Annotated in this window: 61 protein-coding genes and 1 other annotated feature (2 of these 62 running past the window's edge); of the genes, 52 read left to right on the forward strand and 9 right to left on the reverse strand. The window is 53.5% G+C overall.

Translation table 11 applies throughout. The features are described from left to right. The 14 genes from V3851_RS21225 to V3851_RS21290 form a co-directional block, all read left to right on the forward strand. Nucleotides 1-1,447 carry the 3' portion of a phage tail tape measure protein gene (locus tag V3851_RS21225; protein ID WP_331848544.1) on the forward strand. The gene continues 926 nt to the left of window position 1, outside the view, so only the last 1,447 of its 2,373 coding nucleotides appear in the window; the start codon falls outside the window, past its left edge; it ends in the stop codon at nt 1,445-1,447. A gap of 9 nt (nt 1,448-1,456) precedes the next feature. Next, nucleotides 1,457-2,095 carry a transcriptional regulator gene (locus V3851_RS21230; RefSeq protein ID WP_331848545.1) on the forward strand — a complete coding sequence of 213 codons (639 nt, stop codon included), beginning with the start codon at nt 1,457-1,459 and terminating at the stop codon, nt 2,093-2,095. 13 nt (nt 2,096-2,108) lie between these two features. Then, nucleotides 2,109-2,864 carry a serine/arginine repetitive matrix protein 2 gene (locus V3851_RS21235; protein ID WP_331848546.1) on the forward strand — a complete coding sequence of 252 codons (756 nt, stop codon included), beginning with the start codon at nt 2,109-2,111 and terminating at the stop codon, nt 2,862-2,864. Between the two features lie 11 nt (nt 2,865-2,875). Further along, the gene (locus V3851_RS21240) at nt 2,876-3,160 is read left to right on the forward strand and encodes a hypothetical protein (RefSeq protein ID WP_331848547.1); all 285 of its coding nucleotides are present in this window, start codon (nt 2,876-2,878) and stop codon (nt 3,158-3,160) included. Further along, nucleotides 3,160-3,570: a DUF2634 domain-containing protein gene (locus V3851_RS21245; protein WP_331848548.1), complete on the forward strand. Its 411-nt coding sequence runs from the start codon at nt 3,160-3,162 to the stop codon at nt 3,568-3,570. The genes V3851_RS21240 and V3851_RS21245 overlap by 1 nt, the downstream gene beginning before the upstream one ends. Next, nucleotides 3,567-4,697, forward strand: coding sequence for a baseplate J/gp47 family protein (locus tag V3851_RS21250; protein ID WP_331848549.1), 1,131 nt, complete (start codon nt 3,567-3,569; stop codon nt 4,695-4,697). Before V3851_RS21245 ends, V3851_RS21250 begins: the two co-directional genes overlap by 4 nt. Nucleotides 4,698-4,702: 5 nt before the next feature. Then, entirely contained in the window at nt 4,703-5,329 is a 627-nt protein-coding gene (locus tag V3851_RS21255; RefSeq protein WP_331848550.1) for a hypothetical protein, read from the forward strand. Beyond that, entirely contained in the window at nt 5,326-5,631 is a 306-nt protein-coding gene (locus V3851_RS21260) for a hypothetical protein (RefSeq protein ID WP_331848551.1), read from the forward strand. The genes V3851_RS21255 and V3851_RS21260 overlap by 4 nt, the downstream gene beginning before the upstream one ends. Nucleotide 5,632: 1 nt before the next feature. Further along, a complete protein-coding gene (locus V3851_RS21265; protein WP_331848552.1) occupies nt 5,633-6,949 on the forward strand; it encodes a phage tail protein in 1,317 nt (438 codons plus the stop codon). An 18-nt stretch (nt 6,950-6,967) separates the two neighbouring features. Then, the gene (locus V3851_RS21270) at nt 6,968-7,333 is read left to right on the forward strand and encodes a hypothetical protein (protein WP_331848553.1); all 366 of its coding nucleotides are present in this window, start codon (nt 6,968-6,970) and stop codon (nt 7,331-7,333) included. An 18-nt stretch (nt 7,334-7,351) separates the two neighbouring features. Next, nucleotides 7,352-7,966 (forward strand): hypothetical protein, encoded by a 615-nt coding sequence (locus V3851_RS21275; protein ID WP_331848554.1) that lies wholly within the window; start codon nt 7,352-7,354, stop codon nt 7,964-7,966. Between the two features lie 67 nt (nt 7,967-8,033). Next, on the forward strand, nt 8,034-8,174 hold the full coding sequence (locus V3851_RS21280; RefSeq protein WP_331848555.1) for a hypothetical protein: 141 nt from the start codon (nt 8,034-8,036) through the stop codon (nt 8,172-8,174). Between the two features lie 182 nt (nt 8,175-8,356). Next, entirely contained in the window at nt 8,357-8,824 is a 468-nt protein-coding gene (locus V3851_RS21285) for a copper amine oxidase N-terminal domain-containing protein (protein WP_331848556.1), read from the forward strand. Between the two features lie 178 nt (nt 8,825-9,002). Next, the gene (locus V3851_RS21290; protein WP_331848557.1) at nt 9,003-10,337 is read left to right on the forward strand and encodes a DRTGG domain-containing protein; all 1,335 of its coding nucleotides are present in this window, start codon (nt 9,003-9,005) and stop codon (nt 10,335-10,337) included. Nucleotides 10,338-10,361: 24 nt separating this feature from the next. Here the strand turns inward: V3851_RS21290 and V3851_RS21295 are convergent, their stop codons facing one another. The 3 genes from V3851_RS21295 to V3851_RS21305 all read right to left on the reverse strand — a co-directional run bounded on the left by V3851_RS21295 (nt 10,362) and on the right by V3851_RS21305 (nt 11,635). Further along, entirely contained in the window at nt 10,362-10,682 is a 321-nt protein-coding gene (locus V3851_RS21295; RefSeq protein WP_331848558.1) for a YtpI family protein, read from the reverse strand. A 120-nt stretch (nt 10,683-10,802) separates the two neighbouring features. Further along, nucleotides 10,803-11,309, reverse strand: a complete 507-nt coding sequence (locus tag V3851_RS21300; RefSeq protein ID WP_331848559.1) for a hypothetical protein — start codon at nt 11,307-11,309, stop codon at nt 10,803-10,805. Continuing rightward, nucleotides 11,306-11,635 (reverse strand): YtrH family sporulation protein, encoded by a 330-nt coding sequence (locus tag V3851_RS21305; protein WP_331848560.1) that lies wholly within the window; start codon nt 11,633-11,635, stop codon nt 11,306-11,308. Before V3851_RS21305 ends, V3851_RS21300 begins: the two co-directional genes overlap by 4 nt. Before the next feature lie 130 nt (nt 11,636-11,765). Here V3851_RS21305 and V3851_RS21310 point away from each other — a divergent pair, with 130 nt between their 5' ends. The 9 genes from V3851_RS21310 to argS all read left to right on the forward strand — a co-directional run bounded on the left by V3851_RS21310 (nt 11,766) and on the right by argS (nt 23,351). Further along, nucleotides 11,766-15,467: a DNA polymerase III subunit alpha gene (locus tag V3851_RS21310; RefSeq protein WP_331848561.1), complete on the forward strand. Its 3,702-nt coding sequence runs from the start codon at nt 11,766-11,768 to the stop codon at nt 15,465-15,467. Nucleotides 15,468-15,635: 168 nt separating this feature from the next. Further along, the gene (locus tag V3851_RS21315; RefSeq protein ID WP_331848562.1) at nt 15,636-16,136 is read left to right on the forward strand and encodes a phosphatidylglycerophosphatase A family protein; all 501 of its coding nucleotides are present in this window, start codon (nt 15,636-15,638) and stop codon (nt 16,134-16,136) included. A gap of 160 nt (nt 16,137-16,296) precedes the next feature. Continuing rightward, entirely contained in the window at nt 16,297-16,485 is a 189-nt protein-coding gene (locus tag V3851_RS21320) for a glutamate decarboxylase (RefSeq protein WP_331848563.1), read from the forward strand. An 86-nt stretch (nt 16,486-16,571) separates the two neighbouring features. After that, complete coding sequence (accD, locus tag V3851_RS21325) at nt 16,572-17,465, forward strand: acetyl-CoA carboxylase, carboxyltransferase subunit beta (protein ID WP_331848564.1); 894 nt, start codon at nt 16,572-16,574, stop codon at nt 17,463-17,465. Between the two features lies 1 nt (nt 17,466). Further along, the gene (locus tag V3851_RS21330) at nt 17,467-18,534 is read left to right on the forward strand and encodes an acetyl-CoA carboxylase carboxyltransferase subunit alpha (RefSeq protein ID WP_331848565.1); all 1,068 of its coding nucleotides are present in this window, start codon (nt 17,467-17,469) and stop codon (nt 18,532-18,534) included. Between the two features lie 112 nt (nt 18,535-18,646). After that, the gene (gene pyk, locus V3851_RS21335; RefSeq protein ID WP_331848566.1) at nt 18,647-20,068 is read left to right on the forward strand and encodes a pyruvate kinase; all 1,422 of its coding nucleotides are present in this window, start codon (nt 18,647-18,649) and stop codon (nt 20,066-20,068) included. Between the two features lie 106 nt (nt 20,069-20,174). Then, nucleotides 20,175-20,594, forward strand: a complete 420-nt coding sequence (locus V3851_RS21340; protein ID WP_331848567.1) for an acyl-CoA thioesterase — start codon at nt 20,175-20,177, stop codon at nt 20,592-20,594. Nucleotides 20,595-20,683: 89 nt separating this feature from the next. Further along, entirely contained in the window at nt 20,684-21,076 is a 393-nt protein-coding gene (locus V3851_RS21345) for an FxsA family protein (RefSeq protein ID WP_331848568.1), read from the forward strand. Between the two features lie 43 nt (nt 21,077-21,119). Next, nucleotides 21,120-21,364: a binding site (T-box leader), on the forward strand. Between the two features lie 226 nt (nt 21,365-21,590). Next, nucleotides 21,591-23,351: an arginine--tRNA ligase gene (argS, locus tag V3851_RS21350; RefSeq protein WP_331848569.1), complete on the forward strand. Its 1,761-nt coding sequence runs from the start codon at nt 21,591-21,593 to the stop codon at nt 23,349-23,351. Between the two features lie 19 nt (nt 23,352-23,370). Here the strand turns inward: argS and ytvI are convergent, their stop codons facing one another. Further along, on the reverse strand, nt 23,371-24,489 hold the full coding sequence (gene ytvI / locus V3851_RS21355) for a sporulation integral membrane protein YtvI (RefSeq protein ID WP_331848570.1): 1,119 nt from the start codon (nt 24,487-24,489) through the stop codon (nt 23,371-23,373). A 404-nt stretch (nt 24,490-24,893) separates the two neighbouring features. Between ytvI and V3851_RS21360 the strand changes: the two genes are divergently transcribed. The 4 genes from V3851_RS21360 to V3851_RS21375 all read left to right on the forward strand — a co-directional run bounded on the left by V3851_RS21360 (nt 24,894) and on the right by V3851_RS21375 (nt 28,937). Continuing rightward, complete coding sequence (locus V3851_RS21360) at nt 24,894-26,006, forward strand: citrate/2-methylcitrate synthase (RefSeq protein WP_331848571.1); 1,113 nt, start codon at nt 24,894-24,896, stop codon at nt 26,004-26,006. Nucleotides 26,007-26,124: 118 nt separating this feature from the next. Beyond that, a complete protein-coding gene (gene icd / locus V3851_RS21365; RefSeq protein ID WP_331848572.1) occupies nt 26,125-27,420 on the forward strand; it encodes an NADP-dependent isocitrate dehydrogenase in 1,296 nt (431 codons plus the stop codon). A 15-nt stretch (nt 27,421-27,435) separates the two neighbouring features. Beyond that, the gene (gene mdh, locus V3851_RS21370) at nt 27,436-28,377 is read left to right on the forward strand and encodes a malate dehydrogenase (RefSeq protein WP_331848573.1); all 942 of its coding nucleotides are present in this window, start codon (nt 27,436-27,438) and stop codon (nt 28,375-28,377) included. Nucleotides 28,378-28,511: 134 nt separating this feature from the next. After that, nucleotides 28,512-28,937 carry a hypothetical protein gene (locus V3851_RS21375; RefSeq protein ID WP_331848574.1) on the forward strand — a complete coding sequence of 142 codons (426 nt, stop codon included), beginning with the start codon at nt 28,512-28,514 and terminating at the stop codon, nt 28,935-28,937. 44 nt (nt 28,938-28,981) lie between these two features. Here V3851_RS21375 and V3851_RS21380 read toward each other — a convergent pair whose 3' ends face one another. Continuing rightward, a complete protein-coding gene (locus V3851_RS21380) occupies nt 28,982-29,317 on the reverse strand; it encodes a helix-turn-helix domain-containing protein (protein ID WP_331848575.1) in 336 nt (111 codons plus the stop codon). A gap of 141 nt (nt 29,318-29,458) precedes the next feature. Between V3851_RS21380 and V3851_RS21385 the strand changes: the two genes are divergently transcribed. Continuing rightward, entirely contained in the window at nt 29,459-30,340 is an 882-nt protein-coding gene (locus tag V3851_RS21385; RefSeq protein WP_331848576.1) for a glycosyltransferase family 2 protein, read from the forward strand. Between the two features lie 177 nt (nt 30,341-30,517). Then, a complete protein-coding gene (locus tag V3851_RS21390) occupies nt 30,518-31,387 on the forward strand; it encodes an SDR family oxidoreductase (protein WP_331848577.1) in 870 nt (289 codons plus the stop codon). Nucleotides 31,388-31,506: 119 nt separating this feature from the next. Here the strand turns inward: V3851_RS21390 and yfbR are convergent, their stop codons facing one another. Continuing rightward, the gene (yfbR, locus tag V3851_RS21395) at nt 31,507-32,121 is read right to left on the reverse strand and encodes a 5'-deoxynucleotidase (RefSeq protein WP_331848578.1); all 615 of its coding nucleotides are present in this window, start codon (nt 32,119-32,121) and stop codon (nt 31,507-31,509) included. A gap of 96 nt (nt 32,122-32,217) precedes the next feature. Here yfbR and V3851_RS21400 point away from each other — a divergent pair, with 96 nt between their 5' ends. The 10 genes from V3851_RS21400 (at nt 32,218) to V3851_RS21445 (ending at nt 44,280) form a co-directional block, all read left to right on the forward strand. Continuing rightward, nucleotides 32,218-33,765, forward strand: coding sequence for a fumarate hydratase (locus V3851_RS21400; RefSeq protein ID WP_331848579.1), 1,548 nt, complete (start codon nt 32,218-32,220; stop codon nt 33,763-33,765). Between the two features lie 2 nt (nt 33,766-33,767). After that, a complete protein-coding gene (gene pnpS, locus V3851_RS21405; protein WP_331848580.1) occupies nt 33,768-35,570 on the forward strand; it encodes a two-component system histidine kinase PnpS in 1,803 nt (600 codons plus the stop codon). A 115-nt stretch (nt 35,571-35,685) separates the two neighbouring features. Next, entirely contained in the window at nt 35,686-36,411 is a 726-nt protein-coding gene (locus V3851_RS21410; RefSeq protein ID WP_331848581.1) for a response regulator transcription factor, read from the forward strand. Between the two features lie 147 nt (nt 36,412-36,558). Then, a complete protein-coding gene (locus V3851_RS21415; protein ID WP_331848582.1) occupies nt 36,559-37,662 on the forward strand; it encodes a methyl-accepting chemotaxis protein in 1,104 nt (367 codons plus the stop codon). A 125-nt stretch (nt 37,663-37,787) separates the two neighbouring features. Continuing rightward, nucleotides 37,788-38,543 (forward strand): phosphate ABC transporter ATP-binding protein PstB, encoded by a 756-nt coding sequence (pstB, locus tag V3851_RS21420; RefSeq protein WP_331848583.1) that lies wholly within the window; start codon nt 37,788-37,790, stop codon nt 38,541-38,543. A gap of 18 nt (nt 38,544-38,561) precedes the next feature. After that, the gene (gene phoU, locus V3851_RS21425; RefSeq protein ID WP_331848584.1) at nt 38,562-39,221 is read left to right on the forward strand and encodes a phosphate signaling complex protein PhoU; all 660 of its coding nucleotides are present in this window, start codon (nt 38,562-38,564) and stop codon (nt 39,219-39,221) included. Between the two features lie 222 nt (nt 39,222-39,443). Beyond that, complete coding sequence (gene polA / locus V3851_RS21430; RefSeq protein ID WP_331848585.1) at nt 39,444-42,110, forward strand: DNA polymerase I; 2,667 nt, start codon at nt 39,444-39,446, stop codon at nt 42,108-42,110. Between the two features lie 72 nt (nt 42,111-42,182). Further along, the gene (gene mutM, locus V3851_RS21435) at nt 42,183-43,127 is read left to right on the forward strand and encodes a DNA-formamidopyrimidine glycosylase (protein WP_331848586.1); all 945 of its coding nucleotides are present in this window, start codon (nt 42,183-42,185) and stop codon (nt 43,125-43,127) included. Continuing rightward, entirely contained in the window at nt 43,124-43,720 is a 597-nt protein-coding gene (coaE, locus tag V3851_RS21440) for a dephospho-CoA kinase (RefSeq protein ID WP_331848587.1), read from the forward strand. The genes mutM and coaE overlap by 4 nt, the downstream gene beginning before the upstream one ends. After that, the gene (locus V3851_RS21445) at nt 43,717-44,280 is read left to right on the forward strand and encodes a lytic transglycosylase domain-containing protein (RefSeq protein WP_331848588.1); all 564 of its coding nucleotides are present in this window, start codon (nt 43,717-43,719) and stop codon (nt 44,278-44,280) included. Before coaE ends, V3851_RS21445 begins: the two co-directional genes overlap by 4 nt. An 83-nt stretch (nt 44,281-44,363) precedes the next feature. Here V3851_RS21445 and V3851_RS21450 read toward each other — a convergent pair whose 3' ends face one another. After that, on the reverse strand, nt 44,364-44,585 hold the full coding sequence (locus V3851_RS21450; RefSeq protein WP_331848589.1) for an alpha/beta-type small acid-soluble spore protein: 222 nt from the start codon (nt 44,583-44,585) through the stop codon (nt 44,364-44,366). A gap of 127 nt (nt 44,586-44,712) precedes the next feature. Between V3851_RS21450 and nrdR the strand changes: the two genes are divergently transcribed. The 6 genes from nrdR to pstB (V3851_RS21480) all read left to right on the forward strand — a co-directional run bounded on the left by nrdR (nt 44,713) and on the right by pstB (V3851_RS21480) (nt 49,170). After that, on the forward strand, nt 44,713-45,183 hold the full coding sequence (gene nrdR, locus V3851_RS21455; RefSeq protein WP_331848590.1) for a transcriptional regulator NrdR: 471 nt from the start codon (nt 44,713-44,715) through the stop codon (nt 45,181-45,183). A gap of 37 nt (nt 45,184-45,220) precedes the next feature. Beyond that, entirely contained in the window at nt 45,221-45,412 is a 192-nt protein-coding gene (locus tag V3851_RS21460; protein ID WP_331848591.1) for a hypothetical protein, read from the forward strand. A gap of 164 nt (nt 45,413-45,576) precedes the next feature. Next, complete coding sequence (locus V3851_RS21465; protein ID WP_331848592.1) at nt 45,577-46,539, forward strand: phosphate ABC transporter substrate-binding protein; 963 nt, start codon at nt 45,577-45,579, stop codon at nt 46,537-46,539. 78 nt (nt 46,540-46,617) lie between these two features. Further along, nucleotides 46,618-47,517: a phosphate ABC transporter permease subunit PstC gene (gene pstC / locus V3851_RS21470; RefSeq protein ID WP_331848593.1), complete on the forward strand. Its 900-nt coding sequence runs from the start codon at nt 46,618-46,620 to the stop codon at nt 47,515-47,517. Next, nucleotides 47,514-48,401, forward strand: coding sequence for a phosphate ABC transporter permease PstA (gene pstA / locus V3851_RS21475; RefSeq protein ID WP_331848594.1), 888 nt, complete (start codon nt 47,514-47,516; stop codon nt 48,399-48,401). Before pstC ends, pstA begins: the two co-directional genes overlap by 4 nt. Before the next feature lie 10 nt (nt 48,402-48,411). Further along, nucleotides 48,412-49,170 carry a phosphate ABC transporter ATP-binding protein PstB gene (gene pstB / locus V3851_RS21480; protein WP_331848595.1) on the forward strand — a complete coding sequence of 253 codons (759 nt, stop codon included), beginning with the start codon at nt 48,412-48,414 and terminating at the stop codon, nt 49,168-49,170. A 61-nt stretch (nt 49,171-49,231) separates the two neighbouring features. Here pstB (V3851_RS21480) and baiCD read toward each other — a convergent pair whose 3' ends face one another. Then, nucleotides 49,232-51,157, reverse strand: coding sequence for a bile acid Fe-S flavoenzyme BaiCD (baiCD, locus tag V3851_RS21485; RefSeq protein WP_331848596.1), 1,926 nt, complete (start codon nt 51,155-51,157; stop codon nt 49,232-49,234). A 191-nt stretch (nt 51,158-51,348) separates the two neighbouring features. Here baiCD and V3851_RS21490 point away from each other — a divergent pair, with 191 nt between their 5' ends. Together V3851_RS21490 and V3851_RS21495 are read left to right on the forward strand one after the other, a co-directional pair. Further along, a complete protein-coding gene (locus V3851_RS21490; RefSeq protein ID WP_331848597.1) occupies nt 51,349-51,885 on the forward strand; it encodes a PadR family transcriptional regulator in 537 nt (178 codons plus the stop codon). 135 nt (nt 51,886-52,020) lie between these two features. Then, the gene (locus V3851_RS21495; RefSeq protein WP_331848598.1) at nt 52,021-52,662 is read left to right on the forward strand and encodes a DedA family protein; all 642 of its coding nucleotides are present in this window, start codon (nt 52,021-52,023) and stop codon (nt 52,660-52,662) included. 32 nt (nt 52,663-52,694) lie between these two features. On the opposite strand, the gene V3851_RS21500 is transcribed toward V3851_RS21495, so the two are convergent. Then, nucleotides 52,695-53,060, reverse strand: a complete 366-nt coding sequence (locus V3851_RS21500; RefSeq protein ID WP_331848599.1) for a hypothetical protein — start codon at nt 53,058-53,060, stop codon at nt 52,695-52,697. A 63-nt stretch (nt 53,061-53,123) separates the two neighbouring features. Here V3851_RS21500 and V3851_RS21505 point away from each other — a divergent pair, with 63 nt between their 5' ends. From V3851_RS21505 to V3851_RS21525, 5 genes are all read left to right on the forward strand, one after another. Then, nucleotides 53,124-53,228 (forward strand): sporulation protein YjcZ, encoded by a 105-nt coding sequence (locus V3851_RS21505; RefSeq protein WP_331848600.1) that lies wholly within the window; start codon nt 53,124-53,126, stop codon nt 53,226-53,228. 145 nt (nt 53,229-53,373) lie between these two features. Next, nucleotides 53,374-54,207 carry a patatin-like phospholipase family protein gene (locus V3851_RS21510; RefSeq protein WP_331848601.1) on the forward strand — a complete coding sequence of 278 codons (834 nt, stop codon included), beginning with the start codon at nt 53,374-53,376 and terminating at the stop codon, nt 54,205-54,207. A gap of 398 nt (nt 54,208-54,605) precedes the next feature. Beyond that, complete coding sequence (locus tag V3851_RS21515; protein WP_331848602.1) at nt 54,606-55,955, forward strand: lytic polysaccharide monooxygenase; 1,350 nt, start codon at nt 54,606-54,608, stop codon at nt 55,953-55,955. A gap of 110 nt (nt 55,956-56,065) precedes the next feature. Next, nucleotides 56,066-56,563, forward strand: coding sequence for a DinB family protein (locus V3851_RS21520; protein WP_331848603.1), 498 nt, complete (start codon nt 56,066-56,068; stop codon nt 56,561-56,563). Nucleotides 56,564-56,610: 47 nt separating this feature from the next. Beyond that, nucleotide 56,611, forward strand: partial view of a helix-turn-helix transcriptional regulator gene (locus tag V3851_RS21525; protein ID WP_331848604.1) — a 1-nt sliver only. It continues 971 nt past the right edge of the window; just 1 of its 972 coding nucleotides falls inside the window; its start codon straddles the right edge of the window (only 1 of its three bases is visible, at nt 56,611); its stop codon lies off the right edge, out of view.

A 56,611-nucleotide genomic window follows, 5' to 3' on the forward strand; every position in this document is an offset into this window, starting at 1 on the left:
CGGGAGTCTTCAGGACAATATATTGACTCTTTACAATGCGATGGGCCAAGGGACTGCCGTCACAAAGGCAATGGCTTCTGAAATCAACAAGACGGAACCCGAGCGCTATGAACGGTTGAAGCAGCGAATTCATAACGTTGTCGAAGAAGTCGGAAACCAACTGCTTCCAACCTTTAATGCTTTTCTGGATAAGGGAGAACAGGTCGTATCAAAGATAAGCAACTGGATCGACAAACATCAAGATCTGACTAAATACATTGTTCTGACGGTCCTCGCGATCGGGACTTTGATTGCTGTTGCAGGAACTTTAACCGTTGTGATCGGTGGTATAGGGCTGATGACAACGAAAACAGTAGGCATATTTGTGGGTTTCTATAAATCTTTATTGAAGCTCCCGGACTTGTTTTTAACTTTAAGGATACGTGCTATGTATGCCGGTGACGGGATGCGGGCTGCCTTTAAAGGGATCGGATCAGTAACCAAATCAGCAGTAACAGGAATCAAGAATGTCGCTACAGGAATGGCAAATCTTGCCCGACAAGCCATCATGACCGCTGTCCGTGCTATGCCTGGGCTGATCGCCAGCGTTTGGTCCTTTACAGCGGCGCTCCTGGCAAACCCGATCACCTGGATTGTGGTCGGCATTGTGGCCCTGATCGCTGCGATTGTCCTCCTTTGGGTTAATTGGGACAGCGTGGTCAACTGGATTAAGAGTGCTTGGAACTCTTTTGTTAGTGGTATTAAAGCAGGCTTCGATTGGATTAGAAATTTATTCGCCGGAATGCCTGCCTGGCTTCAGGTAGCCCTGGCCGTATTTATGCCGTTTATTGGAATTCCGATGCTGATCATAAACAACTGGAGCAGCATTAAACAGTTCTTTGCAAACCTCTGGAACGGAATCACTGAATTATTCTCTAGCGGAATTCAAAAGGCGAAAGATATCATCAACGGAGCGCTGACATGGTTCAAGGAATCCGGATCAAAGGTAATCACTACGTTCACAGATGGTATCAAGAGCGTTATTAACAAACCGGCTGAACTCATTAAAAACGGCCTGGCGAAGGTCCGAGAACTGCTTCCCTTTTCGGATGCCCATGAGGGGCCGCTCTCTCAACTGACGCTCTCTGGTCGCAGAGTATTTGAGACAATCGGAACCGGGATGGAACAGAGCCAAGACGTTCCGGCTGAAATGACTGACAAAGCTTTCAGCAAAATGGGATTGGATCGTGACAGTGAGGTCAAGAAGATCAATCTCCGGGAGACTTTCTCTAATCAGTCCGAGACCAGCACTACCATGAAGGAGAAAGAAAACGGGACGACCATTGAAAGCCTCCATATCAATCTGGATCTTTCCAGGCTGAAGGATCTCCCTGCTCTGTTCAAGCTGCTGAAGGAAGTTGAAGATTACACGAACGGTAACGGACCGACACCGGCGACCGCTGGATAGGAGGACAACATGATCTATGTAGATGATACAGGCGTTAAGGTCGGAGGCGTTGTCCTCCCCGGCCTGTTCCGGAATATGGAGATTAAAGGCGAAGCAAAGGTCGAGGAACAAGAAGTAGAAGGTAAAACATCCAAACCCAAACAGGCGACCGGCTATGAGGATGTGAAGATCACTTTGGAAATAGCCTTGGAGGATAGTCCGAATATGACGAAACTCCGAAGGTTGGAGACGATTCAACGGCTGTTTCAGAAGCCAGGGCAAGCCAAGCCGATCGTTCACGACTTTGTTAGCACCCACTCCTCTGTGCGCGGTGTTTCCAAAGTAATTTTTAAAAGCCTGACCACCCGGGAGCAAAGCAAGAAGTCGGAGATCACGGTTATGATTGAGCTTTGGGAATACGTAGCCACGAAAATAACCGCAACGAAATCGAGTAGCAGCTCAAAGTCATCTAGTAGCAGTTCATCGAGCAGTAAATCCAGTACCAATTCCAATTCAAATATCAAGCTTACTGAAGACTATAGCCGTTATCTCAATTCCGGAAACCGTGGAACCGCTCCTAAGACAACGGACAAAACATCCAAGACGACGGCGGTCGATAATAAAAACACTTCGGTATATAAAAACGGTATCCTCCGGATGCCGGTCTGAGGAGGCGAACAAGTTGAACGATATCGATTTATTCTATCCGGATGTATATGTCGAACTCGGCAGTTACGGGCTTTCAGAGGGAATTGAAATTGAGGCGTACTCCTCGATGGATTCCTACTTTGATTGGGCTAAAATCCGGTTTACGGAGCAATTTCAGGACCATATCTCTGTATCCCGAAAGGACCCCGCTTTGATCGAATTGGGCTATAACAATAGCTTTGAGGATGTCTTTCAGGGCTATGTGGTGAGTCCATACTCTACTGGTAGTAATCAGCATGAAATCGTCTTGAAGGATGAAATGATTCTACTGGAGGAGACAATCATCACAAATACATTTCTCCAGACTACCCCGCAAGAAATATTAAAGTTCTGCCTTAACAAGGCTGGGGTTACGGATATGAGAATATCTTCAAAAGTTTATCCAAAGAAGCCCACCGTTCCAGTATTCCGGAAGAATGTCATATCAGTCATTGAGACGATCCATTCCATATGGAAGATCCAAGAGCCCTTCTTCTTCTCCTCCGGCGTGTTCTATTGGGGAGAGCAGCCGGAACAGGATAAAATCTATGAATTCGAATATGCCGAGAATATCATCAGCTTGGAACGCTCCGGAGGTCTTTGGGTGCTAGAGACGATCTCTGCCCCTTGGGTAAGGCACTCGCACAAGATAAAAGTGATTCACCCGAAAGTGTCCGGTGAGGTTACGGTAAAAAAGGTTATCTTCACGACGGAAGCTTCAGGGTTTATCCGGACACGAATCTATTTTTAGGTGGTGTTACCATGTCGCTAATTGAAATGACCAAAATCGCCATCGACAAGCATATTGAGACGAAATATCCGCATCTCCTATATCCGACAGCGGTACGGGCTAAGATCACCAAGGCATCAGGCGGCAGCGAGTACAATCTCAAAATACTTGACGAGAACGGCGTTATTGATGAACGGTTTCCCGAGATACCGAATGTGAAATCGGCCCTTTTATTTGAGAACGGTGATATCGTGGCAATTCTTCTGATGTACGGCCAGTTGCTTGATATTCATATCGTCGGTAAGGTGGCGAGCTGATGGCCGGACTTAATGACACGGATCTCTTGCTCAATGATGATTGGCAGATCGCCCAAGCCACCGGAGGCGATGCCCTCCTGGTATCTGGCCTTGACTGCTTCTTTCAGGACATTCGGCTGGAGGCACAGACGCAGGAAGGCGAACTTTTCTATGATGAGACTTGGGGCTGGTCGCTACTGGACTTCATTCAGCAGCAGGATGACGAATTGACCCGGCTGGAGATCACACAGCGTGTCCGCCTGAAGCTCGCTCGCCGGGAGGAAATCGACTCCGAAACGATTGAGGCCACCGCTCAATTTAACGGGGATACAGTCAGTGTATACGTCTCCTTTAGATTTAAGGGTGACGATAAGGAGTATCAGCTCGAAATCGAGCTGGACAGAGTGAAGGTCGAGGTGATTGTGAAATGATTGACGACAAGGTGCTGGATCAGATCCTCCCCGTTCCCGATCGTGATGAGCTGAAGAACGACCTTCAGGAGGAATTACAAGAAGAAGGCTTCGCCATTACCAACTATTCCTCGGGCGGTATTTTCTATACTCTGATGATGATCGCGATTCAGATCCGGATCGACCTGGTCAACCTCCTCCGCACGGTCCTGAACAATGTGTTTGTCAGTCACGCAACCGGTGATTGGTTGGAGCTGAAAGCAGCGGACTTTTCCAAGAAACGAAAACAGCCGGTCAAGACACAAGGCTATATTACCTTGTTGCGTACAGAAGCGGGCGAAGCGATACGAATCGCCAAGGGAGATATATTTAAAACAGAACCCGATCTCTTGGGCGAGGAGCTGCGCTTCCTAGCCTTAGAAAATAGTACGGTGCCCGCTGATGCTTTATCATATCGGGTACTCGTCGAGGCCGAATCCGAAGGCTCTGGCTATAATGTTCCCGCTGGGCAGATCAAACGGTCGCTTACGCATTATGCAGGGATCGACGAAATTACAAACGAATCCGGCTGGATCACCCAAGAGGGCAGCGACTTGGAGGAGATTGAAAGCCTGCGCGAACGTACTCTGAATAGCTGGGCCGAATTATCCACCCAACCGATCGCAGCGAAATACAAGTCAGTCTGTGAAGCAATTCCCGGTGTGCTGTTCGTTCGTGTCGATGATCTACACCCTCGCGGTCAAGGAACGATTGACATCATTGTCACCGGCACCGCTGGCACCCCTTCGGACGGGCTGCTTGCTCAAGTCCAAGCGGCAGCTGATGCCATCAAAGGCCCGGACGATAACGTCCTGGCTAAACCTTCAGACACAGTACCGCAGGATATCGCAGTCACGATCTGGATTCCTGCCGACGCCTCCGACGAAGGCATTGAGACCAAGGCAACGGCCATCCTTACCGAACTGCTTCGAATCAGAAAAGACCGAAGCCTGAATGAACTAAACCACGCCGATATCATCTACGCGATCCGGAAGGACATCAGCATCAGTAAAAACGTGAAGGTCACTGAGCCGCCGCAAGACGTAGTCTTGGACAATAACAAGGTTATCGTTCTTGGATCGGTCACCATTTCCATAGTGAGGGGGTAACGACCTTGTTTGAAAAGTTTGTTGATTATATGTTTTACCTGCTGTTCGGCCCTCTCAAAAAGGTCATAAAAAAAAGCAACCAGTTCTATATCTTTTTTAAAGTGATCGGCAAGCTGTTTGACCAGACCAAACAGGACATCTTTAAGGTTCGTGAAGAATCCATGATCATTTCGGCCAGTGAACTGATGCTCGAAATACATGGCGCTGAGAGAGACATGCCCCGCCTGAAAGGTGAGGACGTTGAAAGCTATCGAATGCGCCTGCTTATGAAGAACGTTATCGCCGAACAGGCCGGGACGAAAAACGGCATTTTAACCGCCCTGAAGGCCCTTGGATACGATCAGTCATACATTGAGCCTTATTATATTTACGATCCGGAACGGTGGGCCGAATTTATCGTTTATCTCGGCAGCAGTACACCGCCAGGGATCAACGATATTGCGATCATTGACGGCGAAGTCATGAAGGTTAAGCCAGCCCGGTCTAAACCTAATTATGGGATTGAAGAAGGCGCTGGTACAAATGTGGTAATGCAATCGTCTTTTGATGCTGGAATGACTGGCTTGCCGCTTTGTGGAACGATTCTATGCGGTGTATGGCCGTCGCAAAATTTAAGGGGTGAACCAGTTTGAAGACATTAACACCGTTAGGACTGTCCAAACAAATGACGCGCTTCGCGGAATCACTTTCTCATGCAACATATGAGCATGAAGCACACACTAAAGAAATCAGTTTTTCCAAGGAGGTTAGCGAGGATAGCGTTAAAATCATTGTCATTTTTGATGAGAATATCTCCGGCCAAATTGGTAATGTGAAGCTCATCGACCAGGAGGGCGATGTCGTGGCACATGCTGGGCGAATCTTTATTAAACCGGCAGCCAAAAGCCTATATGTTGCCTTCCGATATAAGCTCATAGAAACAGAGGTGGATTAGATTGTATAACCGAACAGTCTGGAAAGACCATATCGTCTCCCCCACCGGTGAGATAGTTCAGCAGGGGACGCCGATCAGCGCGGCTAACCTGAACAACATCGAGGAAGGCATCGCGCAGCTAAATGTGGACTTACAAAATGTTAAGGTTCCACCCGCATCTTTGGATGAGGCTGGTATCGTGCAGCTCTCCAGCGCCACGGACAGTGATGCCGAAGACAAAGCGGCTACCCCCAAAGCGATCAAAGATGCAGCGTTAAAAGCGAAATCCTACACCGACCAACAGATTAACCTTGTGACTGAAACGGGAATCCCGAAGCTGGTCAGCTACCCGTTAAAGGTGACGGCCACGACGGATAACCAAGCCGTATTTGAGATCCCGCTCGACCTGTTTGATTCTAACACCGATACGCTGATGGTCTCCATTAACCGGGCCATCCTAGACCCGAGCCAATACACCATTACAAACACCGTCCGAAATGCGGCTGGTGAAGTTACGCAACGGGCTAAGATTACTCTCCTGTCCGGCGTCGCTTCATCATCCGAGTTGTCTATGGTTGTACTGAAGAATGTACCTATCGGCCCGGATGGCGCGATCAATGGCGCGGTGCTGGCGGTGGATAGCGTCCCTCTCAACAGGGTCAACGGACTACAGGAACAGCTTGATGAGGTTTTTCAAGCTGGCAATGAGCGTAAAACGGAAGTGGTTGCCGCGCTTGTTGCCAAGGGTATTTCGGCATCCATTTCGGAGAGTTGGGATTCATTGATTTCGAAGATGTCGGCGATTATCAAGGCGACAGGTAACGCTACTGCGGCACAGGTAAGAGCTGGCGCAACTTTTAGCAATGCCTCGGCAAACGGTTTAACAGGTTCATTGCCTGTGCGAGCAACAGCGGCACAAACCATTACACCGGGGACGAGTGACAAAGTGTTGCAAGCAGGTATATTCGATGGGGCGATAACGATTAAGGGCGATGCCAATCTTGTGCCCGGTAATATCAAGGATGGTGCCGAAATATTCGGCGTAGCAGGCAATTCGATTGAGGGTAAACGCTCAGCAACTGGTACAGCTATCCCTTATAATAGTGAGATTTCAGTCAGGTCACTCTCGTTTTCTCCCAGTGTGGTTGTTTATTACTATATTCCTGATCTTTACGGATTTCTTGCCCGTCGAAATGGTTTTACCACTGATTTTGGTGCTGTAACGGCTGGCGCTAATTCATATAACCAAATTACCGGCACTTTTTATGCAGATGGTTTTAAGATAAGAACACCAAACGTGCCAACTGGAAAACAGGTACAGTGGTTGGCAATAGAATAACGAAGGGGGTTAAAAACAATGGAAATTGGAAGAAGAATATACTGGGATAAAGCAACTGGTAATGTAATTTTGGATACAGGAGAACGAGCTGGATTTGTCCGTGAATCTACACAAGAAGAAGATTATATGACATTCCAAGCGCTTGCTGAACGTATGCCGGAAACAGTTGGATGCCTTCAACTCGAATATGGACAGTTCGCAAGTGATTTTTCGGAATGCAATGGGTATAGGGTAAACCCTGAAACATTAGAACTAGAATTTAGTTACCCGAACCCGAATGAATCGGAGCCAGAAGAACCAACATATCAAGTGTCATTATCAGAACAAGTAAACGAACTTAAACAAGCTATTGCTGAACTAACAATGTTGATCGCTACGTCTTAAAAAGGAGAGGAAAAACTCATGGCAAAGGGCATTACTTTACAAGAATTGGATGCAACAGCGAAAAACCAACTTGTAATTAAAGACAGTGCCGGGCGAGCTAAAGTAGCCGCACCATCGGCATCAGATGATATCGCCATTAAAAGCACTGTCGATAATGCGGTTGGGACATTGTCAAGCTTAAAAACAACTGCAAAAACAAACGCTGTTGCGGCGATTAACGAGCTTTTTCAGTCTGCCAGTGATGGGAAAAGTGCAGTTGCTGCCGCCATTACTGGCAAAGGAGTAGCGGCATCAGGCAGCGATACTTTTGCACAACTGGCAACAAAAATTGGACAGATCGTTACTGGTAAAAAATATGCTAGCGGCATAACGGCCGCTACTTATAGCGGCAACAATTACAATCTTGTTGTGACTGGGCTAAGTTTTAAGCCTAGTATAGTTATCTACTACAGTGCGGTCAATTATTTTGGACTTGGGGTATCCGTAGAATCCATTTTTGGCGTTGGATTTAGTCTTAAAACTGGTCCAAGCGATGTTTATGAAAGACCGGCCGTAACATATAGTAATGGCGGTTTTGTTATTGAAAAGATCAACACTGCTAGTTCAGAAATTAAATGGATCGCATTTGAGTAAATAACAATGATGGTAAATCTGTACGTGGTATGCGTAGGATTGAGAAAATGAAAGGAAGTGAAAACTTATGACTTTCACCAAGGATAGTGGTTTGATTAAGGTGTGGGTAAGCCTTGTTATGACGGGTGCTTACACGGTTGACCAAGTACCAGTATTATATAATCTCAAAACAGTTGTTTGGGAAGTAGTAAACGGCACAGCAGCGTAACACAAAAAAGCGATCCTAATCAAGGATCGCGTACATAAAAAGCCTGAGTATTTTTGCCAAAAATCATGAGAATCTTTGTCAAAAATTTTGCGCGGCTACACCTTGGGTTTATTTGGGATTTATATTATACTATTAAAGTCATTATTAGATGATCTAAGAGAAAGAACAGGAGTTGAATGATAATGAAAAAGTGGATAGGGGCTATTTTGGTTGCGGCATTCGTGTCATGTTTATCCCCGGTCGCTTCCGCCGACATCTTTGACGATTCCAAGGTTAAAGTTATCTATAACGGGACCGAGCAAAATTTTGAGCCGAAGGCGGTCATTTGGAACGATTACACGCTGGTTCCGTTCCGACAGGTGTTTGAGCTGTACGGCGCAGACGTTCAGTGGAACAATGAAACCAAAATGATCACGGCAACCAAAGACGATCTGTCGATCGAAATTCCTGCAAGCGGAAAGAAAGCTTTTATCAATGGTGAGGAGATTGAACTGGCACAAGGGCCGCTCAACGCCAAAGGTACCACGCTGGTCGGACTTCGCTTCGTAAGCGAGGCGCTGGGGGCGGAGGTTTCGTTCGATAAAGCGACTTTGACCGTTTATATTAACACGGATGAATTTGAACCGGAGTTTTTCGGCATAACACAATAATATTGCGCAACAAGGCGAAATTATCTGGAGGCTCCGGATAATTTCGCCTTTTTGCATATAAAGCGGTGCATGAGTAAGTTGCGTTTATGATTTGCTCACGGAATGTCCGCTTTTTTTTACCCCTGAAACATGTATAATAGATACAGAATAGTACAGATCGAGACGGGGGGTATAACAGATGGAGGGACATGAGGAGAGCGTCACAAAACACGAGCAGCTGCTCCAGTACATCGAGGGCCTCAAGATCGGAACGAAAATTTCGGTGCGCAAGCTGGCGAAAAGCCTGGGGGTCAGCGAAGGAACCGCCTACCGGGCGGTCAAGGAAGCGGAAAACCTGGGGATCGTCATTACGAAAGAGCGGATCGGTACCGTGCGGGTGGAGAAGAAGCCGCGCAACATCTCCGACCAACTGACGTTCGGCGATGTGGTGGATATCGTGGAGGGCCATGTTCTCGGCGGCGCGGACGGCTTGAATAAGACGCTGCATAAATACGTCATCGGCGCGATGAAGATCGACGCCATGGCGCGGTATATCGATGCGGGCAGCCTCCTCCTGGTCGGCAACCGCGAGAACGCCCATTCGCTGGCCCTGGAACAGGGAGCGGGCGTGCTGATCACCGGCGGCTTCGGGACAAGCCGCGATGTGAAGACGCTGGCGGACCGGCTGTCCCTGCCGATCATTTCCTCCCGGCACGATACGTTTACCGTCGCCTCGATGATCAACCGGGCGCTGTTCGACCGCCTGATCAAGAAAAAGATCATGCTGGTGGAAGATATCGTCATGAGCAAACCGAAGGTGAACATGCTGAAGGTGACCAGCAATATCTCCGATTTTGATCAGCTTTCGATTGAGACCGGGTATCAGCATTTTCCGGTCGTCGACGAATGGAACCGGGTCATCGGCATCGTCAGCCGCAAGGATGTGGAGGATTTGAACGGGGACCAAAGCATCGAAAAATGCCTCACACGCCATCCGATTACGGTCGGCATGCAGACCTCGCTCGCCTCGGCGGCGCAGATCATGGTATGGGAAGGGATCGACTTTCTGCCGGTCGTCGACCGCAACCGCAAGCTGATCTCCTCGGTGACGCGCCGGGAAGTGCTGCAGGCGATGCGCGACGCCCGCAACCAGCCGCAGCTCGGGGAAACGTTCGAGCACTTGATGTGGAACGGATTCGCCGAGGAGCGGGACGAGAGCGGCAGGCTGTTCTTTCACGGCGTGATTACCCCACAGATGGCGACCGACCTCGGGACGATTTCCCACGGCGTATTAACGTCGCTGATGACCCAGGCCGGACTCAGCGCGGCCAAGGATGCAAGCGGCGGCGATTATGTCGTCGACAATGTGACGACGTATTTCGTGAGCCCGGTTCAAATCGAGAACCCGGTCATCATCAAGCCGGAGATGCTGGAAATGAGCCGCAGAGCCTGCAAGCTGGAAATCGTCATGACGTACCAGGACCACCTGGTCTCCAAAGCGGTCATGACGCTGCAATCGATCGACCACGCTTAGCGCGCTTAAACTTAATTGGCGCGCCTAGCGCGAACCGGCTTCGTTCGATTCCCGGCCTTGGCGGGAGAAAATGCCGTGATTGCGGATGCCGGCAAAAATATTAAAGGCGCCAAGCACCATGAACAAGGCCCCGACAACGACGCGCACCGTGGAACCTCTGAACATGAACATTTGAATGATCGCCAGGATGATAAGCATAAAGCCCATACTGATGTTCGTTTTGGCCTGCGCGAGCCCGCGGACCCGAGGGTCCAGGGAACGGCGGGATTTGATGCTGAACCAGATCGAACAGATGCTGGATGCGATCAGCCCGGCATAAAGCACATACAATATACCTTCGATCATGAAAAGGTCGACGCTCCTTTTTGGATACTTGTAATTGAGATAAAACATCGAAATTTAACGGCTCGGCCTGTCCTATCGGTTAATGTTAAAATGTGATATTTTTCATTGTACCATGAAAATTCAGCTCCGCACATAGGGTCTGATATCGACCCATACCTGCAGCACGCCCTCACTGACGAGCATCGTTTTGACCTGGATGGCATATTCTTTGTCGCGCACGACATAGATTTTCCGGTTCAACAAGGTTCGTGCCATCTTGGCGTCGGAATCGATATCGAAAATATTCCGGCCGCGCAGCACCTCGAGCTCCGCGTGCAACTGCTGCACGACCTCCTTGACGGCCAGCGCGTCGAGAGGCGGGTCGCGCTCTTCCACACGCACTTGAATCTCTTTGATGACCGTGGATTGCTTGCGGTATTTTTTCAGCGTTTTGTTGTCTTCTTCCGCCTGATAGAGCTGGATTTGCAAATCTTTATTCTCCAGCCACAATTTGTTATAGCTCGTCTGATAGACGACATTGTATACGATGCTGCCTGTCACCATGCCTAGCAGAAATACGGCGGCAAGCTGCATAAACCGCTTAAATCCTTTGAGCGTCGGCATCGCAGGCAGGTTCCGCTCATTCATCCCCGGCCTCCCCCGCACATCCATCTGACCAATTCGGATCCCATATGCGCACCCATAAAGGCGAACAGCAGGTACAGGATTTGTTTGATCGCCGGGGACAGATTTCCGTCAAAAAAATTGCTCTCGATCACCCGCATCGGATCGATCGTTCCACCTACCGCCGCGGCGAGCGCCCAAATTTTGATTCTTCCCGCGATATCCAGCATCGTATGAGTCGGCGGCTGCATCGAGACAATCGCGCCGATCCCGCCGACCATCGCCCCTCCAACGACAATCCCGAAAGCCACAAAGAAATCCATCACCGCTTTGGTCAGAAATGTGCTCATCTTCGGCGAATCTCCCTTCCAAGTTTTGCGCTTGTCCCGCTTTATACCATTCTATGGGCGTATTTGCGCAATGTATGATAAAATATTTAAAAAGGGAACAAATGTTTTGATTAAGGAAGGAATGGAACGCATGGATAGCTTCGTTCATCTGCACGTACATAGTGAATACAGTCTGCTCGACGGCGCCGCGCGCCTGGAGGATCTCGTAACCAAAGCGGCCGGCTTTGGCATGAAATCGCTGGCACTCACCGACCACGGCGTGATGTACGGCGCGATTCCTTTTTATAAATTGTGCAAGGAGCACGGCATCAAGCCGATCATCGGCTGCGAGATGTATTTTACGGCGGCGTCGCGGAAAGAGCGGGGAAGCCGGAAGGACCAGCCGATCCACCATCTGATTCTGCTGGCCAAGAACGAAACCGGATACCGCAATCTGATGCGGCTTTGTTCGATCGGCCATCTGGAGGGTTTCCATTATAAGCCGCGGATCGATTGGGAGGTGCTTGAGCGACATAAGGAAGGCCTGATCTGTCTCAGCGCCTGCCTCGGCGGCGAAGTGCCGCAGCATTTGCTGCACGGCCGCATGGAGGAGGCGAAGCGGGCCGCGCTGCGCTACCGGGAGGCGTTCGGCGAGGATTTCTACCTGGAGCTGCAGGATCACGGCATGCCGGAGCAGAAAAAGGTCAACCCGCTGCTGGTTGAACTTGCCCGGGAGACGGGAATCGCTCTTGTGGCGACCAACGACGTGCATTATCTAGGGGAAGGGGACGCGGAGGTACAGGATGTGCTGATCTGCATCGGCACGGGCAAAACCGTCGACGACGAGGACCGGCTTAAGATGGAAACGAGCCAGCTTTATCTGAAAAGCGGCGAGCAAATGGCCGCGCTGTTCCCCCATCTCCCCGAGGCCATCGCCAACACCGCCGTAATTGCCGATAAATGCGAATTGGAGCTGGAGTTCGGCCGGCATATTTTGCCGGCATACCGGCCGATTCCGGAGGGGATGACCCCGGAAAGTTACCTCGCATCGCTTTGCGGGCAAGGGCTGGAGGAACGGTACGGGCATTTGCCGGAGTGGCGGGATGAGGCGGAGCGGTCCAAGCTGCGGGAGCGGCTGGATTACGAACTGAAGGTTATCGCCAGCATGGGCTTTTCCGACTATTTTCTCATCGTATGGGATTTCATCGCCTATGCGCACCGCCACGGCATCGCGACCGGGCCGGGCCGGGGATCCGCGGCGGGCAGCCTCGTGGCTTACGTGCTGCGGATTACGAATGTCGATCCGATCAAATACAAGCTGTTGTTTGAACGGTTCCTCAACCCCGAACGGATCACGATGCCGGATATCGACATCGACTTCAGCGACGAGCGGCGCGACGAGGTCATCGCTTATGTGACGGACAAATACGGGTCCGAGCATGTCGCGCAGATTATCACGTTCGGGACGATGGCCGCCCGCGCGGCCGTCCGCGATGTCGGCCGGGCGCTGAACGTGCCGTTCGGCGAGGTCGACAAGGTCGCCAAGCTGATCCCCGGGCATTTAGGGATGACGATCGACCGGGCTTTGCAGGAAAGCCCGGATTTAAAGCAGCTTTATGATACGCAGGCCCGGATCAGGGGCCTGATCGATATGGCGCGCAAGGTGGAGGGCATGCCGCGCCACGCCTCCACCCATGCGGCCGGGGTCGTTATTTCCCGCGATCCGCTTACGGATGCGGTGCCGCTGCAGGCGGGCGGCGAAGGCGTGGCCCTGACCCAGTATTCGATGGAAAATCTGGAAGCGGTCGGCCTCTTGAAGATGGATTTCCTCGGCCTCCGCACCCTGTCCATCATCGAGCGCTCCATGCGCTGGATCGAGGAGCAGACCGGGCAAAGCCCCGACTTCCGCACGATCCCCGATGACGATCCCCTGACCTATGCCATGCTCGGTTCCGGGGAGACGACGGGCGTATTCCAGCTGGAATCCTCCGGCTGCCGGCGGGTGCTCCGCGATCTTAAGCCGACGGGGTTCGAGGATGTGGTCTCGGTCGTGGCGCTTTATCGTCCGGGGCCGATGGAATTTATTCCGAAATTCATTTCCTCGAAACACGGGGACACGACCATCGAGTATCCTCATCCGGACCTGGAGCCGATCCTTGGCGATACGTACGGCATCATCGTCTACCAGGAACAAATCATGCAGATCGCCTCGGTCATGGCCGGCTTCTCGCTCGGGGAAGCGGACCTGCTGCGCCGGGCGGTGTCGAAGAAGAAACGCGAAGTTCTGGATGAGCAAAGGGAGCATTTCGTCGCCGGCAGCATTGCTCAAGGGTACGCCGAGAAGGATGCCAACGCGGTGTACGATATGATCGTGCGCTTCGCAAACTACGGTTTTAACCGAGCGCATGCCGCGGCATACGGGGTGCTCGCTTTTCAGACGGCCTATTTGAAGGCCCATTATCCGGTGCATTTTATGGCGTCGATGCTGACGGCCGTCATGGGCAGCCACCGCAAAGTGGCGGAATATATCGTGGAATGCCGACGCATGGGCATTACGGTGCTTCCGCCCGACGTCAACGAGAGCGGTGTGCTGTTTACGCCGCAGGCCCGGGCGGGCGTGGGCCTGACAACCGTGCCCGCAGGCACGGAGGCTGAGGAAGACGGGGCCGGTACGGATGATACCGCCGGTTCGCTCGGCGTGATCCGCTTCGGGCTGGCGGCGATCAAAAATGTCGGCACCCAGGCGATGGAGAGCATCTTGCAGGAGCGTGAGGAGCGGCCGTTCGACAGCCTGCTCGATTTCTGCCGCCGCGTCGACTTGCGCGTCTGCAACAAGCGCGTGATCGAGTCGCTGATTCAGGGCGGGGCGTTCGACAGCCTGCCGGGTCACCGGGCCCAACTGCTCGCGATGCTCGACGAGACGGTCGAGGCGGCGATGAAATGGCGCAAGGAGCGGGAGGATCTGCAAATTCAGCTGTTCGATTTCGTGGAGACGCCGAATTGGGACATCGAATATCCCGAAGTCCCCGCATTTACGGCGACCCAGCAGCTTGAGCTGGAGCGCGAGCTGCTGGGGCTGTACTTGTCCGGCCATCCGCTCGACGATTATGACGAGCTGCTGGAACGCGAAGGGGCGGACCGGCTGATGGATCTCTCCGAGGCGCCGGACGAGAGCAAGGCGATCGTCGCCGGGATGGTCGTATCGGTGAAGGCGATCACGACCAAGCAGGGGAAGGCGATGGCCTTCATGGAGCTCGAAGACCAGATCGAGCGGTGCGAGGTCGTGCTGTTCCCCGAGGTATGGCGGCGCTCGGCGCGCCATGTGACCAAGGGCGCGCTGCTGGCGCTGCGCGCCACCGTCCAGCAGCAGGACGAGGGCTTCAAGCTGCTGGCCGACGAACTGGCGCCGCTTAGCGCGGAGAGCGTCGCGCAGCTGAAGCGCGGCCTCGCCGCGCGCGCGGGCCGCAGCAACGCCGGGCCGGGCGGCGCCGCGGCCAAGGCCGCCCGCCCGGCGGCAACCGCGCCCGCGCCGTCAGCGCCCGCCCAAGCGCCGGCAGCGGCGCAGGGCGGCGCTCCGGACACCGGCGGGCACGCGCCGGACGGGCGCGGGCGGAAGACGCCCGCCCGGCAGCGCGTCTTCGTCAAGATTGCGGCCGCGGCGGAGAACGCGCGCCTGCTGGAGCAGCTCAAAGCGGTGCTCGAGCTTCATCCCGGCCCGCTGCCGACCGTGCTGTTCTACGAGAGCACCGGCAAGCTGCTCGCGCTCAGCGAGCGCTACAATATCAAGCCGTCGCCGGAGCTGTTCCGGCAAATGGAGCAGCTGCTCGGCCCGGAAACAGTAAGAGTGAAGTAAGCTCGGCAGAGGCGCTTTTGCATTGATTATATTTTAACGAACATTTCATCATTTCCCCGCATACACTTAGGAACACGGGTAGCCGACTCCTGCCGGATGAATGTGGCCGGGTGCCGGGAGGGCGGGAAAGACCCGGGGAATGCCCCTACGGGTACGGGAGGGATGAACATGTCATATGAAATCGCCGAGGCGATGCTATTGCGCCGCGGGGTACGGCTCGCGGATATCGCCGAAATCGTATATTCGCTCCAGCTTCCGTATCATGACGATCTGGAAATGGAGCAATGTGTGGAGAGCGTGAAGGCGGTGCTGCAAAAACGTGAGGTTCAATACACTTTGTTTACGGGGATCGCCTTGGATGAACTGGCCGAGCAGGGAGCGCTTAACGAGCCGCTTCAATCGATTCTCGAGGCGGATGAGCCTTTGTACGGAGTCGATGAGACGATGGCGCTTGGGATTACGAGCGTGTTCGGCATGATCGGGCTGACAAGCTTCGGCTATTTGGACAAGGTCAAGCCTGAAATTATCGGCAGGCTGAACAATAAAGGACCGCATATCCATGTATTTCTGGATGATCTTGTGGCCGGACTCGCGGCTGCGGCATCGGCGAGAATCGCCCACCGGAGTTCGAACGCCGCCATTTACGGCGCCGGCGGAGAACAAGTCTGACTGCACCGGTTCCGCCCTCCGTCCAGTATTTTGCAATTCGGGAACTTTGGCCCTTAAATGCCTTTAAACCTCTCTTTGTTGCGGGATTTTTGAAAATTATGTTATCATTACTCTATTATATAGGGGCTCAAAGATGAGGTTAGGGGGCTTAGTAAGGGACATGTGGACCGTAATGTACATTGCGCCTACCGCCAAAGTTGCGGAAATGATCAAGACGAAACTCACCGAAGAAGGCTTTCTTGTCCAAACTCGCCCTGTTAATTTATCCAAACAGCAGTTTGAAATTCTGGTGCCGTCCGGTGAACTGGAAGAGGTTCAAGAGGTTCTTAATACGATATTGCATCCTTAGAGGCAAGGAAATCAGCTCGTTACGGACTAATTTCCTTGTCTTGCTGTGATGCGGCCAAAAACATTAACGGCTGAAGAGGTGTAGCTGTGTTTAAAGATTTATTTCAGAAAAAAAGAAAATACGCGACCATTCCTTCAGAACGTTTGGGGAGCGATCCAAATTCGCAGCCGGGAGACCGGCCGAAACGTGAAATTCCGGAAGGTCTGATGAATAAATGCAGCCGCTGCGGCAGCATCCAATACAGTAAAGAGCTGGAAAAAAATTTGAAAGTTTGCCCCTCTTGCGGATACCATATGCGGCTTAACGCTCTGGAACGCATCCGGATGATTTTGGATGAGGGAAGCTTTGCGGAATACGACGCCGATTTGGTTTCCGTCGATCCGCTGCAGTTTCCGGGATATGCGAACAAACTGGAGCAGCAAAAGCTGAAATCCGGACTTCGCGAAGCCGTCGTCACCGGAGAAGGAACAATCGGCGGATTTCCGGCGGTTGTGGCGGTGATGAGCTTCGACTTCTTTACGGGCAGCATGGGCTCGGTCGTCGGCGAGAAAATAACGAGAGCGATCGAAGCGGCCGCCGAGAAACGGCTTCCGATGATTATTTTCTCGACCTCCGGCGGGGCGCGGATGCAGGAAAGTATTCTAAGCCTGATGCAGATGGCCAAAACGAGCGCCGCTTTGGCCCGGTTGGACGAGCAGGGCGGCCTGTTTATCTCGGTCATTACGGATCCGACCACCGGGGGCGTTTCGGCCAGCTTCGCCATGCTTGGCGATATTATTATCGCCGAGCCGGGAGCGGTGTTCGGCTTTGCCGGACGAATCGTCATTGAACAGACGATCCGCCAGAAGCTGCCGGACGATTTCCAGACGGCGGAATTCAATTTGCAGCACGGACAGCTCGACATGGTCGTCCATCGCAAAGAGCTGAAAGCGACGCTGGCCCGGCTGTTGGATTTGCACGGCGTGAAGGGAGGAGTATAGAGTGGCAGGTGAATTGCCTTTTGAATCGCCTCTCGTGAAGCTCCGCGAGAAGATACAGGAGCTTGAGCAATTCGGCCAGGAGAAGGGGATCGATTTCAGCGAGGAAATCGCCCGGCTCGAAGAACGCTATAAGCAGCTTGAGGAAGAGATCTACAGCAATATCTCGCCCTCGCAAAAAATGCATTTGGCCCGCCATCATCAGCGTCCGACCTCGCTGGATTTGATCGGGATCATATTCGACGAATTCCTTGAACTGCACGGGGACCGTCTGTTCGGGGACGACCTTGCGGTCGTCGGGGGACTGGCCAAGCTTGCCGGGAAGCCGGTTACGGTCATCGGCCAGCAGCGCGGCAAGGACACGAAGGACAATATCGCCCGCTTCTTCGGCAGCCCCCATCCGGAAGGGTTCCGCAAGGCGCTCCGGCTGATGCGTCAGGCGGAGAAGTTCGGCCGGCCGATCATTACCTTGATCGATACCAAGGGAGCTTACCCGGGGAGCACCGCCGAAGAGAGAGGGCAGTCCGAAGCGATCGCCCGCAATTTGCTGGAGATGGCCAGATTGCGCGTGCCGGTCGTCTGCGTCGTCATCGGCGAAGGCGGCAGTGGCGGGGCGCTTGCGCTCGGCGTAGGCAACCGCGTGCTCATGCTGGAGAACGCGATTTATTCGGCCATTTCCCCGAATGGGGCGGCCTCGATTCTTTGGAAGGATGCCTCCAAAGCGGATCAGGCGGCCGAAGCGATGAAGATTACCGCCCAGGACCTCCTGGAGATGGAAGTCATCGAGGAGATCGTTCCGGAACCGCGGGGCGGCGCCCACCGGGATTACGAGGCGACCGCGGCGGCGATCAAGGAAGGGCTGCTGCGCCATTTGGAGGATTTGTCGCAGATGCACCCGGACGAGCTGGTGGAGGACCGATACCTGAAATTCCGCAAAATCGGCGAATTTGCCGAGGAGAAGCTCGATGCGATTCCCCATGGGGATACCGTGGAAAGCGAAGAAGCCGGGGTAAAAGAACCAACTGTGGAAGAGCTTGTAAATGATGGCTCCACACTAGTAAGCAACGACTAATTTACTGTTGTTACAATATGATAAACTTCCTATACAAATCGGGAGAATTGTAGTAAATTTAATTGTTGGAAAAGATGTATAGAGAGAACAAAATAAACGGAGGAAACCCAAAATGCGCAAAACAAAAATCGTATGTACTATCGGTCCTTCCAGTGAATCGTTAGAAAACACCAAGAAACTGATTATGGCTGGAATGAACGTCGCTCGCCTGAACTTCTCCCACGGAGATTACGAGGAGCATGGAAACCGGATCAAAACGATCCGTCAAGCGAGTGCAGAGCTGGGGAAAACTGTCGCCATACTGCTGGACACCAAAGGTCCTGAAATCCGCACCGGCAAATTGAAGGAAGAACCGATTGAGCTCGTGCAAGATGAGCTGATCACCTTGACCACGGAAGAAATTCTTGGTGACAAGGACCGTATCTCCATCACTTACAGCGATCTTCCGGGAGACGTGGAAGTCGGTTCGACCATTTTGATCGATGACGGTTTGATCGGTCTGACCGTGCTGGATATTCAAGGAACCGAGATCAAATGCCGCATCGTCAACGGCGGAACGATCAAGAGCAAGAAGGGCGTAAACGTACCCGGCGTGGCCATTTCCCTGCCAGGCATCACAGAGAAAGACGCTAACGATATCAGATTCGGGATCGAGCAAGGCATCGATTTCATTGCGGCTTCCTTCGTACGTAAAGCCAGCGACGTGCTTGAAATCCGTCAATTGCTGGAAAGCAATAATGCCACTCATATCCAAATCATCTCCAAGATCGAGAACCAACAAGGTGTCGATAACCTGGATGAAATTTTGGAAGTTTCCGACGGTTTGATGGTAGCCCGCGGCGACCTTGGCGTGGAAATTCCTGCGGAAGATGTGCCTCTGGTACAAAAACGCATGATCGAGAAATGTAACCGCGTCGGCAAACCGGTTATTACGGCTACGCAAATGCTGGATTCGATGCAGCGTAACCCGAGACCGACACGCGCCGAAGCGAGCGACGTAGCGAACGCGATCTTCGACGGTACCGATGCGATCATGCTGTCCGGCGAAACGGCTGCCGGGAAATATCCGGTAGAATCCGTACTGACGATGTCCCGCATCGCCGAAAAAGCGGAATCCGCTTTGGAATACCGCGAAATCTTCATCAAACAAAGCAACGCGCAGCAAACGACCGTTACCGAAGCGATCAGCCAAGCGGTGGCCAACTCCGCTCTTGAACTGAACGCCAAGGCGATCATCACTTCGACCGAAACCGGTTATACGGCTCGCATGGTATCCAAATACCGTCCGAAAGCTCCGATCATCGCTGTAACTACCGAAGATCAAACGCTTCGCCGCCTTGCCCTGAACTGGGGCGTAACGCCGGTGAAAGGCCAAGTGGCGACTTCCACGGACGAAATGTTCGACAACGCCATGAAGGGCGGATTGGATTCCGGCCTCGTGAAGGAAGGCGATCTGGTTGTTATTACGGCGGGTATCCCTCTGGGACAATCCGGATCGACGAACCTGATTAAGATCGGACAAGTACGCAAATAGGTTAAAGAGATCAATATACTTTATTAATAAAGCAATGGGGAGGCCGGAAACGGATCTACCATTGCTTTTTTAACATCATAGGAGCAAGGAAGGAGGCGTACTTATCTTGTATGTCAGCGAATTAGTCATCGAGCCCAAATATTATGAATTCGATATGATGGGCATCATTTATCACGCCAATTACTTGGGCTGGTTTGAAACGGGCCGCACCAAGCTGATCGAGGATTTGGGCTTTAAATATATCGATATGGAGCGGGCCGGATACATTTCGCCCGTACAGGAATTGCGGATCGAATACAAAAAAGGCATCCGTTACGGCGACGAAGTGTTGCTGAAAACTTGGATCAAGCAGAACGGCGGGGTGAAGACGGAGTACGGATACGAGGTCCGAAACGGAGAAGGCGAGCTTTGCGTGGAGGGAACGTCGACCCATTATGTGGTCCGGCGGGAGGACTTCAAGCCGGTGCAGTTCAAGAAGGTGTTTCCCGACTGGTACGCGGCATTCGAGGAAGCCAGCAAATTTTGATTCCGGGGAATCAAAACGGTACAATACTCTTATAAGTAAGTTTTTTGGCATCAATAGGATGATATGCTGCTAAACAAAGGAGTTATTATATGCGTAAATGGATTGCCGTTTTGATTGTTGTGGTTCCCATTATCGAATTTTGGGGATATGTGGAGGTTGCCGAGAGATTGGGCCTTTGGAAAACCGTGTTTCTCACGCTGGCTACGTCGGTCATCGGGGGATTAATGATGCAGTTCGAGGGACGGAAGATACTGGCTGACGCGAAAGCCCAAATGGTCGATAACCGGGTTCCGGGGCGAATGATGATCGACGGCATTTGCGTCTACGGCGGCGGGATTTTGCTGCTGTTTCCGGGATTTATTACGGATTTGATCGGGTTTACGATGGTCTTTCCGCTGACGCGACCGCTTTACCGGCTGGTGCTGACTAAGTGGATCGGCAAAAAAATCAAGGACGGCTCCATTACTTTTTTCCGGCGTTGACTTTTCTGAGTTTATCCTATATAAATATTTTTAACTAATTGATGAAATATCGATGAACGGGACAGTACTTTGCGATAGTCGCCATGACAGCGAGCCGGAAGGGTGGGAGCCGGTATGGAGAACGTGAAGGAAGCGGGCCCGGGAGATGGATGGCCGAAGGTTGGCGCTATGCTTTAATAGCGGCAGTAGGCTATCCCGGCGACCGGCCGTTATCCGGAAGAGTGGCTGAGCTTTGCTCATGCACTTAGAGTGGTACCGCGGGAAACTATCAAGTCTCTCGTCTCTGATTTGGAGACGGTGGACTTTTTTTATTTCGGGGGGAAGGGCAGATCAACTGGAAAACCTCCGGTTATTTTAACGGGTACCCCCGGTTGATATAGAAAAAGCGGCGGATTAGATGCAGATTTTCCAGTTGATTTGGTTTTGATTTGAGTTTTCACAAAATTAACAGGAGGAAATCCAGTTATTTTGCACGATGGCAACAAACCAAAATAATAAAAGGAGAGCATCGGTTATGGATCAATTCAAACATCGCATCGCCGCAAATGTAGCTTCGTTACTGGAGGGAATCCCGGCGGAGGAAATCCGCGGGCTGCTGGAGGTTCCGCCCGGCCCGGCCATGGGTGATCTCTCCCTGCCCTGCTTCAAACTCAGCAAAGCGCTGCGCAAGTCTCCAACCGCCATCGCGGAAGAATTGGCCGACGGCATCCAAGGAGGGAATAGAGAAAACGTCATCGCCAACGTGTCCGCGGTATCGGGTTATTTGAACATCCGCCTGGACCGGACGGCGGCCGCCAGGGAGGTCTTGCCGGGCATTTTGTCATCGGGGGAGAACTACGGCTCGCAAACGGCCGGGGAGGGGAAAACGATCGTGATCGATTTCTCCTCGCCCAATATCGCCAAGCCGTTTCATGTCGGGCATTTACGCTCCACGGTGATCGGTGCCGCCCTTTACCGCATTTTCAATTTTCTCGGATACCGCTGCGTCGGAATTAATCATCTCGGAGATTGGGGCACCCAGTTCGGCAAGCTGATCACGGCCTACCGCCGCTGGGGAGATTCTGCCAAGCTGGAACAGGGAGCGATCGACGAACTGCTGGGCTTGTATGTGCGCTTTCATGAAGAGGCGGAGCGCGATCCGGCGCTGGAGGAAGAGGCCAGAGCCTGGTTCGCCAAGATGGAGCGGGGGGATGAGGAGGCGCTTGCCCTGTGGCGGAAATTCGTGGACGTAAGCCTGGCCGAATTTGCCAAGATTTACGAGCTGCTCGGCGTCACTTTTGATTTCGTAACCGGGGAGAGCTTCTACAATGACCGGATGGGTCCCGTGATCCAGGAGCTGAAGCAAAAGGGACTGCTTGTGGAGGATCAGGGCGCCTGGCTCGTCCGGCTTGACGATTATGATATGGCACCGGCTTTAATGCTGAAGCAGGACGGAAGCTCGCTGTACCATACGCGCGATGTCGCGGCGGCGATATACCGGAAGGATACGTATGATTTTCACAAAGCCATTTATGTAACGGATTATTCGCAAAGTCTGCATTTCCGCCAGTGGTTCAAGGTGGTGGAGCTGATGGGATATGACTGGGCACAGGATCTGGTGCATGTTCCGTTCGGGCGGGTGAGTCTGGAAGGGGCCAGCCTGTCCACGCGAAAAGGCAATGTCGTCAAGCTGGAGGAGCTTTTGACGCAGGCGATTTCGAAAATCGGCGAGATTATCGAGTCGAAAAACCCGGGTCTGGCGCATAAAGAGGAGGTTGCAAGGCAAGTCGGGGTCGGCGCGGTCATTTTCAACGACCTCAGCGGGAACCGGATCAAGGACATCGAGTTTTCCTGGGAGGACGCGCTAAGCTTTGAGGGGGAAACGGGGCCGTATGTCCAATATACTTACGCCAGGGCTTCCAGCGTTCTGCGTAAGGGGGCGGGCCGGCAGGAACAAGCGGCTTTGTCTCCGGAGTATCCCGACGGCAATGGAACGAATGTTGAACCGGATAATGCATTCGATAGCCTGACCGGAGAAGCCGAATTTGCGCTGGTGAAGCAATTGTCCCTGTTTCCGGAAAAGGTGGAGCAGGCCGCGGCCAAACTGGAGCCCTCGATCGTCACCCGCTATCTGGTGGATGCGGCGCAAGCGTTCAACCGCTTTTATCACGATTGTCCGATCTTGACGGAGGACCGCGCTTTGCGTTCGGCTAGGCTGGCCTTGGTACAATGTGTGCAAATCACGCTTCGTAACGGCCTCAGTCTTATCGGCCTAAAATTTCCGGAGGAGATGTAAATTTAGCCGATCAGCCATGCTACCGCAGCCTGCCGTTCAGAATATAGTTTCGCAGATCCCGCAGCACGCCCGCGCGTAGGACGGCTCCGAAGACGACGAACGAAACGGGGCCGATGATGAGCCCGAACACCCCGAACAGCTTCAGCCCGACGAACATGGAGATCAGGGTCGGCAGCGGGTCGAGCCCGACGCTGGTGGCCAGCACCTTTGGCTCGAGCAGTTGTCTCGCCACCAGAATGACGCCGTACAGAATCGAAAGCCCGATGCCGAACCCGACATCTCCCGTCATAAAGGCATAAAGCAGCCAGGGGACCATTACCGTTCCGACGCCGAGATAAGGAAGCAGGTCGACAAATCCGATCAGAATCGCATAGGTAAAAGCGGAGTCCACGCGCAGGATGAGCAGCCCGATGAACACGATGACGGCGGTGATCGAAATCATGATGAATTGGGCGCGGAAATATCCGAACAGCGCTTTCTGCAGATCCCGCCACACTTCGCCTCCGGTCTTGCGGAACGGGGATGGGACCAGGCCGGAAAGGAAGCGCATATTGCGTTCCCAGTTTTTGCTGATAAAAAAAGCCGCCAGCAGGATGACGATCAGGATGAGCCCCAGGTTGGGCAGCGAGGTCAGCACCCCTACGATCCCGTTCAAAAGACTTCCGAGCAGCTTCGATATGGCCGAGCTGATCGTCGAGGTGGTGGTGTCGATATTTTTGTTGATCGTATTTTCATAGCCCGGGTTATCCGCGATAAAGCGGTTGATTTCATTGATGATATTTTGGATTCCCTCGCTTTGGCTCCATTCCACAAACCATTTTCGCCACTCCGCTATATGGAAATCGAGCGTTTCCGACAGCGCAATCAGCTCTTTGACAAGCCGGGTGACCGCGGCCGAGAGGACGATCAAGGTTCCGCCGACATAGGCGATCAGCGCGGTAGTGACCGCCAGCCAGCGCGGCAGTTTGGCGGCCGACTGCAGCCAGCGGACGAGCGGGTTCATCGCATAGGCGATCAGCCAGGCGATCAGAAACGGATAGATTAACGGCAGCAGCCAGTATAGTCCGAAGGCCAACAGGACCAGGACGATACATACCCAGCCGCCCCGGAGCAGTCGCTTCGTCATCGTATGATCCAAGCTGCATTCCCCCTTTTCGGACAGGTCTTCTTCTACCCTATTACTTAGCCTGTTTTTGTATTCCGGAAACAAGGTATAGAATTCAATAGGAATTCGGCATCGTGTAAAAATCTGGATTTTCTACACAATTAATAATGGAAGATGTGATATATGTCGCTGATAAAAGAAAACGATTACAAAAAATCCTTTATGAAGGTGATAAAACAATTTGATGTTTCCGTCTGGGCGGATCGGGTTCCCTTGCTTTCTAAAATCCAGTATGATTAATTTACGGGCCACACTGGGGGCTATGCCTTAGCCAGGGGCTATCTTTCGCACTGCTCTGAAAATTTTGAATTTTTAAATTGAAAATGTTTTCATTGGCTTGTTTGGCTCTTATTTCGTTTCTAAAGGAGAGATGTACTATGACAGCTACCAAAGGTTTGGAAGGTGTTGTGGCAGCAACTTCATCGATCAGTTCCATTCACGATGGGGTCCTCGCCTATCGCGGGTTTAACATTGACGACCTGGCTGAGCGCGCGAGCTATGAAGAGACGGCTTATTTGCTTTGGTACGGCAAGCTGCCGACCAAGAAACAGTTGGCAACCCTGCAGGAGCAGCTGGGCGAATATGCGCCGGTTCCTGAGGCGGTACTAGAGCAAATGAAGCTGTATCCCCGCGAAGCGAATACGATGGCCGTTTTGCGTACTGCGGTGTCGGCTTTGGCTTTGTACGACGAGCATGCGAATGACAACAACCGAGAAAGCAATCAGATCAAGGCGATCAAGCTTCAGGCCCAACTGCCGACGCTCATTGCCGCTTTCGCCCGGATTCGCGAAGGCAAAGAGCCCGTCGCACCGCTCAAGGACGTATCCTTGGCTCACAATTTCCTTTATATGCTGTCCGGCGAAGAGCCCGATCCGGTGGCCGTACGTGCTTTGGATCAGGCGCTGGTGCTGCACGCGGACCATGAGCTCAATGCCTCCACGTTTTCCGCCCGCGTGACGATCGCAACCTTATCGGATATTTATTCCGGCGTGACTTCGGCCATCGGAACATTGAAGGGCCCGCTGCACGGAGGAGCGAACGAGGCGGTCAGCCGGATGCTGAGCGAAATCGGCACGCTCGAAGCGGCCGAACCGTATATCCGCAAGAAGCTGGACAATAAGGAGAAGATTATGGGCTTCGGGCATCGCGTATACAAGAACGGCGATCCGCGGGCGAAGCACCTGCAGAAAATGTCCCGTCAGCTCGGGCTGATGAAGGGCGACACGACCCTTTACGATATTTCGGTCAAAGTGGAGGAGCTTGTCACCGGTCAAAAGGGATTGAAGCCGAACGTCGATTTCTACTCCGCTTCCGTGTACACGATGTTGGGGATTCCGACGGATCTGTTTACCCCGATTTTTGCGATCAGCCGTTTGTCGGGATGGACCGCGCATATTTTGGAGCAGCTGGACGACAATCGGATTATCCGGCCGCGCGCGGAATACACCGGGGCGACCAATCAGCGTTACATTCCGATCGATTTGAGATAAAACACTTGGCCAACCCGGGAAACCGGGTTGCCGTTTGTGTTACAATGATTTTCATAAGGATTTGCTATCAACGCCAATTCGCTCGAAACCAATTCATTGTTAGGAGGAACATATAAATATGCTGCAATTGGAGAAGTTCAGCCTTCCGACCGAAGGCGATAAAATCGTTATCGAAGACGGCAAGCTTCAGGTGCCGAACAACCCGATCATTCCTTTTATCGAGGGAGACGGCACGGGCCGGGACATTTGGAAAGCGTCGAAGCGCGTGCTGGATGCCGCGGTGGACAAAGCTTACGGCGGCGAGAAGAAGATCGCCTGGTACGAAGTGTTTGCCGGTGAGAAGGCCTACAATACATACGGGGAATGGCTGCCGGCCGATACGCTGACCGCTATTCGCGAGTATATTGTGGCGATCAAAGGTCCGCTCACGACGCCGATCGGCGGCGGTATCCGCTCACTTAACGTAGCGCTGCGCCAGGAGCTCGACCTGTACGTATGCCTCCGCCCGGTTCGCTACTTCGATGGCGTGCCTTCTCCGGTGAAGCGTCCGGAGCTCGTGGACATGGTTATTTTCCGGGAAAATACCGAAGACATCTACGCGGGAATCGAATACAAGGAAGGCTCCGAAGAAGTGAAGAAGGTGCTGTCCTTCCTGCAGAACGAAATGGGCGTCAAGAAGATCCGCTTCCCGGAAACGTCCGGCATCGGCATCAAGCCGGTTTCGGAAGAGGGTTCGAAACGCCTGGTGCGCGCCGCCGTCGAATATGCGATCAAACACGGCCGCAAGAGTGTGACGCTCGTGCACAAAGGCAATATTATGAAGTTTACGGAAGGCGCGTTCAAAAACTGGGGCTATGAAGTGGCCGAAGCGGAATTCGGCGACAAGGTATTCACTTGGGCCCAGTACGACCGGATCAAGGAAGAGTCCGGCGCGGATGCGGCCAATCAGGCGCAGAAGGAAGCCCAGGAAGCCGGCAAAATCATCATCAAGGATGCGATTGCCGATATCGCGTTGCAGCAGGTGCTGACGCGTCCGACCGATTTCGACGTGATCGCGACCTTGAACCTGAACGGCGACTACTTGTCCGACGCGTTGGCGGCCCAAGTTGGCGGCATCGGGATCGCGCCGGGCGCGAACATCAACTATGTGACGGGACACGCGATCTTCGAAGCCACGCACGGCACGGCGCCTAAATACGCCGACCTGGATGTCGTCAACCCGGGATCGGTCATTCTGTCCGGCGTCATGCTGCTTGAGCATCTGGGCTGGCAGGAAGCGGCGGATCTTATCTACAAGGGCCTGGAAACTTCGATCAACAACAAGACGGTAACCTACGACTTTGCCCGCCTGATGGAGGGCGCTACCGAAGTGAAATGCTCCGAATTCGCGGATCAAGTTATTAAAAATATGTAGGGGGTCTTGATCAACGTGGCTATTCAACGCAAAAAAATCACCGTTGTCGGCGCCGGCTTCACCGGGGCGACGACCGCACTAATGCTCGCGCAGAAGGAACTCGGGGATGTCGTGCTGCTCGATATTCCGCAGCTGGAGAACCCTACGAAGGGCAAGGCGCTCGACATGCTTGAAGCGAGCCCGGTCCAAGGCTTCGACAGCAATATCGTCGGCACATCCTCCTACGAGGACGCGGCGGGATCCGATATCGTCATTATCACGGCCGGAATCGCCCGCAAACCGGGGATGAGCCGGGACGATCTCGTGAACACGAATGCGGGAATCGTCACTTCCGTTTGCGAAAACGTGAAGAAATATTGCCCGGATTCCACCGTCATTATCCTGAGCAACCCGGTGGACGCGATGACCTATGCGGCCTATCAGGCGCTCGGTTTCCCGAAAAACCGCGTCATCGGCCAATCGGGCGTACTTGATACCGCCCGGTACTGCACGTTTATCGCGCAGGAGCTGAACGTGTCGGTCGAAGATGTGCGCGGCTTCGTGCTCGGCGGCCATGGCGACGACATGGTACCGCTCGTGCGGTACTCCAGTGTCGGCGGCATTCCGATCGAAACGCTGCTGCCGAAGGAACGCATCGACGCAATCGTACAGCGTACGCGCGTCGGGGGCGGCGAGATCGTGAACCTGCTCGGCAACGGCAGCGCCTACTATGCGCCGGCCGCATCGCTGGTGCAAATGACGGAAGCGATCCTGAAAGACAAGAAGCGGATTTTGCCGGTCATTGCGCTGCTGGAAGGCGAGTACGGCTACGACGGCCTGTTTATGGGCGTTCCGGCCATTTTGGGCGGAGGCGGAATCGAGAAAGTATTCGAACTGGAGCTGACGGCGGACGAAAAAGCGGCGCTGGACAAATCGGCATCATCGGTCCGGAATGTTATCGAGGTCGTAAAAGGCTGAGTATATCCGAATTGTGAATCTATGAAAGAAGGAACCTTTTCATTTACGGGAAGGTTCCTTTCTTTTGCGGTAAAGTATGGGTATAATAGATTGTAACAAATTTAATTGACGATGAAAGGCGGTTATGATTAGACATGTACGGTGTAATGTTGTTCCTTCATATTGTGGGAGCTCTATCATTAGGATTTTACCTGATCCTGCCGATTGTGTTCGCTAAAGTGGCCAAGCTGTCCCCGGCTGCGCAGGAAGGCACGGTGTCGGCCGTCAAAACGCTGAACACCTACGCGCAAATCGGACTCGCCGTCCAACTGCTGACCGGAGGCTACTTGATGACTCAAGGTGAATATTCGATCCCATGGATGATTATTGTCGTCGTTTTGCTGCTGGCGATCGGCGCGTTCAGCGGAATCATCGGCAAGCCGCTGCGCCAGATGCTGGAGAGCATCCGTTCCAACAGCGGAGCCGCGCAGGCTGCGGGCAAGCTGCGTACGTTCAGTACGCTGCTGTGCGTATGCGTGCTGCTGATTACGTTCTTTATGGTTTACAGCCATATCATTTAGTACATAGCAAAGGCCTGCCGGATTTCCGGCAGGCCTTTGCTATGTTATTTTACCATGTCGTCCAAATGGGCGAACATCAGCTTGATCACGTCCAGCGCCAGCTGTTTTTCCTTGGCCGAGCGGTCGGTCATGATCTGGCGGATTTGGTTCATAAATTGGTCGTCATTAACTTCGATGGAATCATGGAGCAAATAATCCACGGTCACGCCGAGCTGGTTGGCCAGCTTGACGAGCGTATCGAGCGACAGGCTTCGTTCGCCGCGCTCAATTTGTCCTATGTATGCATCGGAAACCTCGATTTTTTCGGCGAGTTTTTCCTGGGTCAAGTTCATTTTATGCCGTTCTTGCCGCAGTCTTCTGCCCAAAGCATCGTAGTCCATATAACCCCTCCTGTATTTACCATAGTTAGATTGAGAGGCAAAGGTAATAAACTATTAGTTTTGTTTGTATTTACTGGAAGCATGAATTGGGTTATTATGGAATCATATATTTTATCATTTTTGTCTTTAAGGAGAACTGTTATGTCCTTCCAAGCAACGGTTTCTATCATCATTACGGTCAAGAATGACGGAGTCGATTTGTTCATGACCATGGAATCGCTGAAGGTATCACGGACCCTGCTTTCCTATGAAGTTATTATCGTCAATGATGGTTCGATCGACGGATGCTGCGATTTTCTGATGAACTACAAGTTTCCTAGGCCTATCAGAATGCTTAGGGGACAAAGCGGCGTCCCTTCCCGGAATCTAGCGGCGGCCCATGCCACGGGGGAATATTTGATCTTTTGCAGCCCCCGTTTGTATTTTGAAGACGAGTGGATGGAGCTGCTGCTGGAGCCGCTCATCGCCGGGGCGGCGGATTGCGTCTCGCCCGCCTTCACGCTGCATGAATCATCGCGGGCCAAGCCCAAGCGCAGCTCCGAAGGCGTCCTGCTGCAATCGGTTTACGATTTCCCGAGGATCGGGTCCGGGACCGAAATTCCATGGCTTAGCGGGGAATGCTTTGCCTTAAGCAGAGAGAGGTTCCAGGATATCGGCGGCATGGCGGACGGATTCAGCAGCAAGGAGCTGGAGACGGCCGAATTCTCGCTTCGAGTCTGGCTGTTCGGCGGTATTTGCCGAATCGTCCCTCAAGTGGCGCTTATGCAGGTATTCAGGCATAACTTTCCAAGCGATGACAGCGGCAACAAGTGGGAAGCGGATCTGTTGAGACTGGCCTGCCTTCACTTGAACGAGCGGCGCATCGCCGCCTGCCGGGAGCTGATCAGCCGGTTCGGCGGTCCCGAGATTTTGCGGAATGAAAGCGTCATCCTTGATTCGGCCGAACTCCTTCGCGACAAATATGCCTCCCGGCGTATTTATGACGATTCATGGTTCTTCGACCGTTTTGGCATTTCTTTTTAGCGTTTGACTTGGTCCGGGCTGTTTGGCTTTTCCCTCCCGGTGGTAAGTAAAGGTTTGAAGCGGGTCATACCCGTTCGGGCTGTTACCCGATGATTCAAGTTATGGCATAAGCTTCAGCTTGTACGCTTATCCTAGACGGGTAGGCAATCTTTACTACCAACGGAAGGAGAATGCACCATGTCAGGAAACGGACAACCTAAAGAGACGATGCCGGCCCAGCATCAGAACCGGCAGCCGGGAATGGAAACGGACATGCATCCGCGCCCCGAATACGAGGGAGCTTATTTGGCCGCCGGTAAGCTGCGGGGCAAAGTCGCCCTGATCACCGGAGGTGACAGCGGAATCGGCCGTGCGGTCGCCGTGGCCTATGCCAAGGAGGGCGCGGACATCGCGATCGTATATTTGAACGAGCACGAAGACGCGAACAAGACCAGAGCCGAGGTCGAGCAGGAAGGCCGCAAATGTTTGCTGCTTCCGGGCGATGTCGGCGACGAAAAGTTTGCGCAGCAAGCCGTCAAGCAAACGGTCGACGAACTCGGCGGCCTGGATATTCTGATCAACAATGCGGGCGAGCAGCATCCGCAGCAGGAAATTGTGAATATTACGACGGAGCAGCTCGAGCGGACGTTCCGCACCAATATTTTCTCCATGTTCCACTTCGTGAAAGCCGCGATGCCGCACCTGAAACAAGGCAGTGCGATCATCAATACGGCCTCGGTTACCGCATATAAAGGAAATCCGACCTTGATCGATTACTCCGCGACGAAAGGGGCGATTGTCAGCTTTACGCGGGCCCTGTCGATGAATATCGTCGGCAAAAAGGGCATCCGCGTCAACGCCGTCGCGCCGGGACCCGTGTGGACGCCGCTCATTCCGTCGACTTTCGACGCGGAGCAAGTGTCCAAATTCGGCGGCAACACGCCGATGCAGCGCCCCGGCCAACCGGAAGAGCTGGCCCCCGCTTATGTATTCCTGGGCAGTGACGATTCGTCCTACATAAGCGGACAGGTTATCCATGTCAATGGCGGAGATATCGTCAACGGTTAAGCGCCGCTTAAATAGGGTGTGGCTCCGCTTGATAGCGGCGGTCAAACCCGCAATATACAAAGCCCCTGTTTCCGCGTCCCGCGGCAGCAGGGGCTTGTTGCTTTTCGATTATACCGGGATTACAGGGGTTCCTCATCTTTGGACAGCTCGTCGAGCGTCATTTCGAAGCTCGGGGCAAAGCGTTCTAAGAAATATGCCACTTCCGGCAGATTCAGCCGGTCCAGCTTCTCCTGAAGCTGCTGTTTGGCGACGGCAAATTCGCGGTTTCCGCCGGCCAGCTCCCAGGCGCATTTCAAATAGGCGTCCAGACTGTCCGCCGCTTTGACTATCTTGAGCAGCTCGGCATCCTCTTCGGATCCGGGATGGCGGCCCGGAGCAAGCAGCGGGGCATACACCTGCCGCAATTCGGCGGGAACCATGGACAGTAGCCGCTCCGCGGCGATATTCTCCATTTCCCGAAAGTTGGACAGCAGCTTCGGATTATGATGCTTGACGGGCGTCGGAATATCGCCCGTAAACACCTCGGTCGCATCGTGAAACAAAGCGAGTGTGGCCGCGCGCTCCGCGTTCAGCTTGCAGCAGAACTTCTCGTTGCCGATCTCGCACAGAAGATGGGACAAGAGCGCCACGTGGAAAGAATGCTCGGCCACGTTTTCATTGGCGGTGCTGCGCATCAGGCTCCAGCGCTGGATCGAACGGAGGCGGTACATATAAGCGGAAAAATGATAGCCCATCTGTGACAAACCTCTCTTTTTTAATCAACCTTGGGATATGTACTGTGTTATTATAAAGCTATCAAGAGTTTAAAGACAAGAGAGGGGAAATTGGAAATGCGTCAGTTTGAAGAGAGCGTTTACAAATTAATTGTGGAAACTTCAACCAATTTGCCCGGGGATGTTCGCCGGGCGGTGAACCGGGGACGCGCGCTGGAAAACGAGGCGACCCGGGCGGGCCTGGCCCTGTCGACGATTACTCAGAACATCAACATGGCCGAGGAGCAAATTTCCCCGATCTGCCAGGATACCGGCATGCCTACATTTATTATCCATACGCCGGTCGGCGTCAATCAAATCGAAATGAAAAAAGACATCAAATCCGCGATCCAGCGTGCCACTAAGAACGGCAAGCTGCGCCCGAATTCGGTCGATTCGCTCACTGGGGAGAACAGCGGCGACAATCTCGGGCCGGGCACCCCGGTTATGCATTTTGAACAGTGGGAAGAAGATTATATCGATATCCGGCTGATCCTGAAGGGCGGCGGTTGCGAAAACAAAAATATTCAATACAGCCTTCCCGCCGAATTGGAGGGCTTGGGCCGCGCGGGCCGAGATCTGGACGGCATCCGCAAATGCATTCTGCATGCAGTATACCAGGCGCAGGGGCAAGGCTGCAGCGCGGGCTTCATCGGCGTCGGCATCGGGGGCGACCGGACGACCGGGTATGAGCTGGCCAAGCAGCAGCTGTTCCGTCCGGTTGACGATGTCAACCCGGTTCCCGAGCTTGACCGCCTGGAGCGCTATATCATGGAAGCCGGGAACCAGCTCGGCATCGGCACGATGGGCTTCGGCGGCGAAGTGACGCTACTCGGCTGCAAGATCGGCGCCGCCAACCGGCTGCCGGCGAGCTTCTTCGTTTCGGTGGCGTACAACTGTTGGGCTTTCCGTCGCCAGGGCGTCAAGATCGATCCCGCTACCGGCGAGATCGCCGGCTGGCTGTATCCGTCCGGCAGCGAGGTACCGATGGAAGAGCCCCGGCAGGAGAGCGCGGCGACGGCCGATGCTTCACTTCCTTCCAAAGGACGGGAAGTCGTGCTGCAGACGCCGATTACAGAGGAACAGATTCGCAGCCTACGCGTCGGGGACGTGGTGATTATTCAAGGAGAGATGCATACCGGGCGCGATGCGCTGCATAAATACCTGATGGATCACGACGCGCCCGTCGATTTGAACGGGGCGGTAATATATCATTGCGGTCCGGTTATGCTTAAAGATGAGGAAGGCTGGCATGTGAAAGCGGCCGGTCCGACGACCAGCATCCGCGAGGAGCCGTATCAGGGCGAGATTATCAAGAAATTCGGCATCCGCGCGGTGATCGGCAAGGGGGGCATGGGTCCGAAAACGCTGGCCGCGCTGCAGGAGCACGGCGGGGTATATCTCAATGCGATCGGGGGAGCCGCCCAATATTATGCCGAATGCATCAAGAACGTAAACGGCGTCGATTTTATGGAATTCGGGATTCCGGAAGCGATGTGGCATCTTTCGGTCGAAGGCTTTGCGGCCATCGTCACGATGGATTCGCATGGCGCCAGCCTGCACGAAGGCGTCGAGAAAGCATCGCTGGAGAAGCTGGCATCCTTTAAAGAAGCGGTGTTCAAATAAGAATGAAAACCTTTCGCACGCGCATGACCATTATATTAATGAGCCTGGTCGGCATATCCATGCTAGCCGCCGGCCTGACGATGGCTCAGCTGTTCAAGGACTCCCATATTCGCGCCTTGAAGGAAAATATGGCCCGGGAAATTAATTTGCTCGAAAGTACATTCCCGTTCATCTCAAGCGGAAGCGGGGATGCGGCCGAATATTATACTTCCAAGGCACGGGAGCTTGAGAAATTGACCGATTCCCGGGTGACCTTCATCGATTTGGACGGTACGGTTATCGGCGATTCGGAAATGAGTCCGGCGGAAATGGACAATCACGCGCACCGCGAGGAGATCGAATCCGCCGAGGGCGGCGCTATCGGCAGCGCGATCCGATATAGCGAAACGATCGGCGAAGACATGCTGTATGTGGCCCATCGCGTCTCCTCGGATGCCGGGTTCGACGGATATATCCGTCTGTCGATGAGCCTGGCCGCCGTCGGACAGGAAATGAATAAAGGCTGGTATCTGATGTTCGGCGGCCTGCTCCTGCTGTTTCTGGCCGCGGCGCTCGTCAGCTACCGCGTCGCCGCCGGACTGACCCGTCCTTTGGAGCATATTACCAGAGTGGCGAACCGCATTTCCCGGCTGGAATACGACGCCCGGGTCAACCTGCATCGCCGCGATGAGATCGGCCAGCTCGGCTTGGCGATCAACGGAATGGCCGACAGCCTGCAGCAGCAGCTCAAAGTGATTCACGACAACGAGGACCTGATGCAAAGCGTGCTCGCCAATATGACCGGAGGAATATTGATGGTTGACAGCTCCGAAAATGTGGCGCTGATCAACCGCGAAGCGGAGCGGATCTTACACTTGCGCGGCGAGCAGATTCTCGGCAAATCCTATCACGAATTGAAGCGGAATTACGAGTTTATGAAATTCGTGGAGGAGGGAACCCTGCATAAGGAATTTCTGCGGGAAGAGCGGACTGTATACGATCCCGAAGAGATGATTTTGCAATTTGACGGAGTCCCGATGTTTGAGGATGACGGAAGCTACCGGGGAATGCTGTTTCTCCTTCAGGACGTTACGGAAATCCGGCGCCTTGAAGCGATGCGCAGCGAATTTGTGGCCAATGTGTCCCATGAGTTGAAGACGCCGATCGCGGCGGTCAAAGGGTTCGCCGAAACCTTGCTTGCGGGCGGGGTAAAGGACAAGGAGACGGAGCGGTCCTTCCTGCAGATCATCCATGATGAAGGGGAACGGCTGAACCGGCTCATCGGGGACATCCTGGAGCTGTCGAAGATCGAGTCGAAGCGCGCGCCGCTGGAATACGCTCCTGTGAATATCAAGGAGCTGTTCGACGGCATCTATGAGATGATGCGGGCGTCCGCGGCCAAAAAATCGATCGTCCTGGTTCAGGATATTCCTGAGCATTTGTATATTGAAGGCGATGAAGACCGTCTGAAGCAAATCTTCATGAACCTGATGTCCAACGCCATCAGCTACACACAGGATGGCGGAAGAGTGAAGGTGGATGTCGAAGTGATCGGCGAAAGCGAAGAAGAGGAGAAGGTCCGGGTTACGGTCAGCGACACGGGGATCGGTATCCCGAAAAAAGATCTGCCGCGGATCTTCGAACGGTTCTACCGCGTGGACAAGGCGCGCTCGCGCAGTTCGGGCGGAACCGGGCTCGGCTTATCCATCGTCAAGCATTTGACCGAGCTTCATCAAGGCTCCGTTCGCGTCGAAAGCAAGGTCGGCGAGGGTTCTTCGTTTATTGTGGAATTGCCGGTAATGCAGAGTGCCGAACCGGAAATTTAAACGGAGCTTTAACGTATTTTTGCATTTTTACATCCCGTTAACATATCCGTGATATGCTTGGCTTGATTGAAGCTGTAGCAGCGGCAATTGCATTTTCGAGAAAATGGGGGTAATTATGACGCAGCGACTGTTGGTAATAGAAGATGAGCCGACGCTTTCCAGACTGCTGTCTTACAATTTAACGAGCGAGGGGTACAAGGTCGAGGTGGCCGAGCATGGGCAGACCGGGTTTGACCTGGCGATGCAGCAGGAGTTCGATCTGATCTTGCTGGATTTGATGCTGCCGGGGCTTAACGGGTTTGAGATCATGTCCAAGCTGCGCGAAGAAGGCGTCAAGACGCCGATTATCATCTTGACGGCCAAAAATGCGGAAGAAGAAGTCGTTGAAGGACTGAAGTCCGGAGCGGACGATTATATCACCAAGCCGTTCGGGGTTGCCGAATTGTTGGCCAGAGTCGCCGCCGTACTGCGGCGTTCCGGGGGACAGGAAGACCGGGAGCCGGCTCCTGTTCAGCAGGAAGCGCAGATTACGCTCGGACCGCTCACGGTATTTCCGGAGAAATACGAGGTCACCCTGAACGGGGAGTCGATCGTGCTGCGGCCCAAGGAGTTTGAAGTGCTGCTGTATCTTGCCCGAAAGCCCGGGGTCGTGATGACCCGGGACGATCTCATGAATGCGGTATGGGGCTTCGATTATATCGGCGGCCAGCGTACGGTCGACGTTCACGTCAGCTCCCTCCGCAAGAAGCTGGAGCTGGACCCCGGTTCCGTGCATATCGATTCGATTCGGGGCGTAGGCTATAAACTCGTCGTCAACAAGAAAAAAACGGTCCATCATTGATATTTGAATGATGGGCCTTTTGTTTTAAATTTTAAGCGTTTTCCGTAATTTTACATAGGTCTTTCGTCCTGCAAACACTCTCCGAACACTATTGTTCTATCATTCTGGCATATCCATGTTCTTTAACAGGAATAAGGAGTGGTAGAGATGGGCAATCAGGTATTGGATATGGAAATCAAAGCCGGGGTGGAAGCGGCGGATTATTGCCGGGAGGCACCGGTAATATCCCCGGAAGAATTGTGCCGCAAAGTGTTGACGATGTTCCAACAACAGGAAGAGATTCCTTGCATCGTGATCTGCAACGAGGACCGGGTTCCGACGGGATTAATTATGAGAGATGCGTTTTACCGCCAGTTGGCGGGCCGATTTGCGGCGGATTTGTTTTATGAACGGCCGGCTAAAGATTTTGCCGAACCCGCTCCGCTCGTGTGCGAGCGTTCGGTACCCGCGGCGGATTTGTTGGATATGGCGTTGAGCCGGGAGGGCGGCCGTTTCTATGACAGCTTGATTATGACATTCCGAGGGAAGTTCACTGGGATTATGACCGTCCAGGATCTGATGATCATGTCGCGGGATTTGCAGCGGGAAGCGGAGGACGCCCGGCGTCTGGCCGTACGGGAGAGCCAAATCCGGATCGCGGAGATCGGGCAGGCGGTGGCGGCCGCGGCGGAGTCGTCCAAGCAAGGATTAAGCGAATCCGGCCGGATGAACGAGCTCGCTTCCGCGGGCAGGCTGGAACTCGAGGAAGTGAAGGCATCGTTTACCCGCGTGGCCGCGATGACGACCTCGCAAGAGGTACAGGTTGCCGAATTGTCGGCCCGCGCCGGCGATATTTCCCAGGTTGCGGCCCGCATCCGGGAGCTTGCCGATCAGAGCGGCATGCTGGCGATGAATGCATCCATCGAGGCGGCGCATGCCGGGGAGCACGGGCGGGGCTTTGCGGTGGTGGCCGGCGAGGTGCGCAAGCTGGCCATGCAGACGAAGCGGATGTCCGGGGAGATCGGCCAGGCTTTGGAACTGATCGGCGAATTGGTGCGGCAAACGGCGGGGACGGCCGTTTCCACCGCCCGGGAAATGAAGGAAAGCCAGGAGCGGGTCGATAAAGCCGAAACGACGTTTGAATGGCTGGTGGAATCCGCCCGCCGGACGGAGGACCGCGGGAAAGAAGCGGCGCTCTCCGCCGAAAGCGCGGCCCGGACGACCGTGCTGGTCCGGGAAGAATTATCGCGGCTTGCCAGGACGCAGGATTGAATTATAAATTTTACACTGCGTTTACAATTCGGCTTATCCCTTTTTACATAGAAAGTGTAAAATCGTCATGATATTGATCTGCAAGTACAGATTCCAGACAACAATTTACTACTGGGAGATATGTCATGACATCCATTATTCATATTAAGAAGTTAAATTTATACTATGACCAGTTCCATGCATTGAAGGATATGTCGCTCGAGATTCCGGAAAAGGCGATCACCGCTTTCATCGGTCCGTCGGGATGCGGCAAATCGACGCTGCTGCGAACGCTCAACCGGATGAACGATATGATTCCGGCGACCCGGATCGAAGGGTCCGTGCAAATCGCGGGGACCGAAATATACGGAGGAGACGTTCAGGTAGAGGGGTTACGCAAGCAAGTGGGCATGGTGTTCCAGCAGCCCAATCCGTTTCCGAAGTCGATCTATGACAATGTGGCCTACGGTCCCCGTCTTCACGGGATCAAAAACAAGGCCGAGCTGGATGAAATCGTCGAGCAGAGCCTGCGGCAGGCGGTGCTTTGGGACGAGGTGAAGGATTTCCTGAAGCGTTCCGCCCTCAGCCTGTCCGGAGGACAGCAGCAGCGGCTTTGTATCGCCCGCGCCATCGCGGTGCAGCCGCAAATTCTGCTGATGGATGAGGCCACTTCGGCGCTCGATCCGATCTCCACGCTGAAGATCGAGGAGCTTGTTCAGGAGCTTAAAGACAGGTATACAATCGTCATGGTCACGCATAACATGCATCAGGCTGCGCGGATTTCCGATCGTACCGTCTTTTTCCTGAACGGCGAGATCGTGGAGGCTGACGATACGAAGAAATTGTTCTCGACCCCGCGGGATTCCCGCACCGAAGATTACATTTCCGGACGGTTCGGTTAATAGGAGGAGGCAACCTGGATGATACAAAGAAAAGAATTCGATCAGAATTTGGAAGAACTGCGGCAATTGCTGAGACAAATGGGCGAGCACGTGGAGGAAGCGCTGACGGGCTCGATCGCCGCCCTGCAGGCTCTTGACACGGTGAAGGCCAAAGAGATTGTGGAACGGGACGTCCTCCTCAATCAAATGGAAGAAGAGGTCATGGAAATCGGCTCGCGGCTGATCGTGACCCAACAGCCGGTCGCCAAGGATCTGCGCCGCATTATCGTCGCCTTCAAAATATCCAGCGATCTCGAGCGGATGGGCGATCTGGCGATCGATATCGCCAAAGTGGCGACGCGTCTGGAAGGCCAGTCGCTGATCAAGCCGCTCGTCGACATTCCGAAGATGAGCGAACTCGTCATCACAATGGTGAAGGAATCGCTGCAATCGTATCTTGACGAAAATACCGATTTGGCCTACAAGATGGCCAAGGACGACGATGAGGTCGATCATCTGTACAGCCAGATTATCCGCGATTTGTACGCCCATATGGTGGAGAATTCCGATTCCCTCCAGCAGGCGATGCTGCTGACTTTGGTCGGACGGTATATCGAACGGATTGCCGATCACGCGACCAATATCGGGGAGAGCGCGGTGTATCTGGTGACCGGACATCGTCCGGATTTAAACCAGTAATCGCACCTATTTTTGATAATGTTATCCTATATCCGGCTCCTGCCTTTTGGCAGGAGCCGATTCCATGCTGCGGCTCATCGCTTGATTGCCAATTGAATCCAAGATGTTTAGCAACAGAACACGCCGATGGTTTCGGCGTTTTTCTATTTAAATCCTGTTTTTTTATAATAGGGGTCCATGTGTTAGAATAGGGGGAGGAGTATCGGAAGGACGAGGTGTCATATGGAAAAATTAATTCTAATTGACGGCAACAGCATCATTTATCGCGCCTTTTTTGCGATGCCGCCGCTGACCAATTCAAGCGGGCTGCACACGAATGCCGTATACGGATTTACGAATATGCTGCTGCGTTTGATTCAAGAAGAAAAGCCGACCCATATCCTGGTTGCGTTCGACGCGGGGAAAGAAACGTTCCGCCACGAAGGCTACCAGGAATATAAAGGCGGACGCGAGAAGACGCCGCCTGAGCTGTCCGAGCAATTTCCGCTCATGCGCGAGCTGCTGGAGAGTTTAGGCATCGCCTGGTTCGAGCTGCCGGGTTATGAGGCGGATGACATCATCGGCACGATCAGTAAACAGGGTGAAGATTCGGGACGCGAAGTGCTCGTCGTGACCGGCGACAAGGATATGCTGCAGGTGGTTAGCGATCATGTCACCGTGGCGCTGACCCGGAAGGGAATCAGCGAGGTCGAGCCTTACGGGCCCAAAGAAATAGAGGAAAAGTACGGGCTTAAACCGCTGCAAATCATCGATTTGAAAGGCCTTATGGGGGACGCTTCCGACAACATCCCGGGTGTGCCGGGTGTCGGCGAGAAGACGGCGCTCAAGCTGCTCCATCAGTTCGGTTCCGTGGAAGAGGTGCTCGCCCATACGGACGAACTGAAAGGGAAGATGAAGGAAAACCTGGTCAATCATGCCGAGGACGCGATGATGAGCAAGCGGCTGGCGACGATTTACCGGGAAGTGCCCGTAGAGCGTTCCTGGGAAGATATGACGTTTGGCGGACTCCGGGAAGCGACGGCCGTGCCGATGCTGCGCAAGCTGGAGTTCAAATCGTTGCTGGAGCGGATCTCCTTCGGGGACGGTACCGGCGAAGAAGCCGGGACGGAGGCCGGGGGCGAGCCCGCATCCGAGGTTGAAGTTACGATTGTCAATGCCGAAACTTTGCCTGAGCTGGCGAAGCTGCTGCCCGAAATCAAAAGTATTCACGTGGAATCCCATGGCGAGAACCCTCATCATGCCGAACTGATGGGTATGGTATTGTCGACGGCGGAGCGTCATTTCTATCTTTCGCCCGCGTTTTTGCAAAGCGGGGAGGCGGAGCCGGTCGTCGCCTGGCTGGGGGACGAAAGCATTCCGAAGCAGGGTTACGATCTGCACCGTACCGATCTTGTGTTGCATTGGCATGGGTCGGCTTTTGCCGGAGCGTATTTCGATATCGAGATCGCGGCTTATTTGCTTGATCCGACGGGAAATGACCAGACGTTAAGCGCGCTGTCCGAGAAATACGGCCTTCCCCGTCTGGCTTCCGACGACGAGGTTTACGGCAAAGGAGCCAAGTTCAAACTGCCGGATGAGGAGACGCTTAGCCGCCATTTGGCCCGCAAGAGCGCGGCGATCCAAAGACTGGTGCCGCTGCAGCAGGTCGAGCTGGAAAAATTCGAAATGAAATCCCTTTTCTATGATCTGGAAATGCCTTTATCGCGGATTCTTGCCGACATGGAGAAACAGGGAGTGGCGATCAACCGCAGCGCCCTTGCCGAGCTCGGCAAGGAATTCGAAGGTCAGATCGGCAAGCTGGTGTCGCAGATTTACGACATCGCGGGCAAGGAATTCAACATCAATTCGACGAAGCAGCTCGGCGAGATTCTGTTTGACAAGCTGGGCTTGCCGGTGATCAAAAAGACGAAAACCGGTTACTCGACGGACGCCGAAGTGCTGGAGAAGCTGGCGCCTTATCACGAAATCGTCCAATATATATTGGAGTACCGTCAGCTCGCCAAGCTTCAGTCGACCTATGTAGAAGGCCTGCTGAAGGAAGTCAGCGACGAAACGGGCAAAGTGCATACGTATTTCCGCCAGACGATCGCGGCGACGGGAAGACTCAGCAGCCAGTTTCCGAATCTGCAAAACATCCCGATCCGCATGGAAGAAGGCCGGAAAATCCGCAAGGTGTTCGTTCCTTCCGAGGAAGGATGGTTTATTCTTGGAGCGGACTATTCCCAGATCGAGCTGCGCGTGCTTGCGCATATTTCTAATGACGAGGGACTTCAGGAAGCGTTCCTGCACGATATGGATATTCACACGAAGACGGCGATGGACGTATTCGGCGTACCCGCGGATCAGGTTGATTCGAACATGCGCCGTTCCGCCAAGGCGGTCAATTTCGGCATCGTCTACGGGATCAGCGATTACGGCCTGTCCCAGAATCTGAATATTACCCGCAAGGAAGCTGCCCGGTTTATCGACCAATATTTCGACGCCTTCCAAGGCGTCCGCAAATATATGGATGATATCGTCCGGGACGCGAAGCGGGACGGGTATGTCAAAACGCTGATGGAGCGCAGACGGTATTTGCCGGAAATCAACGCCTCCAATTTCAATCTCCGGTCGTTCGCCGAAAGAACGGCGATGAATACGCCGATTCAGGGCACGGCGGCCGATATTATCAAGCTGGCAATGGTGCGGATGGACGAAGCGCTGCACGAACGCGGATTAAAGAGCCGCATGCTCCTGCAGGTGCATGACGAACTGGTCTTCGAAGTGCCGCCGGAGGAGCTTGACATCATGACCAAGCTGGTGCCGGAAACGATGGAAAAAGCCTTGGAGCTGTCCGTACCGCTGAAGGCGGAGGTCAGCAGCGGCACCAACTGGTATGAAGCCAAATAAGCAAGGATAACCCGATTTTTCATGGAATATACTCGGCATCGCATTAACAATAAAACAACGAGGTGAACAACAATGCCGGAATTACCGGAGGTAGAGACGGTCAGACGCACGTTGACCGGGTTAATTGTCGGCAAAAAGATACAGTCGGTCACGGTGTCGCTGCCGCGGATCGTCCAGCGGCCCGACGATATCCGCCAATTCGAGATGGAGCTCGCGGGCCATGTGATTCAAGATGTGGGACGCAGAGGGAAGTTTTTGCGGATCATTATGGACGGCCTGGTGCTGGTCTCCCATCTGCGGATGGAGGGCCGGTACGGTGTGTACCGCAACGATGAGCCCGTAGAGAAACACACCCATGTCATTTTTCATTTTACGGACGGTACCGAGCTAAGATATAAGGATGTCCGTCAATTCGGCACGATGCATTTATTTCTCCCCGGAGAGGAATTTAACAATAAACCGCTAGCCAAACTGGGATTGGAGCCGCTCGACGAGAGCTTTTCTCCGGAAACGTTCCGCAAAGCGATCGCCCGCCGGACGACCAAGATCAAGCCGGCCTTGCTCAACCAGGAATATGTCGTGGGCCTGGGGAATATTTATGTGGATGAATCCCTTTTTCGGGCAGGCATCCATCCGGAGCTTCCGGCCAATTCCTTGGATGATGAACAATTGGAACGGCTGTACGAAGCCATTTTGGCGACTTTGACCGAAGCGGTGGAAGCCGGGGGGGCCTCCATCAAATCCTATGTCAACGGACAGGGTGAGATGGGAATGTTCCAACAGGCGCTGCGGGTTTACGGGCGGCAGGGGGAACCATGCCTTAATTGCGGACAACCCGTGGAGAAGACGGTGGTTGGCGGAAGGGGCACGCATTTCTGCCCGAACTGTCAGCCGCCCGGCGGAGGCAAAACCGGCCCGGCTCGCCGGGAAGCTTCAAGCGGCCGGACCGCCAAGCCGCCGAAGCTTGCCGCGAACGCTTCATCCAGATCAAAATCCGGAAATGGAGTGAGCGCATGAACATCGGGTTGACCGGGGGAATCGCCACCGGAAAAAGCACCGTCTCGCAAATGCTGGTGGCTCGGGGGGCGGAATTGATCGATGCCGACGCCATCGCGAGAGAAATCATGGAGCCGGGGCATCCCGTGCTTGCCGAAGTGGTGAAACATTTTGGACAAGGGGTGCTTCTTCCAAGCGGAGAATTGGACCGGAAGCGGCTGGGGAGCATCGTGTTTTCCGATCCCGAGGAGCGTAAGGCGCTGGAAGGAATTACGCATCCGGCGATTCGCGGGGAGATGAAGCGGCGGATGGCGGAGCTGGAAGCGGCCGATCCTCGCCGGCTTGTGGTAGCGGACATCCCTTTGCTGTATGAATCCGGATTGGAGCAGCTTTACGAGGAAATCATGGTGGTGTATGTCCCGCGGGAGGTTCAACTGGAGCGCCTGATGGCGCGGGACAAGATGACGAGAGAAGAGGCCGAAGCAAGGCTACGTGCACAAATGGATATTGAATTGAAAAAAGAGAGGGCGGATATTTTGATCGATAACAGTCTCGGCAGGGAAGAGACGGAGTCTCAAATAGACGACTTCTGGCGGAAAAAGGGACTGGCATGAAGTGGCTGAGAAAGAAAAGAGTCCTGCTTCTGCTGTTTCTGGGCTTTATTCTGATTCTGTTTTTTAATTCGACCTGGCTAAAGATCTTTTATCCGATTTATTACAAGGAAGAGATCAGGCACCATGCGGACAATTACGGGGTCGATCCTTTAATGATCGCGGCGATTATTAAAGTGGAGAGCAATTATAAACCGGGGGCGGAATCCAAAAAGGGCGCGCTCGGAATCATGCAAATCATGCCGGATACGGCCAAATGGATCATGAAACAGGCAAGGCTGGAGGAGGTTCCGCTGGAACGCGTGAAGCGGGAAACCGGAACGAACATCGAATTGGGTTCCTGGTATTTGAAGTTTTTGTCCAAAAAATTCGACGGGAATATGACCGCCGTGATCGCCGCTTACAATGCGGGACAGAGTAATGTCGAGAATTGGATCAGCAGCGGAAAGTGGGACGGCAGGCTGGAGACGGCCAAAAATATCCCTTTTGGCGAGACGCGGCATTACGTACAGCGAGTATCCCATTATTATGAGCAATATTCCAATCTATACGAGAACTTCTGACCCGTTATCGTATGAATTCACATACAGAAAGAAAGCATGGACAGCCGGCGGCTGTCTATGCTCCCTTGGTGTTATCGGTGAATTTATTTGAATTGACCTGCCAGTTGTTGCTCGGCCAGGGTCACCAAACGTTTGGTGATGAAACCACCGATAGAACCGTTTTCGTAAGAGGTCAGGTTACCAGCGTATCCGTCTTGTGGGAAAGAAATGCCAAGCTCTTGAGCTACCTCGTATTTCATTTGTTCGAGGGCTCCGGATGCTTGTCTAACCACCAGGTCATTCGAAGAATTGTTGTTTTGGGCCATGATGTTCACCTCCTTGTGGTTGGTAACAGTATTATGCTCGGGGAACGACAAGTTCATTACCTGTTTTTAAAGTTATTTATTGGAATTATTCTAAAATATGCGTTCGAAAGAAAGGAGGGCCTTGCGCTTGAAATGCCCGTATTGCGATTATTTAGGGACCAAGGTGCTGGATTCCAGACCGGCCAATGAGAACCGTTCTATCCGCCGCCGCCGCGAGTGCGAGAAATGCAGCCGCCGCTTCACTACCTTTGAAATGGTGGAGGAAATGCCGCTGATCGTGATTAAAAAGGATGGAAGCAGGGAAGAATTTAGCAGAGAGAAGATGCTGCGCGGGCTGATCCGCGCCTGCGAGAAAAGACCCGTCTCCGTGGAGCAGCTTGAATCCATCGTCTCCGAGGTTGAGCGTGCGCTGCGGCATTCGGCCAACACCGAGGTCGAAAGCCAGGAGATCGGCGAGCTGGTGATGGAGCAGCTGTATCCCGTCGACGAAGTCGCCTATGTGCGGTTTGCTTCCGTTTACCGCCAGTTCAAGGATATCAACATGTTTATGAAAGAGCTAAAGACTTTGTTGTCCAAAAATTCGGGAGAGGATGCCTGATTTCATTTCCATTCCTTAAAGAAGGAGAGAGATCCTGATGAAAAGGATTCAGCCGATCGGTCTTGCCCTCGGCTTTTTGGCGGGCACGACCCTTGGCAGCGGAATCGCCTTTTTGATGAGCTGGCAGCCGGTTACCCTCATGCTCTCTGTGGCCGGCTTCGGCCTGGCCGGCGCCGCTCTAGGCGGAATTGCGGCATGGATATACAAAAGACACGGGCATGTTTATTAACAAAAATACAGTAATACAAGAGCGAATGAGCCATGAGAGCATGGTTCAATCGCTTTTTTTTTGAGCCTAAATTTTTTACATTGCGTTTACAAAACAAATACATAGGTTTGATATTTACTTTCTATAATCAATTTGTACAAACAAATGAGGGGGAAACCAAAACAATGAAGAAGAGTCTAATGTTAGTCATGACGCTGATTTTATCTTTCGCTTTGGCGGCATGCGGTCAAAGCGGCGCATCGAATAATAAGGCAAATGAAGGCGCGGCGAACAGCGGCGCTAACGGAACTACGAACAACACCGCAAACGGAGGAGACGGCGCGACATCGGAACTGTCCGGTTCCATCCTGGCGGTAGGGTCCTCGGCATTGCAGCCGCTGGTCGACCAAGTCTCCAAAGAATTCATGGATCAAAACCCTAAAGTATCGATTCAAGTGCAAGGCGGCGGCAGCGGCACCGGGTTGACCCAAGTATCCGGCGGACAAGCGGATATCGGCAACTCCGACGTATTCGCCGAAGAGAAGCTGGAAGCGGATCAAGCCGCCGAATTGAAAGACCACCAGGTTGCCGTCGTGGCTATGGCCGCTGTCGTGAACCCGGATGTGGCGATCGACAATTTGACGAAAGATCAACTGGTACAAATCTTCACCGGTAAAGTCACGAACTGGAAAGATGTGGGCGGTCCGAATCAAGCGATCCAAATCGTCAACAGACCGTCGAGCTCCGGAACCCGGGCTACTTTTGAAAAATATGCCTTGGGAACCAAAACGGATGATCTTCCGGGTGCCATCCAAGAGGATTCCTCCGGTACGGTTAAAAAGCTTGTAGGCGAAACACCGGGAGCTATCGGTTATCTTGCCCTCTCTTACCTGGACGAATCCGTCAAAACGGTGAAATATGAAGGCGTTGATGCAACCGTAGATAATGTGGCGAACGGAACATATCCGGTATGGGCCTACGAGCATATGTACACGAAGGGTGAGCCGAACGAAGTTGCGAAGGCGTTCCTTGACTACATGGTATCGGAAGCCGTGCAAAACGATCAAGGGGACGTTGTGGAACTCGGCTACATTCCGATCAGCAAAATGCAGGTTACCCGCGATGCGGACGGCAACATTACGAAGTAATATCCTCAAAACATCATACGGCACGACAAGGGGCGGATTTCTCTGCCTCTTTCTGTGCTGTTAAAAAGGAGAGGTCTCATGGCTCAGTCCAGAGAGAAACACAAAATAAAACAGCACATTATTGAAGAATGGACTGGTAAAATTTTTACATCCTTGTGTATTGTGCTTTTGGTTGTAACGATTTTTTCGCTAGTTTATTTTGTCGCCACCAAGGGAATCAGTTCCTTCTTTAAGGATGGGATCTCTTTGGGGGAAATTCTCGGAACGCAGTGGAAGCCGGACGGAGAACCGCCGCTGTACGGGGCGCTGCCGTTTATCGTCGGGTCGTTCAGCACCTCGATTCTGGCGGCCTTGATTTCCGCTCCGCTTAGTATTTGCGCAGCCTTGTTCATGGTTGAAATCATGCCGAAGATAGGCAGAAAATATTTGCAGCCGACCATCGAATTGCTTGCGGGGATTCCTTCGGTCGTTTACGGCTTTGTCGGCCTTAGCGTGATCGTGCCGTTGTACCGGGACATCTTCCCCGGACAAGGTCTCGGGATTGCCGCCGGCGCAAGCGTGCTGTCGATCATGATTCTGCCGACGATGACGTCCATTGCGACCGATGCGCTCGCCGCGCTCCCCTCCGGGCTGAAGGAAGGCTCCTACGCGCTCGGGGCTACCCGCTGGCAGACGATCTACCGGCTGGTCATTCCTACGACGCTGCCCGCTTTGATGACCGGGGTCGTGCTGGGTATGGCCCGGGCGTTCGGGGAAGCGCTGGCCGTGCAAATGGTCATCGGCAACGCGCCGCATATTCCGCATTCGCTGTTTGAGTCGGCTTCCACGCTGACAAGCGCGATTACGCTCAGCATGGGCAACACGGTCATGGGCTCGACGCAGAACAACGTGCTTTGGACGCTGGCCTTAATTCTCATGCTGATGACGTTTGTCTTTGTCTTTATCGTCCGTCTACTTGAAAGGAGAGCAAACCGATGAGCGCCAAAACCGCAGACAAAGTCGCCACATTTTTCATCATCTTTTTTGCCGGCATCATCGTATTGATCATGGCCGGTTTGCTCGGTTTTATTCTTGTGCGCGGGCTGGGGCATATCAGCTTCGATTTCCTGACCTCCGCTCCCGAAACGATCAAAGCGGGCGGAGGGATCGGACCGCAGCTGTTCAACTCCCTGTTCCTGCTCGTGCTCACGATGATCATCACGATTCCGCTCGGCCTAGGGGCGGGCATTTACATGAGCGAATACGCCAAGCCGGGTAAAGTAACGGATTTTATCCGTCTGATCGTGGAAGTACTGTCTTCCTTTCCTTCGATTGTTGTCGGCTTGTTCGGCCTGCTTGTGTTCGTCAACGTATTCGGATTCGGGTTCTCGCTGTTTTCCGGCGCGCTGGCGCTGACGGTATTTAACCTGCCGCTGATGGTCCGCATCACCGAGCAGGGGATGGCCAGCGTTCCCCAGGCGCAAAAGGAGGCGAGCCTGGCGCTCGGCTTGTCCAAATGGAAAACGATCAAATCCATCATGCTTCCGACCGCTTTGCCGATCATTCTCACCGGTACGATCCTGGCCGCGGGCCGCGTGTTCGGGGAAGCCGCAGCGCTCTTGTTCACCGCGGGCATGAGCAGTCCAAGGCTGGATTTCACGGATTGGAATCCGCTCAGCCCGATGTCGCCGCTCAACCCGTTCCGTCCGGCGGAAACGCTGGCCGTTCACATCTGGAAGATCAATTCCGAGGGACTGGCGCCGGACGCGCCGGAGATTGCCGCCGGAGCTTCGGCCGTCCTGATCATCACGGTGCTGCTGTTCAATTTGCTGGCCCGGTGGATCGGCCGCCAACTGCAGAAGAAATTTACGGCAACGAAATAGGAGGGCTCCCATGCAAAATATACAATTATCCACCAAGGATTTGAGCGTGTTCTATGGGGAAAAGCAAGCGGTCAAGCATATTTCCCTCGATTTTGCCGCGAAGCAGGTGACGGCCCTGATCGGCCCATCGGGCTGCGGGAAATCCACCTTCCTGCGCAGCTTGAACCGGATGAACGACCTGATCGACGGCGCGCGCATCACCGGCGAGATCTGGATCGGGGATGAAAATATCAATGATCCGGGCACCGACGTCGTGCTCTTGCGCCAGAAAATCGGCATGGTTTGGCAGCGGCCGAATCCTTTTCATAAATCGATTTACGAAAATATCGCTTTCGGTCCGCGCTACCACGGCATCCGGGACAAGAAAAAGCTGGATCAAATCGTCGAGGAATCGCTCACCAAAGCGGCGCTCTGGAACGAAACAAAAGACCGGCTGGGCGATTCGGCCCTGTCTTTATCGGGCGGTCAGCAGCAGCGCCTTTGCATCGCCAGATCGATCGCGGTCAGCCCGAGCATCATCCTGATGGATGAGCCGGCATCCGCGCTCGACCCCGTCTCCAGCGCCAAGATCGAGGAATTGATCGCCGAGCTGAAGCAGGAGTATTGCATCATTATTGTGACTCACAATATGCACCAGGCGGCGCGCGTCTCGGAGAAAACGGCGTTCTTCCTTATGGGCGAGCTGGTGGAGTATGACGATACGAGCAAAATATTTACGAATCCGACGGACAAGCGGACCGACGATTATATCTCCGGCAGGTTCGGATAAAAATAAGCCCCGGCTGGCATTTGACCAGCCGGGGCTTGTGCTGTATTGGTGCGAGCGATGATCAGATTATTCTCGCGGCTTTGGCGCCTTCCCAGATCGCGTTCAGCGCCCGCCGAGCCTGTTTGGCGTCGCCGATAACATGATAGGGAATGCTGAAGCGCTCCAGGCAGTCGATCAGCTTACGATTGTCCCTGGAGCGGGAACCGACGGCCAGAACGACATAGTCGGCAGGGAGCTCGCGCTCTTCTCCCGCCTGCTCGACGATCACGCGGTCCGGTTCAATGGCCAGGCATTTGCAGCCGGTCATCAGTTGTACCCCATGACCGTACAGGCTTTCCATGACGCAAATTTTCCGGAGCAGCCCGAGATCGGCCGCCACTTCGTTTTGCATCTCTACGACGGTTACCTGCTGTCCGCGCTCGACAAGCAGCTCGGCGACTTCCAGGCCGACGAGGCCGCCGCCGATAATGACCACATTCCCGGACGGCTTCGCCGCTCCCCACAACACGTCGTGCGAATTCACGACATGCGGGAGATCCGCGCCTCTGACCGGCAGAGAAACCGGGGCCGAGCCCGTGGCGAGAATGACTTCGTCGGGCCGCAAGTCCGCGATCACTTCCGGCGTGACCTCCGTATTCAGCCGGATATCCACGCCTCCGCGCATCGCCGCTTCGCCCATGCCGACGGCGGCGGCCGTCATTTCTTCCTTGCGCGGCGCCGCGCCCGCAATATAGAGCTGTCCGCCGAGATGCAGGCTCTTCTCGCACAATATCGGCTCGTGCCCCCGCCGCTTCAAGGTGACGGCGGCTTCCAGACCGGCCGGTCCGCCTCCGGCGATCAGCACCCGCTTGGGCCGCTCGGCCGGAACGAGCTCGTATTCCCGCTCCCGCCCCGTGGCGGGGTTGAACATGCAGCTGATGAACGGCACGTTCGGGTTGACGAACCCGTCGAAGCAGCCTTGATCGCAGCCGACGCACCGGATGATCTCCGCTTCCCGGCCGCTTCCCGCCTTGGCGCAGAAATCCGGGTCGGCAAGCTGGGCCCGGCCGACGGCGACCAAGTCGGCCAGCCCTTCGGCGATGATCCGGTCGGCTACGGCGGGATCGTTAATGCGGCCGACGGCGATGACCGGAATGCCGACCGCGGCTTTGATTTGCGCCGCATTGTCGACATTGAAGCCCACCGGCAAATCGATCGGTGGCACTTCATATTTGATCGCGGCCCCGGCGGGAACGCCGCGCGAAACATTGATCGCGTCGACTCCGGCCTGCTCGGCGAGCACGCAGAAGGCTTTCATATCTTCAAGCCCCAGCCCGCCCGGCAAATCCTCGATCGCCGAGATGCGCATCAGGATCGGGAAGTCCGGGCCGACCGCGCGGCGGATGGCGCGGATGCATTCCAGCGGGAAGCGGGTCCGGTTCTCCCAGGAGCCCCCGTATTCATCCTGGCGGAAATTCATGGCCGGGCTCAGAAACTGCTGAGGCAAATATCCGTGACCCGCGTGAAACTCCACGCTGTCGAATCCGGCCCGCTTGGCGCGGGCGGCGGCATCGGCATAGGCTTGGACCATTTCCGGAATTTCCGAGGCGGCAAGCTCCCTGGGGATCATGGCCGAGCCTTCAAAAGCTACCGGGGAAGAGGAAACCTGATTCGGATTGTAGGCGACTTTTCCGCCGTGCCACAGCTGCAGGCAGCTTTTGCCGCCGGCTTCACGGATGCCGTCCGCCAATTTCTTCATACCCGGAATAAATTTATCTTCAAAAATCGCCGGCGAATCCTCCGTGAACGCCGTCGGATGCACGGTGGTGACTTCCACCGTATTAAGGCCGCATCCTCCCTTGGCCCGGGCAACGTGATAATCGATCAGCCGCTGGCTGACGTACCCTCCGGGATCGTTCATTTTCGTTCCCATGGCGGGGAGAATAACCCGGTTCTTTAACTCCAAACTTCCTATCTTATAAGGACTGAACAAATGGGCAAAAGCCATGCTGCATCTTCCTTTCGTTATTAGGTTAAAATAACATAGGTATAATTTAACCTAATTATAATGCGCATAGCATCTTAATTATGTGAAAATAATCACGAGAAAATAGTGATGATTGGCACGCTTTGTACGTTGGAGTAAAATAAATAAATATGAAATGCTTTGAGTGTGAGTCGAAAGTTCGGAGGAACGGCATGGATATTGAGCTATTGATACTTGCCCAGCTGATGCAGGGTCCCAAGCACGGATATGAAATCAAGAAAAACATCATCTTTGTAATGAACAACAAAAAAATTATCAGCAATAACTCTCTCTACCCCAAATTAAAACAGTTTGAAGAGAGGGACATGGTTAGTAAAACGACGGAGGAGCAGGAAGGCAGGCCGAACCGGCTGGTCTATGCCATTACGGATATGGGCCGTCAGGTTTTTTACGATTCGATCCACCATTTTACTCCCGAAGTCATTGAAGTGGACGATGAATGGAGCATCCGGCTCGCTTTTTACAATCTCCTGAATGATGAAACCCGCAGAAGATTGCTTGAATACAGGATGCGGAGCGTCCAGGAAAAGAAAGAGCGCCTGGCTAAGCTGTCCCTGTCGGTTGACGATAGCGAGTATTTGATGTACTCCCCCGAATTGTATTTCTACACGCAAAATATGCTGGATATAGAAAGCGAGCTCATTATCCAACTGCTCGACCGCTTGGACAAGCCTTCCGGTTCGGACTAAAGTCCGGGAGAAAGACCCGGCCGCGGACTATTTTGAAATGGCGGTCCGGCGTTCATACTAATAACATATTCGCTATGCCGATTCAGCCGGTTTTGGCGGATTTTCGAAACGCAGGATAGAGAGGAAAAGGCATATATGAACGTTCTGGAGTGGATTGAAGGGTTGTTCCGGGAGTACGGATATTTCGTTCTTTTGCTCGGGCTGCCCGTAGATTTTATTGCGCTGCCTCTTCCTCCGGGGCAAACGACTTTGACCTATACCGGATACTTGGCCTTTAAAGGCATTCTTGAGTTGCTGCCGGCGATGCTGGTCGGATTTGCCGGATCGGTTATCGGGATTACGATCACTTACTTGATCGGTCATCATGTGGGCGCACCGCTGGTCCATCGTTACGGGAAATGGTTTTTCCTCAAGCCCGCCCAATTGGAGAAGACAAAGCAAATTTACGATAAATACGGAAACAGGATGCTGTTGATCAGCTTCTTTGTACCCGGGGTGAGGCAATTTTTCGGTTATTTTGTAGGCATCATCCGCGTTCCTTTCCGGACGTTTGCGCTCTATGCCTACCCCGGAGCCGCCCTTTGGGTCATCGCCTTCGTAGGTATCGGATACATATTCGGGGAGCAGTGGCAGTATGCCATCGGACTGGCCGAAAAATATCTGGGTTATTTCTTTAGCGCCTTGGGAGCGCTGATATTGGCGGTCGTATACATGAGATGGCGCAAATGGAAAAAGTGGCGGCTTAAGCAAGCCGGCCCGAAAAAGGGGCTGGGCTAAGCTACCCGCTAAGCGGTCCGTAATAGTCAGTGCTATGCTTTGGTTAGTTTTTTTCTTCCTTCCACCTTTCCTGCGGTGTTCGTTTGCTGAACCTTAAGCAAGGACAAAAATTCAAAAAAGGTTCCCATCGCAGTAAATGCTGCTGCAATAACGGCCAAATCGTCGGCGGAAAGTTCACTGAGCTCCGTTTCTTCTATATCGCTGATGCTGTCCAGCAGGTAACTCATCTGGTTTAGTTGATTGATTCGGGCTCGGTATCTTCCTTTCTTGAGCAAACGTACCACCTGCTTCAAATCGTCTTTCTTTATGGTATGCAGGCGAAACCGGACTTGAATAGGCAGAGTGACCATTAAAGAAGGGATGAAGAGTCTGTCTAAATTTTTTGGCGCGTTATGCATATGCCGTGACTGCAGGATATAAAACCTAATATGATACCGTATACTACAAAAGGAGGGAAAGCCATGTCGGGTTGCGATGGGGGATATGTAGGCGGACTCTGGACTTCCACGGGTGTCATTCTGGTTTTGTTCATCCTTCTGGTTATTGTTTCCAGAACATTCATCTAAATGATTTGCGATCTATGATCGGCCCTGCTGCGGCAGGGCTGTTTTTCTGTGCCGATATTCCTTGCCATTTACATATTTGCTTCGGTTGGACTATCCTTATGATGAGGGATTCAAAGAAATTAAATGGAGTTATGGAGGGAATGTTGTGCCGAGTATCGTATTGGAAGGGGGAACCTTGCGGCCCATATTCAGTTCCGGCGTTATGGATGCGCTGCTGGACGAGGATGTGATGTTTCCCTACTGCATCGGGGTATCCGCCGGAATCAGCAACGGGATATCCTATATTTCGCGGCAGAAGCGGAGAAACCTGGAGATTATGGAGAAATACCGCCTTGATCCCAGATATATCGGCTACCGGAATTTCCTGAAGCACCGCAGCCTGTTTGGTCTCGATTTTGTGTTCGGTGAGATTCCCGCCAAGCTGATCCCGTTTGATACGGCCACCTACCGGCAGCATTCCGGACGGGTCCTTGTCGGAGTAACCAATGCCCGAACAGGGTTGCCCGAATATATGGACGGTATGCAGGCCGATGAGCACTGGACTATGCTGCGGGCAACCTGCGCCATCCCGCTCGTATTTCCGGCGATTGAGATCGACGGCGAGAAATATTATGACGGAGGGCTTGCCGACCCGATCCCGATCCGTAAGGCGATCGCCGACGGAAACGACAAGCACCTGATTGTGCTGACTCAGCCGAAGGGGTACAGGAAGACGCTGAGCAAGCAAAACGTCGCCGTCGCCCGGCTGCTTCGGCGCAAATATCCGCAGTTGAAGCAGGTGCTGCTGACGAGGCATGAACGGTATAATGAAACCGTGGCTTTTTGCGAGCAGCTCGAGCGGGAAGGCTCGGCGGTCATTATTCGTCCGGAAGTCAAGCTCGACAGTTTCGAGAAAGATATCGGGAAGCTACGGGACGCTTGCCGGCACGGCTATGAGCTGGCGATGCGGCGAATGGAAGAGATTCGCGAGTTGTTTTAATTGCAGTAGAACAACAGCTTTAAGGTAGTCAGGTTGCTAACGTTGACCTCATTGGAATATATCCAATGGGGTCTTTTGCATTCAATCAGAAAAGTTATAAATAACTACAATTTATGTCAAATATCACCGTTTTTAAGTAATTTTTCACACAATCTTCACACCTGGGTTTATAATTGGGTATAAATAGAAATTCAATAATCGATTTCCATATATAAACCGTTTAGGGTTTATATAAATTAGCTGACGGAGGAGGCGATGAGGGATAGGTTACGATATGTGTCTGGATGGGAGAACATTAGGGAGCAGGAAGGAGGCGGAGCCTTCATAGCTTGACAGAACAGGGAGTGTACAACTGAAATGGGAAAATCGCATATCCAAAACTTGAGGAGGTATGGATAATGACCGCAATTCGTTTACCGAATTCTATGCTCATAAAGATGCTTACTTCTTTGGGGATTATGTTGATCACTGTGTTTTGTATGTTCCTGTTATCGGAAAAAGCTTCTGCCCACGGATACATCGACTCTCCGGGCAGCCGGGGATATCTTTGCAAGACCGGTCAAAATACGGACTGCGGCGCGGTTGTTTACGAGCCGCAAAGCCTTGAAGCGCCGAAAGGCTTCCCGGCGGCCGGGCCCGCCGACGGCAAAATCGCCAGCGCGGGCGGAATCTTCCCCAAATTGGATGAACAGTCGGCTACCCGCTGGACGAAGGTCAACATTTCTGCGGGAACGAATACCTTCACCTGGAAACTATCCGCGCCGCATAGAACGACAAGCTGGAAATACTATATCACGAAGCCGAATTGGAATCCCAACGCTCCGTTGTCGCGGGATTCGTTCGACTTGACGCCGTTTTGCTCCGTGGATTACGGCGGTGTTCAGCCGCCGTATACCTATTCGGACACATGCAATGTACCGTCGCGCAGCGGTTATCATGTGATTCTGGCGGTTTGGGAAATCGCCGATACGGCCAATGCTTTTTATAATGTCATCGACGTGAATTTCGGCGGAACCAATCCTGGGGATACCCAGGCGCCGTCGGCGCCTTCCTCCCTTTCCTATTCTGGAGTTACCTCATCCGGCGTGAATTTGTCCTGGGGGGCCTCCACGGATAATGTCGGCGTCACCGGTTACCGCATTTATAACGGCAGCAGCCAAATCGCCGCGGTATCGGGCACGACCTTGAATTACAGCGTCACCGGTCTGGCCGCGAATACGGCATATACTTTCCAGGTCAAAGCGGTGGATGCCGCGGGTAATCTGTCATCGGGCAGCAATACGGTGAGTGTAACCACCAATCCGGCGGCTAGCGATACATCGCCGCCTACGGCACCCGGCAGTCTGACCGTGCAAGGCACTCCGACTTCGTCCAGCGTGTCGCTTGCCTGGACCGCCTCTACCGATAATGTCGGGGTTACCGGCTACCGGATTTACCGTGGGACGGCTTTGGCCGGAACCGTATCGGGCACGACGACCACCTATACCGTCACCGGACTTAGCGCCAGCACGGCATATACCTTTACGGTCCGGGCCGTTGACGCGGCCGGCAACGAATCTGCGGCCAGCAATAGTGTAAGCGCCACGACGGCGGCCGCCCCCGCCGCACAGCCATGGGCGGCCAATACCGCCTATACGACCGGCACCTTGGTGAGCTATAACGGCTCGATCTACGAATGCCGGCAGGCCCACACCTCGCTGGTCGGCTGGGAGCCGCCGAATGTGCCGGCTTTGTGGTTGTTGAAATAGAGGATAAGGAAATTAAAATATATTTTTTCAAAATCACTGACCGTTGTTGTCAGTGATTTTTTTATATACTCCGTGGTGTAGCGAAATTCATACCCTTAAGGAGGAAGATCATGTTTACGAAAATCGCGGATTTTGTCAAGGAATGGGAAGCCGAGCTTAAATTGACGGAGAAAGTCATGGCGGTGCTGACGGACGAATCGCTGCCCAGGGAGGTCATTCCCGGCCGTAGAACGCTTGGGGATATCGCCTGGCATCTGGCGGTCTCTCCCCACTACATGAGCGGATTCGGGCTGGTGTTTGACGGGCCGGAAGGCGGGGAACGCGTTCCCGAGTCCGCGGCGTTCATCGCTAGAGAGTACGGCAAAGTAAGCCGGGCGCTTCTGGATGCCGTCTCGAAGCAGTGGAATGACGAAAGCCTGCTGGAAAGCACCGAAGTTATGGGCCAGCCGTATATCATAGGTGAAACCTTGAGGTTTACAATTATGCACCAAGCGCACCACCGGGGGCAAATGACCGTTCTGATGAGACAAGCGGGTCTGAAAATTCCGGAGGTGTATGGGCAAACCTACGATTCCTGGGTTGAAGCCGGGATGGAACCGCTCAAGTAAAAACGGTACAATAAATTTAATTATCGGAGTGGAAGGGGAGAGGCGGTA

It is taken from the genome of Paenibacillus haidiansis (assembly GCF_036553665.1).
Taxonomy (GTDB): Bacteria; Bacillota; Bacilli; order Paenibacillales; family Paenibacillaceae; genus Fontibacillus; species Fontibacillus haidiansis.

What these genes read in the sequence shown, in the direction of transcription:
- V3851_RS21230 (WP_331848545.1), top strand. Translation starts at nt 1,457, where the DNA reads ATGATCTATGTAGATGATACAGGCGTTAAGGTCGGAGGCGTTGTCCTC.
- V3851_RS21240 (WP_331848547.1), top strand. Translation starts at nt 2,876, where the DNA reads ATGTCGCTAATTGAAATGACCAAAATCGCCATCGACAAGCATATTGAG.
- V3851_RS21245 (WP_331848548.1), top strand. Translation starts at nt 3,160, where the DNA reads ATGGCCGGACTTAATGACACGGATCTCTTGCTCAATGATGATTGGCAG.
- V3851_RS21250 (WP_331848549.1), top strand. Translation starts at nt 3,567, where the DNA reads ATGATTGACGACAAGGTGCTGGATCAGATCCTCCCCGTTCCCGATCGT.
- V3851_RS21270 (WP_331848553.1), top strand. Translation starts at nt 6,968, where the DNA reads ATGGAAATTGGAAGAAGAATATACTGGGATAAAGCAACTGGTAATGTA.
- V3851_RS21275 (WP_331848554.1), top strand. Translation starts at nt 7,352, where the DNA reads ATGGCAAAGGGCATTACTTTACAAGAATTGGATGCAACAGCGAAAAAC.
- V3851_RS21280 (WP_331848555.1), top strand. Translation starts at nt 8,034, where the DNA reads ATGACTTTCACCAAGGATAGTGGTTTGATTAAGGTGTGGGTAAGCCTT.
- V3851_RS21285 (WP_331848556.1), top strand. Translation starts at nt 8,357, where the DNA reads ATGAAAAAGTGGATAGGGGCTATTTTGGTTGCGGCATTCGTGTCATGT.
- V3851_RS21290 (WP_331848557.1), top strand. Translation starts at nt 9,003, where the DNA reads ATGGAGGGACATGAGGAGAGCGTCACAAAACACGAGCAGCTGCTCCAG.
- V3851_RS21295 (WP_331848558.1), bottom strand. Translation starts at nt 10,682, where the DNA reads ATGATCGAAGGTATATTGTATGTGCTTTATGCCGGGCTGATCGCATCC.
- V3851_RS21300 (WP_331848559.1), bottom strand. Translation starts at nt 11,309, where the DNA reads ATGAATGAGCGGAACCTGCCTGCGATGCCGACGCTCAAAGGATTTAAG.
- V3851_RS21305 (WP_331848560.1), bottom strand. Translation starts at nt 11,635, where the DNA reads ATGAGCACATTTCTGACCAAAGCGGTGATGGATTTCTTTGTGGCTTTC.
- V3851_RS21310 (WP_331848561.1), top strand. Translation starts at nt 11,766, where the DNA reads ATGGATAGCTTCGTTCATCTGCACGTACATAGTGAATACAGTCTGCTC.
- V3851_RS21315 (WP_331848562.1), top strand. Translation starts at nt 15,636, where the DNA reads ATGTCATATGAAATCGCCGAGGCGATGCTATTGCGCCGCGGGGTACGG.
- V3851_RS21320 (WP_331848563.1), top strand. Translation starts at nt 16,297, where the DNA reads ATGTGGACCGTAATGTACATTGCGCCTACCGCCAAAGTTGCGGAAATG.
- pyk (WP_331848566.1), top strand. Translation starts at nt 18,647, where the DNA reads ATGCGCAAAACAAAAATCGTATGTACTATCGGTCCTTCCAGTGAATCG.
- V3851_RS21345 (WP_331848568.1), top strand. Translation starts at nt 20,684, where the DNA reads ATGCGTAAATGGATTGCCGTTTTGATTGTTGTGGTTCCCATTATCGAA.
- argS (WP_331848569.1), top strand. Translation starts at nt 21,591, where the DNA reads ATGGATCAATTCAAACATCGCATCGCCGCAAATGTAGCTTCGTTACTG.
- V3851_RS21360 (WP_331848571.1), top strand. Translation starts at nt 24,894, where the DNA reads ATGACAGCTACCAAAGGTTTGGAAGGTGTTGTGGCAGCAACTTCATCG.
- icd (WP_331848572.1), top strand. Translation starts at nt 26,125, where the DNA reads ATGCTGCAATTGGAGAAGTTCAGCCTTCCGACCGAAGGCGATAAAATC.
- V3851_RS21375 (WP_331848574.1), top strand. Translation starts at nt 28,512, where the DNA reads ATGTACGGTGTAATGTTGTTCCTTCATATTGTGGGAGCTCTATCATTA.
- V3851_RS21380 (WP_331848575.1), bottom strand. Translation starts at nt 29,317, where the DNA reads ATGGACTACGATGCTTTGGGCAGAAGACTGCGGCAAGAACGGCATAAA.
- V3851_RS21385 (WP_331848576.1), top strand. Translation starts at nt 29,459, where the DNA reads ATGTCCTTCCAAGCAACGGTTTCTATCATCATTACGGTCAAGAATGAC.
- V3851_RS21390 (WP_331848577.1), top strand. Translation starts at nt 30,518, where the DNA reads ATGTCAGGAAACGGACAACCTAAAGAGACGATGCCGGCCCAGCATCAG.
- yfbR (WP_331848578.1), bottom strand. Translation starts at nt 32,121, where the DNA reads ATGGGCTATCATTTTTCCGCTTATATGTACCGCCTCCGTTCGATCCAG.
- V3851_RS21400 (WP_331848579.1), top strand. Translation starts at nt 32,218, where the DNA reads ATGCGTCAGTTTGAAGAGAGCGTTTACAAATTAATTGTGGAAACTTCA.
- pnpS (WP_331848580.1), top strand. Translation starts at nt 33,768, where the DNA reads ATGAAAACCTTTCGCACGCGCATGACCATTATATTAATGAGCCTGGTC.
- V3851_RS21410 (WP_331848581.1), top strand. Translation starts at nt 35,686, where the DNA reads ATGACGCAGCGACTGTTGGTAATAGAAGATGAGCCGACGCTTTCCAGA.
- V3851_RS21415 (WP_331848582.1), top strand. Translation starts at nt 36,559, where the DNA reads ATGGGCAATCAGGTATTGGATATGGAAATCAAAGCCGGGGTGGAAGCG.
- pstB (WP_331848583.1), top strand. Translation starts at nt 37,788, where the DNA reads ATGACATCCATTATTCATATTAAGAAGTTAAATTTATACTATGACCAG.
- phoU (WP_331848584.1), top strand. Translation starts at nt 38,562, where the DNA reads ATGATACAAAGAAAAGAATTCGATCAGAATTTGGAAGAACTGCGGCAA.
- polA (WP_331848585.1), top strand. Translation starts at nt 39,444, where the DNA reads ATGGAAAAATTAATTCTAATTGACGGCAACAGCATCATTTATCGCGCC.
- mutM (WP_331848586.1), top strand. Translation starts at nt 42,183, where the DNA reads ATGCCGGAATTACCGGAGGTAGAGACGGTCAGACGCACGTTGACCGGG.
- coaE (WP_331848587.1), top strand. Translation starts at nt 43,124, where the DNA reads ATGAACATCGGGTTGACCGGGGGAATCGCCACCGGAAAAAGCACCGTC.
- V3851_RS21445 (WP_331848588.1), top strand. Translation starts at nt 43,717, where the DNA reads ATGAAGTGGCTGAGAAAGAAAAGAGTCCTGCTTCTGCTGTTTCTGGGC.
- V3851_RS21450 (WP_331848589.1), bottom strand. Translation starts at nt 44,585, where the DNA reads ATGGCCCAAAACAACAATTCTTCGAATGACCTGGTGGTTAGACAAGCA.
- V3851_RS21460 (WP_331848591.1), top strand. Translation starts at nt 45,221, where the DNA reads ATGAAAAGGATTCAGCCGATCGGTCTTGCCCTCGGCTTTTTGGCGGGC.
- V3851_RS21465 (WP_331848592.1), top strand. Translation starts at nt 45,577, where the DNA reads ATGAAGAAGAGTCTAATGTTAGTCATGACGCTGATTTTATCTTTCGCT.
- pstC (WP_331848593.1), top strand. Translation starts at nt 46,618, where the DNA reads ATGGCTCAGTCCAGAGAGAAACACAAAATAAAACAGCACATTATTGAA.
- pstA (WP_331848594.1), top strand. Translation starts at nt 47,514, where the DNA reads ATGAGCGCCAAAACCGCAGACAAAGTCGCCACATTTTTCATCATCTTT.
- pstB (WP_331848595.1), top strand. Translation starts at nt 48,412, where the DNA reads ATGCAAAATATACAATTATCCACCAAGGATTTGAGCGTGTTCTATGGG.
- baiCD (WP_331848596.1), bottom strand. Translation starts at nt 51,157, where the DNA reads ATGGCTTTTGCCCATTTGTTCAGTCCTTATAAGATAGGAAGTTTGGAG.
- V3851_RS21490 (WP_331848597.1), top strand. Translation starts at nt 51,349, where the DNA reads ATGGATATTGAGCTATTGATACTTGCCCAGCTGATGCAGGGTCCCAAG.
- V3851_RS21495 (WP_331848598.1), top strand. Translation starts at nt 52,021, where the DNA reads ATGAACGTTCTGGAGTGGATTGAAGGGTTGTTCCGGGAGTACGGATAT.
- V3851_RS21500 (WP_331848599.1), bottom strand. Translation starts at nt 53,060, where the DNA reads ATGCATAACGCGCCAAAAAATTTAGACAGACTCTTCATCCCTTCTTTA.
- V3851_RS21505 (WP_331848600.1), top strand. Translation starts at nt 53,124, where the DNA reads ATGTCGGGTTGCGATGGGGGATATGTAGGCGGACTCTGGACTTCCACG.
- V3851_RS21515 (WP_331848602.1), top strand. Translation starts at nt 54,606, where the DNA reads ATGACCGCAATTCGTTTACCGAATTCTATGCTCATAAAGATGCTTACT.
- V3851_RS21520 (WP_331848603.1), top strand. Translation starts at nt 56,066, where the DNA reads ATGTTTACGAAAATCGCGGATTTTGTCAAGGAATGGGAAGCCGAGCTT.